The sequence below is a fragment of the Pseudomonas sp. MDV22-iso1 genome, from assembly GCF_058145095.1.
In genome coordinates, this window is the sequence record NZ_JBYVMF010000006.1 from 122893 (window position 1) to 179881 (window position 56989).

General features: G+C 59.5%; 52 protein-coding genes (2 of these 52 running past the window's edge). 29 read left to right on the forward strand and 23 right to left on the reverse strand.

All coding sequences use genetic code 11. From position 1 onward, the window contains the following. The 11 genes from AC3ZVB_RS09885 to lpxC all read left to right on the forward strand — a co-directional run. Positions 1-432: the 3' portion of a UDP-N-acetylmuramoyl-tripeptide--D-alanyl-D-alanine ligase gene (locus tag AC3ZVB_RS09885; RefSeq protein WP_162437233.1), read on the forward strand. It extends 936 nt beyond the left edge of the window; only the last 432 of its 1368 coding nucleotides appear in the window; its start codon lies off the left edge, out of view; its stop codon occupies positions 430-432. After that, positions 432-1514, forward strand: a complete 1083-nt coding sequence (gene mraY, locus AC3ZVB_RS09890; protein ID WP_162437234.1) for a phospho-N-acetylmuramoyl-pentapeptide-transferase — start codon at positions 432-434, stop codon at positions 1512-1514. Before AC3ZVB_RS09885 ends, mraY begins: the two co-directional genes overlap by 1 nt. A gap of 5 nt (positions 1515-1519) precedes the next feature. After that, positions 1520-2866: a UDP-N-acetylmuramoyl-L-alanine--D-glutamate ligase gene (murD, locus tag AC3ZVB_RS09895; RefSeq protein ID WP_490146399.1), complete on the forward strand. Its 1347-nt coding sequence runs from the start codon at positions 1520-1522 to the stop codon at positions 2864-2866. Beyond that, the gene (gene ftsW / locus AC3ZVB_RS09900; RefSeq protein WP_490146400.1) at positions 2863-4080 is read left to right on the forward strand and encodes a putative lipid II flippase FtsW; all 1218 of its coding nucleotides are present in this window, start codon (positions 2863-2865) and stop codon (positions 4078-4080) included. Before murD ends, ftsW begins: the two co-directional genes overlap by 4 nt. Continuing rightward, a complete protein-coding gene (murG, locus tag AC3ZVB_RS09905; protein ID WP_162437237.1) occupies positions 4070-5140 on the forward strand; it encodes an undecaprenyldiphospho-muramoylpentapeptide beta-N-acetylglucosaminyltransferase in 1071 nt (356 codons plus the stop codon). Before ftsW ends, murG begins: the two co-directional genes overlap by 11 nt. Continuing rightward, complete coding sequence (gene murC, locus AC3ZVB_RS09910; protein ID WP_490146401.1) at positions 5133-6593, forward strand: UDP-N-acetylmuramate--L-alanine ligase; 1461 nt, start codon at positions 5133-5135, stop codon at positions 6591-6593. Before murG ends, murC begins: the two co-directional genes overlap by 8 nt. Next, complete coding sequence (locus AC3ZVB_RS09915; protein ID WP_490146402.1) at positions 6590-7546, forward strand: D-alanine--D-alanine ligase; 957 nt, start codon at positions 6590-6592, stop codon at positions 7544-7546. Before murC ends, AC3ZVB_RS09915 begins: the two co-directional genes overlap by 4 nt. A 4-nt stretch (positions 7547-7550) precedes the next feature. After that, the gene (locus AC3ZVB_RS09920) at positions 7551-8420 is read left to right on the forward strand and encodes a cell division protein FtsQ/DivIB (RefSeq protein ID WP_162437240.1); all 870 of its coding nucleotides are present in this window, start codon (positions 7551-7553) and stop codon (positions 8418-8420) included. 15 nt (positions 8421-8435) lie between these two features. Next, complete coding sequence (gene ftsA / locus AC3ZVB_RS09925; RefSeq protein ID WP_253431696.1) at positions 8436-9695, forward strand: cell division protein FtsA; 1260 nt, start codon at positions 8436-8438, stop codon at positions 9693-9695. A gap of 78 nt (positions 9696-9773) precedes the next feature. Continuing rightward, positions 9774-10967, forward strand: a complete 1194-nt coding sequence (gene ftsZ / locus AC3ZVB_RS09930) for a cell division protein FtsZ (protein ID WP_162437241.1) — start codon at positions 9774-9776, stop codon at positions 10965-10967. Between the two features lie 112 nt (positions 10968-11079). After that, positions 11080-11991: a UDP-3-O-acyl-N-acetylglucosamine deacetylase gene (gene lpxC / locus AC3ZVB_RS09935; RefSeq protein ID WP_008060300.1), complete on the forward strand. Its 912-nt coding sequence runs from the start codon at positions 11080-11082 to the stop codon at positions 11989-11991. Positions 11992-12169: 178 nt separating this feature from the next. Here the strand turns inward: lpxC and AC3ZVB_RS09940 are convergent, their stop codons facing one another. From AC3ZVB_RS09940 to AC3ZVB_RS09965, 6 genes are all read right to left on the reverse strand, one after another. Then, the gene (locus AC3ZVB_RS09940; RefSeq protein WP_490146403.1) at positions 12170-13672 is read right to left on the reverse strand and encodes a sensor domain-containing diguanylate cyclase; all 1503 of its coding nucleotides are present in this window, start codon (positions 13670-13672) and stop codon (positions 12170-12172) included. Between the two features lie 257 nt (positions 13673-13929). Beyond that, positions 13930-14154: a hypothetical protein gene (locus AC3ZVB_RS09945; RefSeq protein ID WP_162437270.1), complete on the reverse strand. Its 225-nt coding sequence runs from the start codon at positions 14152-14154 to the stop codon at positions 13930-13932. A 303-nt stretch (positions 14155-14457) separates the two neighbouring features. Then, positions 14458-15822, reverse strand: a complete 1365-nt coding sequence (locus AC3ZVB_RS09950) for a heavy metal sensor histidine kinase (RefSeq protein WP_490146404.1) — start codon at positions 15820-15822, stop codon at positions 14458-14460. Continuing rightward, positions 15812-16489: a heavy metal response regulator transcription factor gene (locus AC3ZVB_RS09955; RefSeq protein WP_077044915.1), complete on the reverse strand. Its 678-nt coding sequence runs from the start codon at positions 16487-16489 to the stop codon at positions 15812-15814. The genes AC3ZVB_RS09950 and AC3ZVB_RS09955 overlap by 11 nt, the downstream gene beginning before the upstream one ends. Before the next feature lie 9 nt (positions 16490-16498). After that, positions 16499-19624: a multidrug efflux RND transporter permease subunit gene (locus AC3ZVB_RS09960; RefSeq protein ID WP_490146405.1), complete on the reverse strand. Its 3126-nt coding sequence runs from the start codon at positions 19622-19624 to the stop codon at positions 16499-16501. Then, entirely contained in the window at positions 19621-20781 is a 1161-nt protein-coding gene (locus tag AC3ZVB_RS09965) for an efflux RND transporter periplasmic adaptor subunit (protein WP_490146406.1), read from the reverse strand. The genes AC3ZVB_RS09960 and AC3ZVB_RS09965 overlap by 4 nt, the downstream gene beginning before the upstream one ends. A gap of 259 nt (positions 20782-21040) precedes the next feature. Here AC3ZVB_RS09965 and AC3ZVB_RS09970 point away from each other — a divergent pair, with 259 nt between their 5' ends. Together AC3ZVB_RS09970 and AC3ZVB_RS09975 are read left to right on the forward strand one after the other, a co-directional pair. Further along, the gene (locus tag AC3ZVB_RS09970) at positions 21041-21367 is read left to right on the forward strand and encodes a type 1 fimbrial protein (protein ID WP_490146407.1); all 327 of its coding nucleotides are present in this window, start codon (positions 21041-21043) and stop codon (positions 21365-21367) included. 140 nt (positions 21368-21507) lie between these two features. Continuing rightward, positions 21508-21765, forward strand: coding sequence for a hypothetical protein (locus AC3ZVB_RS09975; protein ID WP_162437246.1), 258 nt, complete (start codon positions 21508-21510; stop codon positions 21763-21765). A 153-nt stretch (positions 21766-21918) separates the two neighbouring features. Here AC3ZVB_RS09975 and AC3ZVB_RS09980 read toward each other — a convergent pair whose 3' ends face one another. From AC3ZVB_RS09980 to norR, 5 genes are all read right to left on the reverse strand, one after another. Next, the gene (locus AC3ZVB_RS09980) at positions 21919-22668 is read right to left on the reverse strand and encodes a YkgJ family cysteine cluster protein (protein ID WP_162437247.1); all 750 of its coding nucleotides are present in this window, start codon (positions 22666-22668) and stop codon (positions 21919-21921) included. Between the two features lie 145 nt (positions 22669-22813). Next, positions 22814-23140: a hypothetical protein gene (locus AC3ZVB_RS09985; RefSeq protein ID WP_490146408.1), complete on the reverse strand. Its 327-nt coding sequence runs from the start codon at positions 23138-23140 to the stop codon at positions 22814-22816. Positions 23141-23197: 57 nt separating this feature from the next. Further along, on the reverse strand, positions 23198-23656 hold the full coding sequence (locus tag AC3ZVB_RS09990) for a GNAT family N-acetyltransferase (protein ID WP_490146447.1): 459 nt from the start codon (positions 23654-23656) through the stop codon (positions 23198-23200). 27 nt (positions 23657-23683) lie between these two features. Beyond that, a complete protein-coding gene (locus AC3ZVB_RS09995; RefSeq protein WP_162437249.1) occupies positions 23684-24586 on the reverse strand; it encodes a chemotaxis protein CheV in 903 nt (300 codons plus the stop codon). Between the two features lie 285 nt (positions 24587-24871). Next, positions 24872-26422 (reverse strand): nitric oxide reductase transcriptional regulator NorR, encoded by a 1551-nt coding sequence (gene norR, locus AC3ZVB_RS10000; RefSeq protein ID WP_490146409.1) that lies wholly within the window; start codon positions 26420-26422, stop codon positions 24872-24874. A gap of 156 nt (positions 26423-26578) precedes the next feature. Between norR and hmpA the strand changes: the two genes are divergently transcribed. Then, a complete protein-coding gene (hmpA, locus tag AC3ZVB_RS10005) occupies positions 26579-27760 on the forward strand; it encodes an NO-inducible flavohemoprotein (RefSeq protein ID WP_490146410.1) in 1182 nt (393 codons plus the stop codon). 185 nt (positions 27761-27945) lie between these two features. Here hmpA and AC3ZVB_RS10010 read toward each other — a convergent pair whose 3' ends face one another. From AC3ZVB_RS10010 to AC3ZVB_RS10030, 5 genes are all read right to left on the reverse strand, one after another. Further along, positions 27946-28572, reverse strand: coding sequence for a helix-turn-helix transcriptional regulator (locus AC3ZVB_RS10010; RefSeq protein ID WP_162437252.1), 627 nt, complete (start codon positions 28570-28572; stop codon positions 27946-27948). An 89-nt stretch (positions 28573-28661) separates the two neighbouring features. Further along, the gene (locus AC3ZVB_RS10015) at positions 28662-29789 is read right to left on the reverse strand and encodes an NAD(P)/FAD-dependent oxidoreductase (protein ID WP_490146411.1); all 1128 of its coding nucleotides are present in this window, start codon (positions 29787-29789) and stop codon (positions 28662-28664) included. A 152-nt stretch (positions 29790-29941) separates the two neighbouring features. Beyond that, positions 29942-30889, reverse strand: a complete 948-nt coding sequence (locus AC3ZVB_RS10020) for an ornithine cyclodeaminase family protein (RefSeq protein WP_490146412.1) — start codon at positions 30887-30889, stop codon at positions 29942-29944. Between the two features lie 139 nt (positions 30890-31028). Beyond that, positions 31029-32516, reverse strand: coding sequence for an ATP-dependent RNA helicase RhlB (gene rhlB, locus AC3ZVB_RS10025; protein WP_162437255.1), 1488 nt, complete (start codon positions 32514-32516; stop codon positions 31029-31031). A gap of 97 nt (positions 32517-32613) precedes the next feature. After that, on the reverse strand, positions 32614-33270 hold the full coding sequence (locus AC3ZVB_RS10030) for an alpha/beta hydrolase (RefSeq protein ID WP_490146413.1): 657 nt from the start codon (positions 33268-33270) through the stop codon (positions 32614-32616). 470 nt (positions 33271-33740) lie between these two features. On the opposite strand from AC3ZVB_RS10030, the gene AC3ZVB_RS10035 reads away from it, so the two are divergent. The 9 genes from AC3ZVB_RS10035 to AC3ZVB_RS10075 all read left to right on the forward strand — a co-directional run bounded on the left by AC3ZVB_RS10035 (position 33741) and on the right by AC3ZVB_RS10075 (position 42081). Beyond that, complete coding sequence (locus AC3ZVB_RS10035; protein ID WP_162437257.1) at positions 33741-34772, forward strand: amino acid ABC transporter substrate-binding protein; 1032 nt, start codon at positions 33741-33743, stop codon at positions 34770-34772. A gap of 65 nt (positions 34773-34837) precedes the next feature. Further along, positions 34838-36019 carry an amino acid ABC transporter permease gene (locus AC3ZVB_RS10040; protein ID WP_194692688.1) on the forward strand — a complete coding sequence of 394 codons (1182 nt, stop codon included), beginning with the start codon at positions 34838-34840 and terminating at the stop codon, positions 36017-36019. Positions 36020-36029: 10 nt separating this feature from the next. Then, on the forward strand, positions 36030-37127 hold the full coding sequence (locus AC3ZVB_RS10045) for an amino acid ABC transporter permease (RefSeq protein ID WP_162437259.1): 1098 nt from the start codon (positions 36030-36032) through the stop codon (positions 37125-37127). A 10-nt stretch (positions 37128-37137) separates the two neighbouring features. Next, positions 37138-37902 (forward strand): amino acid ABC transporter ATP-binding protein, encoded by a 765-nt coding sequence (locus AC3ZVB_RS10050; protein ID WP_490146414.1) that lies wholly within the window; start codon positions 37138-37140, stop codon positions 37900-37902. Between the two features lie 270 nt (positions 37903-38172). Next, on the forward strand, positions 38173-38832 hold the full coding sequence (locus AC3ZVB_RS10055) for a FadR/GntR family transcriptional regulator (RefSeq protein WP_162437260.1): 660 nt from the start codon (positions 38173-38175) through the stop codon (positions 38830-38832). Then, positions 38822-40132 (forward strand): CynX/NimT family MFS transporter, encoded by a 1311-nt coding sequence (locus tag AC3ZVB_RS10060; RefSeq protein ID WP_490146415.1) that lies wholly within the window; start codon positions 38822-38824, stop codon positions 40130-40132. The genes AC3ZVB_RS10055 and AC3ZVB_RS10060 overlap by 11 nt, the downstream gene beginning before the upstream one ends. Positions 40133-40233: 101 nt before the next feature. Further along, the gene (locus tag AC3ZVB_RS10065; RefSeq protein WP_490146416.1) at positions 40234-40704 is read left to right on the forward strand and encodes a nuclear transport factor 2 family protein; all 471 of its coding nucleotides are present in this window, start codon (positions 40234-40236) and stop codon (positions 40702-40704) included. A 40-nt stretch (positions 40705-40744) separates the two neighbouring features. Then, positions 40745-41056, forward strand: a complete 312-nt coding sequence (locus tag AC3ZVB_RS10070; RefSeq protein ID WP_162437263.1) for a GIY-YIG nuclease family protein — start codon at positions 40745-40747, stop codon at positions 41054-41056. A gap of 89 nt (positions 41057-41145) precedes the next feature. Further along, on the forward strand, positions 41146-42081 hold the full coding sequence (locus AC3ZVB_RS10075) for a glutathione S-transferase family protein (protein ID WP_490146417.1): 936 nt from the start codon (positions 41146-41148) through the stop codon (positions 42079-42081). Between the two features lie 136 nt (positions 42082-42217). Here AC3ZVB_RS10075 and AC3ZVB_RS10080 read toward each other — a convergent pair whose 3' ends face one another. Together AC3ZVB_RS10080 and yejK are read right to left on the reverse strand one after the other, a co-directional pair. Then, positions 42218-42568: a glutaredoxin family protein gene (locus AC3ZVB_RS10080; protein WP_162437265.1), complete on the reverse strand. Its 351-nt coding sequence runs from the start codon at positions 42566-42568 to the stop codon at positions 42218-42220. Next, positions 42568-43572 carry a nucleoid-associated protein YejK gene (gene yejK, locus AC3ZVB_RS10085; protein WP_008147593.1) on the reverse strand — a complete coding sequence of 335 codons (1005 nt, stop codon included), beginning with the start codon at positions 43570-43572 and terminating at the stop codon, positions 42568-42570. The genes AC3ZVB_RS10080 and yejK overlap by 1 nt, the downstream gene beginning before the upstream one ends. A 474-nt stretch (positions 43573-44046) precedes the next feature. On the opposite strand from yejK, the gene AC3ZVB_RS10090 reads away from it, so the two are divergent. Beyond that, positions 44047-44328, forward strand: coding sequence for an HU family DNA-binding protein (locus AC3ZVB_RS10090; RefSeq protein WP_007905514.1), 282 nt, complete (start codon positions 44047-44049; stop codon positions 44326-44328). Between the two features lie 205 nt (positions 44329-44533). On the opposite strand, the gene rlmF is transcribed toward AC3ZVB_RS10090, so the two are convergent. From rlmF to AC3ZVB_RS10115, 5 genes are all read right to left on the reverse strand, one after another. Beyond that, on the reverse strand, positions 44534-45556 hold the full coding sequence (gene rlmF / locus AC3ZVB_RS10095; protein ID WP_194692682.1) for a 23S rRNA (adenine(1618)-N(6))-methyltransferase RlmF: 1023 nt from the start codon (positions 45554-45556) through the stop codon (positions 44534-44536). A 265-nt stretch (positions 45557-45821) separates the two neighbouring features. After that, positions 45822-48668 (reverse strand): valine--tRNA ligase, encoded by a 2847-nt coding sequence (locus AC3ZVB_RS10100; RefSeq protein WP_162437267.1) that lies wholly within the window; start codon positions 48666-48668, stop codon positions 45822-45824. Between the two features lie 128 nt (positions 48669-48796). Next, positions 48797-49171, reverse strand: coding sequence for a DNA polymerase III subunit chi (locus AC3ZVB_RS10105; RefSeq protein WP_194692680.1), 375 nt, complete (start codon positions 49169-49171; stop codon positions 48797-48799). A gap of 8 nt (positions 49172-49179) precedes the next feature. Further along, positions 49180-49608 carry a DNA polymerase III subunit chi gene (locus AC3ZVB_RS10110; protein WP_490146418.1) on the reverse strand — a complete coding sequence of 143 codons (429 nt, stop codon included), beginning with the start codon at positions 49606-49608 and terminating at the stop codon, positions 49180-49182. Positions 49609-49757: 149 nt separating this feature from the next. Then, entirely contained in the window at positions 49758-51248 is a 1491-nt protein-coding gene (locus AC3ZVB_RS10115) for a leucyl aminopeptidase (RefSeq protein WP_194692678.1), read from the reverse strand. A 393-nt stretch (positions 51249-51641) separates the two neighbouring features. Between AC3ZVB_RS10115 and lptF the strand changes: the two genes are divergently transcribed. The 5 genes from lptF to rnc all read left to right on the forward strand — a co-directional run. After that, positions 51642-52760, forward strand: a complete 1119-nt coding sequence (lptF, locus tag AC3ZVB_RS10120; protein ID WP_490146419.1) for an LPS export ABC transporter permease LptF — start codon at positions 51642-51644, stop codon at positions 52758-52760. Next, positions 52753-53814, forward strand: coding sequence for an LPS export ABC transporter permease LptG (gene lptG, locus AC3ZVB_RS10125; RefSeq protein ID WP_194692676.1), 1062 nt, complete (start codon positions 52753-52755; stop codon positions 53812-53814). The genes lptF and lptG overlap by 8 nt, the downstream gene beginning before the upstream one ends. A gap of 171 nt (positions 53815-53985) precedes the next feature. Next, positions 53986-55785 carry a translation elongation factor 4 gene (gene lepA, locus AC3ZVB_RS10130; protein ID WP_162441056.1) on the forward strand — a complete coding sequence of 600 codons (1800 nt, stop codon included), beginning with the start codon at positions 53986-53988 and terminating at the stop codon, positions 55783-55785. Positions 55786-55790: 5 nt separating this feature from the next. Continuing rightward, positions 55791-56645: a signal peptidase I gene (lepB, locus tag AC3ZVB_RS10135; protein ID WP_162441055.1), complete on the forward strand. Its 855-nt coding sequence runs from the start codon at positions 55791-55793 to the stop codon at positions 56643-56645. Between the two features lie 184 nt (positions 56646-56829). After that, on the forward strand, positions 56830-56989 hold the 5' end (the start) of the coding sequence (gene rnc, locus AC3ZVB_RS10140) for a ribonuclease III (RefSeq protein WP_027924885.1). It continues 530 nt past the right edge of the window; the window shows 160 of its 690 coding nt (coding positions 1-160); its start codon is at positions 56830-56832; its stop codon lies beyond the right edge, outside the window.

Below are 56989 nucleotides of genomic sequence, written 5' to 3' on the forward strand. Positions count from 1 at the left end.
GTGCAGCCGGTCAAGGGGCGCACCGTTGCGCAACTGGCCAGCAACGGCATGCGCGTCATCGATGACACCTACAATGCGAACCCCACCTCAATGTGCGCCGCCGTTGATATACTCGCCGGCTTTTCCGGCCGCACCGTCCTGGTGCTCGGGGATATCGGCGAGTTGGGCGATTGGGCAGAGCAGGGACACCGCGACGTGGGCGAGTACGCCCGTGGCAAGGTTTCCGCGCTTTACGCCGTCGGACCCATGATGGTTCACGCCGTAAACGCTTTCGGTGAACAGGCTTGTCACTTCGCCACTCAGGCTGAACTGATCAAGGCCCTGGACGCCGAGCAAGACACAAACACCACCATTTTGATCAAGGGCTCGCGTAGCGCTGCGATGGAAAACGTCGTCGCCGCTTTGTGCGGGTCCAGTCTGGAGAAACATTAATGCTGCTGCTGCTAGCGGAGTACATGCAACAGTTCTACAAAGGCTTCGCGGTCTTCCAGTACCTGACCCTGCGCGGGATTCTCGGTGTGCTGACCGCGCTGGTTTTGTCGCTGTGCTATGGCCCGTGGATGATCCGTACTTTGCAGAAGCGTCAGATCGGTCAATCCGTTCGCAACGACGGTCCGCAATCGCATCTGTCCAAATCAGGCACCCCGACCATGGGCGGCGCGCTGATCCTGTCGTCCATCGGCGTCAGCACCTTGCTCTGGGCCGACCTCAGCAACCGCTATGTCTGGACCGTGCTGCTGGTCACCTTGCTGTTTGGTGCGATTGGCTGGGTCGATGACTACCGCAAGGTGATCGAAAAGAATTCACGTGGCCTGCCAAGTCGCTGGAAATACTTCTGGCAATCGGTGTTCGGCCTGGGCGCGGCGATCTTCCTTTATATGACCGCCAGCACTCCTGTGGAAACCACGCTGATCCTGCCAATGCTCAAGGACTACAGCATTCCCCTGGGCGCGGGCTTTATCGTCCTGACCTATTTCGTGATCGTTGGCTCGAGCAACGCGGTCAACCTGACCGATGGCCTCGACGGTCTGGCGATCATGCCGACCGTGATGGTTGGCGGTGGTTTGGGGATCTTCTGCTACCTGTCCGGTAACGTGAAGTTCGCGGAATACCTGCTGATTCCTTACGTTCCGGGCGCGGGTGAGTTGATCGTGTTCTGCGGCGCATTGATCGGTGCGGGTCTCGGGTTTCTCTGGTTCAACACCTACCCGGCGCAAGTCTTCATGGGCGACGTTGGCGCACTGGCGCTGGGCGCGGCCCTGGGCACCATCGCAGTGATTGTCCGTCAGGAAATCGTCCTGTTCATCATGGGCGGCGTGTTCGTGATGGAGACCCTGTCGGTCGTCATTCAGGTTGCCTCTTTCAAGCTGACCGGGCGCCGCGTATTCCGCATGGCACCGATTCACCACCATTTTGAACTCAAGGGCTGGCCCGAGCCACGCGTGATCGTCCGTTTCTGGATCATCACCGTGATTCTGGTACTGGTCGGCCTTGCCACCCTGAAGCTGAGGTAGAACGAGTGTCTCTGATCGCTTCTGACCACTTCCGCATCGTTGTCGGCCTCGGCAAGAGCGGCATGTCCCTGGTTCGCTTCCTGGCGAACCGGGGCACGTCGTTTGCTGTCGCCGACACGCGGGAAAATCCACCGGAACTGGCCACGCTCAAGCGTGACTATCCGCACGTGGAAGTGCGTTGTGGCGAGCTGGACGTCGAATTCCTGTGCCGTGCCGACGAGCTCTACGTGAGCCCCGGCCTGGCGCTGGCGACCCCGGCCCTGCAGGCTGCCGCCGCCCGTGGCGTGAAATTGTCCGGCGACATCGAGCTGTTCGCGCGTCACGCGAAGGCGCCGATCGTTGCCATCAGTGGTTCCAACGCAAAGAGCACCGTCACCACGCTGGTCGGCGAGATGGCGGCTGCGGCCGGTAAGCGTGTTGCTGTTGGCGGTAACCTCGGCACACCAGCGTTGGATTTGCTCAGCGACGACGTCGAGCTGTACGTGATGGAACTGTCGAGCTTCCAGCTTGAGACCACCGATAACCTCGGCGCCGAAGTGGCGACCGTGCTCAACGTCAGTGAAGACCACATGGACCGCTACAGCGGCCTGCCGGCTTATCACCTGGCCAAGCACCGGATTTTCCGGGGTGCCAAACAGTTCGTGGTCAACCGCCAGGATGCCCTGAGCCGCCCACTGATGGGCGAAGGCCAGCCTTGCTGGACCTTCGGTTTGACCAAGCCTGATTTCAAGGCCTTCGGTATCCGCGAAGAAGAAGGCGAGAAGTACCTGGCCTTCGAATTCCAGAACCTGATGCCCGTGCGCGAATTGAAAATTCGTGGCGCCCATAACCAGTCCAACGCCCTCGCGGCCTTGGCGCTGGGTCATGCGGTCGGCCTGCCTTTCGACGCCATGCTCGCGAGCCTGCGCACCTTCGCTGGCCTTGAGCACCGCTGCCAGTGGGTTCGCGACTTGAATGGCGTGAGCTACTACAACGATTCCAAAGCCACCAACGTCGGGGCCGCGTTGGCCGCCATCGAAGGGCTGGGCGCGGACATCGACGGCAAACTCGTGTTGATCGCCGGTGGCGACGGCAAGGGTGCCGACTTCAAGGACCTGCGTGACCCGGTGGCAGTCAACTGCCGCGCCGTGGTGTTGATGGGCCGCGACTCCGACCTGATCGCCCAGGCCGTCGGCGATGCCGTGCCATTGATTCGCGTCAGCTCGCTGAACGAAGCGGTGGAGCAATGCCGCGCCATCGCCGAGCCAGGTGATGCGGTGCTGCTGTCGCCCGCCTGCGCCAGTTTCGACATGTTCAAGAACTACGAAGAGCGCGGAACGTTGTTCGCCCGCGCCGTGGAGGACTTGGCATGAGTCTGAAAAATATCATCAAGCCTTACCCGTCGCCGATCATCACCGGGCGCGGTATCGACCTGGATTTTCCGATGCTCGCCGGTTGCCTGGCATTGCTCGGCCTGGGTCTGGTCATGATTGCATCGGCGTCCACCGAAGTGGCGGCGGTGCAGTCCGGCAGCGCGCTGTATTACATGATTCGCCACCTTATTTACGTGGTGTTGGGCCTGGGTGCCTGCATCGTCACCATGATGATCCCGATCGCTACCTGGCAGCGCCTGGGCTGGCTGATGCTGATTGGTGCGTTCGGCTTGTTGGTGATGGTGATCATCCCGGGCATCGGCCGTGAAGTGAACGGTTCGATGCGCTGGATCGGGTTCAGCTTCTTCAACGTCCAGCCTTCCGAGATCGCCAAGGTGTTCGTGGTGATCTACCTCGCCGGTTACCTGGTGCGTCGCCAGAAAGAAGTGCGTGAAAGCTGGATGGGCTTCTTCAAGCCGTTCATCGTGCTGCTGCCAATGGCCGGTCTGCTCCTGATGGAGCCGGACTTCGGGGCCACCGTCGTGATGATGGGCGCTGCCGCAGCGATGCTGTTTCTCGGCGGGGTCGGGTTGTTCCGGTTCTCCCTGATGGTGGTTCTCGCCGTTGCGGCGGTGGTGTTGCTGATTCAGGTTCAGCCCTATCGCATGGCGCGTCTGACCAACTTCGCGGATCCATGGGCTGACCAGTTCGGTGCGGGTTATCAGCTGTCCCAGGCATTGATCGCTTTCGGTCGTGGCGAGTGGTTGGGTGTCGGCCTGGGCAATAGCGTGCAGAAGCAGTTTTACCTGCCGGAAGCCCACACCGACTTCGTGTTCTCTGTTTTGGCAGAAGAGCTGGGCGCCGTGGGTTCCTTGTTCACTGTTGCGCTGTTCACCTTCGTCTGTATTCGTGGCATGTACATCGGCTACTGGGCCGAGAAAGCCAAGCAATTCTTCGCGGCTTACATCGCCTATGGCTTGTCGTTCCTGTGGATTGGTCAGTTCCTGATCAATATCGGGGTGAACGTCGGTCTGTTGCCAACCAAAGGCCTGACACTGCCGTTCCTCAGCTATGGCGGTAGTTCGTTGGTGATTTGCTGTGCCTGTCTTGGCTTGTTGCTGCGTATCGAGTGGGAGAGTCGAACCCACCTGGGCAGCGAAGAGATGGAGTTCCAGGAAAGTGACTTCGCCGAGGAGCCGACCCATGGGCGCTAACGTGCTGATCATGGCAGGCGGCACCGGCGGCCACGTGTTCCCGGCACTGGCGTGTGCGCGCGAATTCCAGGCCCGCGGTTATACCGTGCATTGGCTCGGTACTCCGCGCGGCATTGAAAACGAGCTCGTGCCGTTGGCCGGTATCGAGCTGCACCGGATCAATGCCAGCGGACTGCGGGGCAAGGGCAAATTGTCCCTGCTCAAGGCACCGTTCATGTTGCTTAAATCGGTGTGGCAGGCGCGGGCGATCATTCGTCAGCTGCAGCCCGTCTGCGTTGTTGGCTTTGGTGGCTATGTGACCGGCCCGGGTGGCGTTGCCGCCAAACTGGCTGGCGTTCCGGTGATCGTTCACGAACAGAACGCCGTGGCCGGTACCGCCAATCGGTTGCTGGTGCCGTTGGCCGCCCGAGTCTGTGAAGCATTCCCCGACACCTTTACCCTGTCGGACAGCCGCCGCACCACCGGTAACCCGGTGCGTACCGAGCTGTTCCTCGAAACACCGCGGCAGGCCCTGGCCGGTCGCAAGGCGCGTTTGCTGATCCTGGGTGGAAGCCTGGGCGCAGAACCGTTGAACAAATTGTTGCCTGAAGCCCTGTCGCAAGTTGCCGCTGACCTGCGTCCGGAAGTGTTTCATCAGGCTGGTAAAAACCACGATGAAGTGACTGCAGAGCGCTATCGCGCGGCTGGCGTCGAGGCGCAAGTGCAGCCTTTCATCAAAGACATGGCCCAAGCCTATGGCTGGGCCGACCTGGTGGTGTGCCGCGCAGGCGCGCTGACCATCAGTGAACTGGCCGCCGCCGGTCTGCCCTCGATGCTGGTGCCTCTGCCCCACGCAATCGACGATCACCAGACCCGCAACGCCGACTATTTGGCCCGTGAAGGCGCTGCCTTCCTGATGCCACAAAGAACGACCGGCGCAGCGGATCTTGCCGCGCGCCTGACAGAGGTCCTGATGCAACCACAACGACTCACCGACATGGCTCTTGCCGCACGCCGACTGGCCAAACCCGACGCTACCCGTAACGTTGTCGATACCTGCCTGGAGGTGGCCCATGGTTGAGAATCAGAAAGCCATGCCTCAACCGGAAATGCGCCGTATCCGTCGTATCCACTTCGTCGGTATCGGCGGCGTGGGCATGTGCGGTATCGCTGAAGTGTTGTTGAACCTGGGCTACGAAGTGTCCGGTTCCGACCTGAAAGCCTCGCCGGTCACCGAACGTCTCGAATCCTTCGGTGCGCACATCTATATCGGCCACCGTGCCGAGAATGCGGCGACTGCCGATGTACTGGTCACCTCGAGTGCCGTGAACACCTCCAACCCGGAAGTCGCCACCGCGCTGGAACGTCGTATTCCCGTGGTACCGCGCGCCGAAATGCTGGCGGAGCTGATGCGCTATCGCCACGGCATTGCCGTCGCCGGTACCCATGGTAAAACCACGACCACCAGCCTGATCGCTTCGGTGTTCGCAGCCGGCGGCCTGGACCCGACATTCGTGATCGGTGGCCGACTGAATGCAGCGGGCACCAATGCACAGCTTGGCACCAGCCATTACCTGATCGCCGAAGCCGACGAAAGCGACGCCAGTTTCCTGCACTTGCAGCCGCTGGTTGCCGTGGTCACCAACATCGACGCCGATCACATGGCGACCTACGACGGTGACTTCAACAAACTGAAGAAAACCTTCGTCGAGTTTCTCCACAACCTGCCGTTCTACGGTCTGGCGGTGGTGTGCCTGGACGATCCGGTGGTGCGTGAAATCCTGCCTCTGGTCAAGCGTCCGACCGTGACCTATGGCTTCGGCGACGATTGCGACGTGCGCGCGATCAACGTGCGTCAGCAGGGCATGCAAACCTTCTTCACCGTACTGCGCCCGGATCGTGATCCGCTGGACGTTTCGGTGAACATGCCGGGCAACCATAACGTATTGAACTCACTGGCGACCATCTGCATCGCCACTGACGAGGGTGTCAGCGATGAAGCCATCGTCCAGGGCCTGTCCGGGTTCCAGGGCGTTGGCCGTCGCTTCCAGGTCTACGGCGAACTGCCGGTCGAAGGCGGCAACGTGATGCTGGTCGATGACTACGGTCACCACCCGACCGAAGTCGCCGCGGTGATCAAGGCCGTGCGCGGTGGATGGCCGGAGCGCCGTCTGGTGATGGTCTACCAGCCGCACCGCTACAGCCGCACCCGCGACCTGTACGACGATTTCGTCAATGTACTGGCCGATGCCAACGTCCTGCTGCTGATGGAAGTCTACCCGGCCGGTGAAGAACCGATCCCGGGCGCAGACAGCCGCAAGTTGTGCAACAGCATCCGTCAACGTGGCCAGCTCGACCCGATCTACATCGAGCGTGGCGTTGATCTAGCGCCAGTGGTCAAGCCGCTGCTGCGTGCCGGCGACATCCTGCTGTGCCAGGGCGCCGGTGATATCGGTGGTCTCGCACCGAAACTGTTGAAGAGTCCGTTGTTCGCTGGTGCCGTTGCCGCACCGACCGTGGGGAAGTTGAAATGACCGCTGCATACGCCAACCTCGTCTCCACTGTCGCGCCGAAAGACTTCGGCCGCGTTGCCGTGCTTTTTGGCGGCAAGAGTGCCGAGCGTGAGGTCTCCTTGAAGTCGGGCAATGCGGTTCTCGAAGCGCTGCAAAGCGCGGGTGTGGACGCGTTCGGTCTCGACGTAGGCGATGATCTGTTGCAGCGTCTGCTGAACGAAAAAATCGATCGCGCCTTCATCATCCTTCACGGTCGTGGCGGTGAAGACGGCAGCATGCAGGGCCTGCTGGAATGCCTGGGTATTCCCTATACCGGCAGCGGCATCCTTGCGTCGGCGCTGGCCATGGACAAGCTGCGGACCAAACAGGTCTGGCACAGTCTGGGTATTCCTACGCCGCGTCATGCGGTACTGGGTTGCGAGGCCGATTGTATTTCTGCAGCGACGGAACTGGGCTTCCCTTTGATCGTCAAACCGGCCCATGAAGGTTCAAGTATCGGCATGGCCAAAGTGACTTCCGCGTCTGAGTTGATCGACGCCTGGAAAGCGGCCAGTACCTACGATTCGCAAGTGTTGGTCGAGCAATGGATTCAAGGTCCGGAGTTCACCATCGCCACCCTGCGTGACCAGGTGTTACCTGCGATTGCCCTGGGCACGACGCACAGTTTCTACGACTACGACGCCAAGTACGTAGCTTGCGATACGCAGTACCGGATTCCGTGCGGTCTCGACGTCGACAAGGAAAAAGAATTGATGGACCTCACGGCGAAAGCCTGTGAGGCGCTGGGTATCGCCGGTTGGGGCAGGGCAGACGTGATGCAGGACGCCGACGGGCAGTTCTGGTTCCTGGAAGTCAACACCGCTCCCGGTATGACCGATCACAGCCTGGTGCCGATGGCGGCCCGTGCTGCCGGTCTGGATTTCCAGCAGTTGGTTCTGGCCATTCTGGCCGCAAGCATTGAGCCGCGAGGGTAAGACCATGCAAGGCGCACAGCTTAGACATCAGCCTCCCGCACCGCCCGGCCGCAAGCCGGTGCCGCGGGGTGCCAGCCGAATGGTGGCTAAAGAGCCGATGTCTGCGCGCCTGCCGAAAGCCAACTTTGGCTTTCTCAAAGCGTTGTTCTGGCCGGTGCTGCTGGTCGCGCTGGGCTTTGGTACCTACGAAGGCGCACAGCGGTTGCTGCCGTACGCGGATCGACCGATCACCAAGATCGCCGTACAGGGCGACTTGAGTTACATCAGCCAGCAAGCGGTGCAGCAACGGATCGCCCCTTACGTGGCGGCGAGTTTCTTCACCATTGACCTGGCCAGCATGCGGACCGAGCTGGAACAGATGCCATGGATTGCCCACGCCGAAGTGCGCAGGGTGTGGCCGGACCAGGTCGTGATCCGCCTGGAAGAACAACTGCCGGTGGCGCGTTGGGGCGATGAGTCGCTGTTGAACAACCAGGGGCAGGCGTTTACCCCGCGTGAGCTGGCCAATTACGAACATTTGCCACAGCTGTTCGGCCCACAACGGGCGCAACAGCAAGTGATGCAGCAATACCAGGTACTGAGCCAGATGCTCCGGCCTTTGGGCTTCTCGATTGCACGCCTGGAGTTGCGTGACCGGGGCAGCTGGTTCCTGACCACTGGCGCCGGCAGCGCGGGCCCGGGAATCGAACTGTTGCTCGGACGCGGCAACCTGCTGGAAAAGATGCGCCGCTTCATTGCCATCTATGACAAGACGCTTAAAGAACAGATTACGAACATTGCGCGCATCGATCTGCGCTACGCCAACGGCCTCGCTGTTGGCTGGCGGGAACCTGTAGCGCCCACGGCAGCCCAACCCGCTGTCGCGAAGAATTAAGAAGAGGCAGGACCCATGGCAAACGTGCAAAGCGGGAAAATGATCGTCGGTCTCGATATCGGCACCTCCAAAGTGGTGGCGCTGGTCGGCGAGGTCTCGGACGACGGCACGCTGGAAATCGTCGGGATCGGTACCCACCCTTCCCGTGGCCTGAAAAAAGGCGTGGTGGTGAACATCGAGTCCACCGTGCAATCGATCCAGCGCGCAATCGAAGAAGCGCAGCTGATGGCCGGTTGCCGAATTCACTCGGCGTTCGTCGGTGTTGCAGGCAATCACATCCGCAGCCTGAACTCCCACGGCATCGTTGCGATCCGCGATCGCGAAGTCAGCTCCGCCGACCTTGAACGCGTCCTCGACGCCGCCCAGGCCGTAGCGATCCCGGCCGACCAGCGCGTACTGCATACCCTGCCGCAGGATTACGTGATCGATAACCAGGAAGGCGTACGTGAGCCACTGGGCATGTCCGGTGTACGTCTGGAAGCCAAGGTCCACGTTGTGACCTGCGCGGTCAACGCTGCACAGAACATTGAAAAATGCGTGCGTCGTTGCGGTCTGGAAATCGACGACATCATTCTCGAGCAACTGGCTTCCGCGTATTCGGTACTGACCGATGACGAGAAAGAGCTGGGCGTTTGCCTGGTGGACATCGGTGGCGGCACCACCGACATCGCGATCTTCACCGAAGGCGCGATCCGTCACACGGCGGTCATCCCGATTGCAGGCGACCAGGTCACCAACGACATCGCCATGGCGTTGCGTACCCCGACCCAGTACGCCGAAGAAATCAAGATTCGCTATGCCTGCGCCCTGGCCAAACTGGCCGGTGCCGGTGAAACCATCAAGGTGCCAAGCGTTGGCGACCGTCCACCGCGCGAACTGTCCCGTCAGGCCCTGGCCGAAGTGGTCGAGCCGCGTTACGACGAGCTGTTCACGTTGATCCAGGCCGAGCTGCGTCGCAGTGGCTACGAAGACCTGATTCCGGCCGGCATCGTGCTGACCGGTGGTACGTCGAAAATGGAAGGCGCGGTCGAACTGGCCGAAGAAATTTTCCACATGCCGGTACGCCTGGGCGTGCCCCATGGTGTGAAGGGCCTCGATGACGTGGTCCGCAACCCGATTTACTCCACAGGCGTCGGCCTGTTGATGTACGGCCTGCAAAAGCAGTCCGACGGGATTTCGTTCTCGGGCATCAGCAGCCGCGACAGTTACAGCAATGAAGAGCCGAAACCCGCTTTGATCGATCGCATCAAGAGCTGGGTACAAGGCAACTTCTAAGCAACAGTTTCAAGCGACATGCAGCACGGCAACAAAAGCAGTAGGCGAAAAAACTAGAGAATGTAAAGGAGAGGGAAAATGTTCGAACTCGTAGACAACATCCCCGCAAGCCCGGTCATCAAAGTTATCGGTGTTGGCGGAGGCGGCGGCAACGCTGTCAACCACATGGTCAAGAGCAACATTGAAGGCGTTGAATTCATCTGCGCCAACACTGATGCCCAGGCGCTGAAAAGCATCGGCGCGCGGACCATCCTGCAACTGGGTACTGGCGTGACCAAAGGTCTCGGCGCTGGTGCCAACCCTGAAGTAGGTCGTCAGGCCGCTCTCGAAGACCGTGAGCGCATTGCCGAAGTCCTGCAGGGCACCAATATGGTGTTCATCACCACTGGCATGGGCGGTGGTACCGGTACCGGTGCTGCGCCGATCATTGCTGAAGTGGCCAAGGAAATGGGCATTCTCACCGTTGCGGTAGTGACGCGTCCGTTCCCGTTCGAAGGCCGCAAGCGTATGCAGATCGCTGACGAAGGTATCCGTCTGCTGTCTGAAAGCGTCGACTCGTTGATCACTATTCCCAACGAGAAGCTGCTGACCATCCTCGGTAAGGACGCCAGCCTGCTGTCGGCTTTCGCCAAGGCAGACGATGTACTGGCCGGTGCCGTTCGCGGTATCTCCGACATCATCAAGCGTCCGGGCATGATCAACGTCGACTTTGCCGACGTACGTACCGTGATGAGCGAAATGGGCATGGCAATGATGGGCACTGGCTGCGCCAGCGGTCCGAACCGTGCACGCGAGGCCACCGAAGCGGCCATTCGCAACCCGCTGCTGGAAGACGTGAACCTGCAAGGCGCACGTGGCATCCTGGTGAACATCACCGCCGGTCCTGACCTGTCCCTGGGTGAGTACTCCGACGTGGGTAGCATCATCGAAGCCTTCGCTTCCGAACACGCGATGGTCAAGGTCGGTACCGTTATCGATCCGGACATGCGTGACGAGCTGCACGTGACCGTGGTTGCCACTGGTCTGGGCGCTAAAATCGAGAAACCTGTAAAGATTATCGACAATACCGTTCACACCTCCATGGCTTCCCAGCCACAACAACAGGCGCCCGCTCGTCAGGACGCACCTGCTGTGAACTACCGTGATCTGGACCGTCCGACCGTTATGCGCAACCAGGCTCAGGCCGGTGCAGCGACTGCCGCGAAGATGAATCCGCAAGATGACCTGGACTACCTGGACATCCCGGCTTTCCTGCGTCGTCAGGCCGATTGATGGAATGTATCAGGGCTATGAAGGTGATTGGTGTTCAGCAAAGGTCTGGTCTGCTATTATCGCCAGCCTTTGTTGATACCAGTTCGCAATTTGCGCTGAAGCGGCCCAAGCCATGATTAAACAACGCACACTGAAAAATATTATCCGTGCCACAGGTGTAGGCCTGCACTCCGGGGAGAAGGTATACCTGACCCTCAAGCCCGCGCCTATCGACACCGGCATTGTGTTTTGTCGTGCTGACCTCGATCCTGTGGTGCAGATACCTGCTCGCGCAGAAAATGTTGGCGAAACCACTATGTCGACCACACTGGTTAACGGTGACGTCAAAGTGGACACGGTGGAGCACTTGCTCTCGGCCATGGCTGGCCTGGGCATCGATAACGCCTACGTCGAGCTCTCCGCGTCCGAAGTACCAATCATGGATGGTAGCGCTGGACCCTTCGTATTTCTGATTCAGTCGGCTGGCCTGGAAGAACAGGACGCTGCCAAGAAGTTCATCCGGATCCTGCGGGAAGTGACAGTGGAAGACGGCGACAAGCGCGCCACTTTCGTCCCTTTCGAAGGTTTCAAAGTGAGCTTCGAGATCGATTTTGATCACCCGGTTTTCCGTGACCGCACACAAAGTGCAAGCGTGGATTTTTCCAGCACTTCGTTCGTAAAAGAAGTCAGCCGCGCCCGTACCTTTGGTTTCATGAGTGACATCGAGTACCTGCGCAAGCACAACCTCGCACTCGGCGGCAGCGTTGAAAACGCTATTGTGGTCGACGCGGATGGTGTACTGAACGAAGACGGCCTTCGCTATGAAGACGAATTCGTGAAGCACAAGATCCTCGATGCTATTGGTGATCTCTACCTGCTGGGCAATAGCCTGATTGGTGAGTTCAAGGGCTTCAAGTCCGGACATGCATTGAACAACCAGCTGCTGCGCAAGTTGATTGAGCAGACAGATGCTTGGGAAGTCGTGACTTTCGAAGACGCCAGCACAGCACCGATCTCTTACATGCGTCCAGTTGCGGCCGTGTAAGTAAAAACCTCTCTAGTTTTTAAAGGCTGCCTTCGGGTGGCCTTTTTTTATGTCCGCGCAAAAGTGAAGCGGTGCTTGTAGCGGCCTCATCGCGGGCAAGCCCGGCTCCCACAGGCAACGCATGACCTTGTGGGTGCCGGGCTTGCCCGCGATGAGGCCCTTTGTCACACCAAGGATTTCACAGCGCAGCCACCACCCGATTACGCCCTCGCTCCTTCGCCTGATACAACGCCTTGTCTGCCGCAAACAGCAATTGCTCCAGCGTGGCGTCGGTCTTGGTGGTCCAGGTACTGATACCAATACTGACCGTCATCGGCGAGTCATCGCCTTCCACCCGTGGCAATTGTTCCACCGCCGAACGGATCTGTTCGGCAATCTTCTGCGCGCCCGCGCTGTCGGTTTCCGCCAGGATCACGGAAAACTCTTCGCCGCCATAGCGGGCCACCAGATCTGCAGGACGTCGCACATTGGCTGAAATCACCTTGGCTATCGTTCGCAATGCCTCGTCGCCACGCTGATGGCCGTGTCGATCGTTGAAAGCCTTGAAATGGTCGGCATCGATCATCAGCACCGACAATGGCAGGCCGGATCGCTGGGCGCGGAACCATTCATGCCGCAGGGTCAGGTCCAGAATCCTGCGATTGGCAACACCGGTCAGCGCGTCGGTGGCGGCCAACAGGGACAATTCCTGCTCGGCGTTGTGGCGCAGACGCAGCTCCCGGCACAGCAACCAGCTCAGCCATAGCAGGCCGATACACAGCACGCCTGCGGCGCCGCTGATCACCATCGCCGTTCGTCTCCACGCCCCAAACACGTCGGTACCGGAAAGGGCGACGATCACCGTCAGCGGCAGATTACCCACCCTGGAAAAAGTGTACAGCCGCTGCTGCCCGTCAATGCTCGACACGCTGTTGAAGCTGCCACTGCCCTCGCGCAGGATGCGCATGATGTTAGGGCGATTGGCGAAACTCTTACCGATCGAATCGTGTTCCAGGTACGGCTTCTGAGCCAGCAGGATGCCTTCGTCGTTGATGATGTTCAGCGTGCTGTCGTTGCCGATGTTCAGGGTGTTGAACAGTTGGTCGAAGTAGGTCAGACGCATCGACGCCACGGCAACACCCAGGAGTTCACCGGTTGGGGAGGCTATCCGGCGGCTGAGGCTGATCCGCCATTCATTGCTGTCTTCGCAGTCGCAGCGAGGCTTGAAAGGGCGGCTGATGAACATGCCGGTGTCGCGGCTGGAAACATGTGCCTGGAAATAATCACGGTCCGCGAAGTTGCCAGGCTTTGGCTCGATCAGGGAAGAGTCAGCCAGTACCTCGCCATGCTTGTCCAGCAGCAAAATGTCACCTTTGAAACGCGCCGTGGTGGAACGGTCGAACAGGACCAGATGGCGAATTTGTGCAGACACCTGTTTCAAATCGTCCCGTTGCGCTGCCGCAATCAGGCCTTGCAGGGACAGGTCATAGAGTTCCACGGTGCGCAACACGTCGGCATCGATGAGTTGAGCGATGGTGGTCGCGCTGCGGGTCGCGGCTTCTTGGGCGCTGGCGTGTTCGCGAATCAGCAGGAAGGTGACGATGCTGATGATCGCGATGACGGTCAGGGAGCTGCCGAGGATCACCATGATTTCAGGTCGACGGTTCTTGCCTGAAACCTGCGGCAGGCGGCTCGTGATCATGGGAATGATGTCCGCATATACGTCCAGAACAAAAAAACCGGCACTCGTGCCGGTCCCTGATTGATTGAAGCTTAGAAGACATTAGCGGGGTAGTCGACGATCACCCTGAAGCGTTGACGCGTCTACTCAGGCACAGCGAGCCAGGGAAGTCTAAATTCGCGACGAAAAAAAGCCGCTGATAGCAGCGGCTTGAAGACAACTTTTCAAAGGGAAGAGCCGATGAAAAGTGTCGAGGGAAACAGAGCGGATTCGGTTGATCAGCTGTCTTTCTCAATCGTTTGGCGGGACTGAGCATTCGACGCTTGTGGGGTTTGCGCGGCATCTTGCGCTTTGGCCGTCATTTCGCTTTGGTACGCTTCGAACGCGGCGGCACGCTCGTTGTTGTGCGCAACGAAGGCCTGGGACTCTTCGGCAAAGGCGAGCGGGGAAAGGAACAATGAGGACAAAACGAAAGCGCTGGCAATACCCATGGTGTTGGACATCTTTAAAACCTTCTTGCTTGGCAAGTGCTGTTTGGTGGCGCAACGATAAGGGGGAATGGAGGGGGGAAAAAGAACGGATTCATGAAAGGACTGTTGCGCTTAAAGCAATAGTTGAAGAGCGGCGCCTTACCTGTAATTGGATGGACTCGCCCAAGCCGGTGGTGAGGGGATTTATCCCCGTTCGGCTGCGCAGCAGTCGTAAAGTTTTTGGGGCCGCTGCGACGTTTCGCCAAATCCCCTCACCACACCGCAGCCGGACGCAGGCTTCGCCAGCTGCTACAGGGGGGCTGCGTGGGACTTGGTTTAGACAGGCAGGTGAATCCCGAAGGTGTTCACGCCCTGATCACTGCGCACGAACACATCCCCACCATGCATCAGTGCAATCGCCTTGACGATCGCCAACCCCAACCCATGGTTGTTTCCGCTGTTGCTACGCGAGGCGTCGACCCGATAGAACCGTTCGAACAACCGCGACAGGTGCTCGCTGGCAATCGGCGATCCCGGATTGGCGACGCCGATACTCACCTGATGCGCCTCGACCTCGATCCTTACCTGAATCACCTGTCCAGGCTCAGTGTGCTGCACCGCGTTGCTCAGCAGATTGATCAGCGCCCGACGCAAATGAGCGATCTCGATCCGCACTTGCGCATCGCCACTGACCTGTACCCGAACCTGTGCATCTTCAAGGATGAAATCCAGATATTCCAACGTAGTCGCCACTTCATCCGCCAGGGAGGTTGACGTCAGTTTGGTGGCCTTGCTGCCCTGATCGGCACTGGCCAGGAACAGCATGTCGTTGATGATCGAGCGCAGTCGCTCGAGCTCTTCAAGGTTCGATTGCAGTACCTCGAAGTAATGCTCCGCCGACCGGCCGCGAGTCAGTGCCACCTGGGTCTGGCCAATCAGGTTGGTCAGTGGTGAGCGCAGTTCATGCGCCACGTCGGCGTTGAAGGATTCAAGGCGCGAGTAAGCCTGTTCGACCCGCTCCAGCGTGGAGTTGAAAGAGTTGACGAATTGATTGAGCTCCGGCGGCAGTGGCGATAACTGCAGGCGCCCGGACAACAAGGGCGGCGCCAACCGTTGCGCTTCCTGAGACAGCTTGATCAGTGGCTTGAGGCCGATCCGCGCCACCCAGTAGCCCAGTGCCGAGGCCAGCAGCACACCAATGATCGCCAGGCTGATCAACGCGATCAGCAGGTGATGTTGCGTCTGGAAAAACGTCTCGGTGTCGATGCCGATCATGAAACGCAGCGGCGGTCGCTGGTCCTTGGCCGGGAACTGACTGACCAGCACTTTCAGGGGGTAGGGCTGTTCGGGTAATTTCAAGTCGCGCATGCCCAGCGGACCTTCGGCGAACGCGCGAATCTGCGGTGTCAGGTTGCCGTATTCGTAGTGGGGGTCGCCGCTGGTAATCCAGAAGCTGATGCGTTTGTCTTCTTCGCCAAGCAGCTTGAGCTTGTTATTGATCTTCACCCAATGCTCGGGCGTGCCGTAACGGCCGACGGTGGATTCGAGCACGCTGTAGCGCGCGTCCAGTTCCGCTTCCGGCAGCAGGCCCAAGCCCTTGTCGACTTGTTGATACAGCGCCCAGCCGATCAACAGGAACACCAACAGCGCCACCAGCGTGAACATTCCGCTCAAACGCAAGGCAATCGAATTACTGGACACCACGGCTCTCCAGCACATAGCCCATGCCACGAATCGTGTGCAGGAGTTTCTCGTCGAATGGCCCGTCGAGCTTGGCGCGCAGGCGCTTGATCGCCACTTCGACAACGTTCGCATCGCTGTCGAAATTGATGTCCCAGACCATCTCCGCAATGGCGGTTTTCGAGAGGATTTCACCTTGGCGGCGGGCCAGCACGCTGAGCAGCGAGAATTCTTTGGCCGTCAGGTCCAGGCGGGTGCCGGCGCGGGTGGCCTTGCGGCTGATCAAATCGATCCACAGGTCGGCGATGCTCACCTGCACCGGTTCATGGCCGCCGCTGCGCCGGGTCAGGGCCTGCAACCGCGCGACCAGTTCCAGGAAGGAAAACGGTTTGCCGAGGTAATCGTCGGCACCGTCGCGCAGCCCTTTGATGCGGTCTTCGACACGCTCGCGGGCGGTGAGCATGATCACCGGTGTTTGCTTGCGCGCACGCAAGGCACGCAGTACGCCGAAGCCATCGAGGCCCGGGAGCATGACGTCGAGGACGATCACCGCGTAGTCGCTTTCCAGCGCCATGTGCAGACCCTCGACACCATCGCGCGCGAGATCCACGGTGTAACCCTGTTCCGTCAGGCCACGGTGCAGATAATCCGCGGTTTTTTCTTCGTCTTCGATAATCAGAACGCGCATGACCCCGCCTCAGTCTGTGTTCGCCAGCCCCGGCATCGCTGCGGGTGCTGGTATGGGTGCTGGAGTGGGTGAGCCCCGGTGGAAAACCCGCTCAAGCCACAAGTATATGACCGGAGTGGTGAACAGCGTCAGCGCCTGGCTCACCAGCAAGCCACCGACCACCGCGATACCCAATGGCTGGCGCAGCTCGGCGCCGGTGCCGTAGCCAAGCATCAGCGGCAAGGCGCCAAGCAGGGCGGCCAGCGTGGTCATGATGATCGGCCGGAATCGGGTGATACAGGCCTCATAAATCGCTTCTTCCGGCGGCAAGCCCCGATTGCGTTGTGCGTCGAGGGCGAAGTCGATCATCAGGATGCCATTCTTCTTCACGATCCCGATCAGCAGCACCAGGCCGATCAGCGCCATGATCGAAAAGTCCTGGCCGCAAATCCACAGCATGATGACCGCTCCGAGCCCCGCAGAAGGCAGCGTCGAAATGATGGTCAACGGATGGACGAAGCTCTCGTACAGCACGCCGAGAATGATGTAGACCGCCAACAGGGCCGCAAGAATCAGCCATGGCTGGCTGGCCAGCGAACTCTGGAACGCCTGGGCCGCGCCCTGGAAGTTACCGCTCATGGCCGCCGGCATGCCGATTTCCGCCTTGGCCTGGTTGAGCATGATCACCGCATCGCCCAGCGCGACGCCAGGCGCCAGGTTGAACGACAGGTTGGCAGCGGGAAACATGCCGTCATGGGCGATGGACAGCGGGCCGACCGTTGGCGCATCGAATTTGGCCAGGGCCGACAGCGGCACCATTTCACCGCTCAACGGCGAGCGCAGGTAGAAGTAGTTGAGGCTTTCAGCTTTGCCGCGTTGCTGGGTGTCCAGCTCCAGGATCACGTTGTACTGGTTGATCTGGGTCTGGAATTCATTGATCTGCCGTTGCCCAAAAGCGTCGTACAACGCTTCGTCTACATCGCTGGCGGTCAGCCCGAAACGCGCAGCGGCGCTGCGGTCGATATTGATGTGCGTAATGCTGCCGCCCAGTTGCAGGTCATTGGAAATGTCGCGGAATGCCGGGTTGCTGCGCAGTTTTTCCGTCAGGCGCTGGGTCCAGGTGCTGAGGGTCGCGCCATCGTTGCTCTTGAGTACGTACTGGTACTGCGCGCGACTCGGGCCCGAGCTGAGGTTGATGTCCTGCCCGGCGCGCAGGTAAAGCACGATGCCCGGGACTTTCATCAGTTGCGGGCGAATCCGGTCGATGAACTGACTGGCCGAGACATCGCGGTCACCACGCTTTTTGAGGGAGATCCAGAATCGGCCATTGGCGATGGTCTGGTTGCTGCCGGAGACGCCCACCGAATGGGAAAACGCCTGAACGGCAGGATCGGAGGCGACGATTTCGGCCATCGCCAGGTGTTTTTTCACCATGTCGCCGTAGGAAATATCGGCGGCGGCTTCGGTGGTGCCGAGGACAAAACCGGTGTCCTGCACCGGGAAGAAGCCCTTGGGAATGAAGATGTAGCCTGCCACTGCCAAGCCCAGTGACAGGGCAAATACACCGATCATCAATTTCTGATGGGCCAGGGCGCGGCGCAGCAGTTTTTCGTAGCCGGCCAGCAAACGTTCGCCGAACGTCGGTTTGCTGTGGGCGTGATGCACAGGCGCACGCATGAACAGTGCAGCCAGCGTCGGTGCCAGCGTCAGCGAAACCACCACCGAAATCATGATGGTCGACGTTGCCGTCAGCGCAAACTCCTTGAACAACCGCCCGACCACGCCGCCCATGAACAGCAGCGGGATGAACGCTGCCACCAGCGAGAAACTGATGGACACCACGGTGAAGCCGATCTCGCCGGCGCCCTTGATCGCCGCCTCGCGCATGCCGTCGCCGGCCTCCAGATGGCGGTGAATGTTCTCCACCACCACGATCGCGTCGTCCACCACAAACCCCACGGCCACCACGATCGCCACCAGCGTCAGGTTGTTCAGGCTGAACCCCATGATGTACATCAGGGCGAAACTGGCGATCAGCGATACCCCCAGCACCGCCGACACGATCAACGTTGCTGACCATTGGCGCAGAAACAACGCCATGACCGCCACCACCAACAGGACGGCGATCAGTAGCGTGATTTCCACTTCATGCAGGGAGGCGCGAATGGTCTGTGTGCGGTCGACCAGCACCTTGACCTGGACCGAGGCCGGCAACATGGCTTCCAGCGCCGGCAGGGCCGCCTGAATGCGGTCCACGGTCTCGACGATGTTGGCCCCCGGTTGACGGGAGATCACCAGGTTGACCCCCGGCTGATCGCCGGCCCAGGCCTGAACGTAGGCATCTTCCGAACCGTTGACCACTTTGGCCACGTCCTTGAGGTGAACCGGCGCACCGTCCTTGTAGGAAACGATGAGCTGGCTGTATTCCTCGGGGTGGAACAACTGGTCATTGGTGGACAGCGTCGAGATGCTCGACTCTCCGTACAACGCACCTTTGGCCAGGTTCAGGCTGGTCTGCTGGATCGCCACGCGAATGTCCGCCAGCGTCAGGCCGATGGCCGCGAGTTTATCGGCCGAAGCCTGCACGCGAATCGCGGGACGTTGCTGACCGGTAATGTTGATTTGGCCTACGCCGTCGATCTGACTGATCTGACGGGCGAGCAGGGTTTCCACCAGGTCGCTGAGTTCGGTGCCGGGCATCTGCGTCGAATTGACGCTCAGGATCAGCACCGGGCTGTCGGCCGGGTTGACCTTCCTCCAGGTCGGCAACGTCGGCATGTCTTTAGGCAGTTTGCCGGCGGCGGTGTTGATCGCGGCCTGAACTTCCTGCGCGGCAGTGTCGATGCTTTTGTCGAGGGTGAATTGCAGGGTCAGGTTGGTCGAGCCCAAGGCGCTGCTCGAGGTCATCTGGGTCACGCCGGGGATGGCGCTGAATTGCACTTCAAGTGGGGTGGCCACCGATGAAGCCATGGTTTCCGGACTGGCGCCGGGTAACTGCGCGGCCACCTGAATTGTCGGGAACTCGGCTTCCGGCAGCGGAGCGATCGGCAAGCGCGGAAAGGCGATAACGCCGAGCAATACCAGGGCGAAGGTCAGCAGGATCGTCGCCACCGGATGATCAATGCACCAGGCGGAAACCGAGCCATGACCCTTCATGGCTTAGGCTCCGATTGAACCACCTGCGGTGGCTCGGTCAGCACCTGAACCGTCGAGCCTGGCTTGAGCCGAGACTGACCATCACTGACCAACACATCGCCCGGGTTCACGCCTTTGATGATGTCCTGGCCGCTGCCTTGATAGACCATCTGTACCGGGACGGTTTCGACCTTGTCGCCTTTGACCCGGTAAACGAAATGCTGATCGAGCCCGCGTTGTACGACGGTAGGCGGGACCACCAGCGCATCTTTATCCAGCGCTGTCTGGATTTTTACCGTCACCAACAGACCGGGCCACAGCTTCTGTCCGGCATTGTTGAATTCCGCCTTGGCGCGGATGGTCCCGGTGTTGGCGTTGATCTGGTTGTCGATGAGGGTCAGATGGCCTTCGCCCAGTAGGTTGTCGGTCTCACCGTCGGTGTCGGCGCCGATGTAGGCCTTGACCTGAGCATGCTCCGGGTCGTTGATCAGGCCTTGCAGGGTCGGCAGCATTTGCTGCGGTAGCGAGAACTCCACCGCGATCGGATCGATCTGGGTCACCGTAAACAACCCTTGGGTATCCGTCATGCGCAGGAAGTTACCTTCGTCCACGGTACGAATACCGACGCGACCTGTCACCGGGGAGCGAATCTGGGTGTAGGAAAGTTGCACCTGTGCCGCGTCGATCGATGCCTGATTACCCTGTGCCGTGGCCTTGAGCTGGTTCACCAATGCTTGTTGCTGATCGTAGGTCTGCTTGGAAACGCCATCATCGATGCTCAACAGTTTGTAGCGCTTGAGGTTTACCAGGGCCACCTGCAGCTGCGCCTGACTCTCGCCCAGTTGTGCCCGGGCCTGATCGAGGTTGGCGCGAATCGTGCGGTCATCGATGGTGGCCAGCAGGTCGCCGGCCTTGACCAACTGACCTTCCTTGACCAGCAATTTGGTGAGGACGCCGTCGATCTGCGGGCGCACGACAACGCTATGCAGCGACAGGACCGAACCAATACCGGTGACATAGCGAGGGACGTCTTTTTCGGCGACGTTGACCACCCGCACGGGGATTGCCGTGGGTGCCGCGAGTTTTGCCGTGGCCGGTTTTGTCACGTACCAGACGCCCAGCGCTAACAGCGCGATCAGAAGGGTGGCGAGCAGGACGGGTTTTTTCTGAATTCGCATGCGAGTCGGGCGCCGGGCAGATGAGACGGAAGGACGGTCAGGTTTATACCTTCCTTATAGCCCTGTTACGCCGTCAGGAAAGTGACTGCTAACTGACGGCGCTGTCAGTTTCGTGCGCGCCTGCGTGAAATATCCGCGTACAAGACGCTCCCGTGTGAGGGCGGGGCTGTTAGCGACAGGAACTACGCTGACTAAAGATCTTTCCCTGTGAGCAGATACAAAAGGTGTGACCTCAAAACAATAACGGAGTGGCCTTGAAATGAAGCTGACATTTCTATTTTCGAGTGGGCTGTTATTTATACCGCTAGCGGTGACTGCTGCGCCCAGAAGTGAATCGGGGCAGATCAGTTTTGTCGGTCAGATTGTCGAGGCCGGGTGCGCGGTAGGGCAGGCCGGTGCTGTGCAATTCACCGAGTCCAGACGTCTTCAGGTAACCCCGGGGGTGAGCGTAGAGGTGAACACCTACCGAAATGCTTGTGCTCGCGGCTCGATGCCTCTTACGGCGACGTTCGAGCGCTTGAGTTCAGACGGGATCGGCGTGGTGACAACGTCTGAAAAGGGCATCGTCACCATCACCTACCTGTAGGAAGCAGCGGGCAGGGTCGAGGGGCAATTCTTTCACGGCCGACCGAAGGTGCGCGTGCGTGTGTCGGCCGTGCAGGTATACTGCCGCCTTTCGCGGCTCGCTGACCGGGCCCGACTCTATTGCATCACCCCGGAGCTTTCATGACTTCCCCGACACAACCGCCGGTTGCCGCCGCTTTGAGCGACGACCAGGCAGACCTGCCAGACAGCGTCGACTCCAGCGCAGACAGCGAAACCAAAGCCGCCATTCCGGCGTTCAAGTTCCCGTTCAAACCGGGTGACCTGGCAGCGGCCAAGAGCGCCAGCCAGCCGTGGTACAAGAACGGCGCTAAGAACGGCCACACCAAGACGCCAGGTGCCGCGCCTCCGGGTACTCGTCGTTCGATGGGCAAGCGTTAGGTTTCAGATCTTTGGTATCCGCTGTACCGCTATCGTCGGAACGCCGCCCGGAGCAAGCTTTGCTCCCACATTTAAACCGCGCCAGGCGCGGTTCGGTGTAGGAGTGAGCCTGCTCGCGATGAGGCCACCTCAGGCACAGCACTTCTGGCTGAATCAAGCCGCCCGCAACGAGATGAACGCATAGTTCGGCGTCATCTCGCGTGCCACTTCCGCCCCCGCCGCCAGCACCTGCCCGGCGACGTCTTCACCTGACAGATGAAACTGCCACTCACTGCCCCATTCCGGTAGCGTTTGCCCGATCACCTCATCGAGGGTCGTGGCAAACGCCGTCATGTCCGGCAGATAGGCAGTGAATCCGTCACCTTTGAGCGCGGTGGTGCGAATCCCCAGCAACGCGCAAATCGCATCCTTGGTTTGAATCTCGTCACGATCCGCCTGACGGGAACGATGGATCAACCCTGCCAGTTCCTGATCCACCAATTCACCCCCCACAATCAGATCCGGTCCTTTTTCCCACGACTCCGGCGGACATTCCTTCACCGCGGTGTTCAGGGGGATGTGCGGATTGATTTCCATCGGGTAGATGCGGCACACCAAGGGGCGACGTTCATAGATGCGACAAAGGTTGTCTTCGTCAAGATTCCGGCAGCGACCGGCGTTGTACGCAGCAAAGGTGATGGCGACGTACGCGTCGGACTCGCCGCTGCGAACCACCGCCGAACGGCGTTCGGCGTGTTCGCGTTGCTGCAGGGGCAGCCCGAGGCCATTGCCCAGAAAACCTTCGACCAACACGATCACCTGGCCGCCGTCATTCGCCCACATGCGGGCTTCTTCCAGGGTCAGAGGGACATGGTGGTCGTTGCAGCATTTGCCGCAACCTACGCAGGAAAACGTCGTATTCATTGAGCAGTCAGTCGCATCCGGAAGCAGGAATCGGCGACAGAAAGCCACCGCGAAGACCTGCGTCGAAGCAAGTTATGCGCCACACATCCGTTTGATGGCGAGAACCGGTCAATGCCCGACCTGCAGCATTAACCGATCTGACCGGTCACTGCGCCTTGGTGGTCGGGCGAATCGAATCCCATTCGGTGACGTAGGCGGTTTTGGTTTTCTTGTTGTAGAGGCACAACTCGGTCCCTTGCTGGCCTTTCATGTGTTTTTGCGGGTACTGGCCTTGCAGCAGGAGGGCGGTGTAGTCGACCCGGTCATCGAACTGCGCGGACTTGCCGACGGGTTTGACGTTCTTCAGACCGCTGGCCTTGGTGCAGCTGGCGATCACGGCCTTGTCGTAGGCAGCCCAGGCGTCGGAACTGGAAGCGTTGGCGTGGGTGGCCAGGGCCGTGAGGCAGAGAAGGGACAGAGTGCTGGCTTTCATGGTTCAGGAGTCCTTGGGCTTTTGGTGGCCAGTATGCCTGATGGGGCGATAGCGGTATCAACCCGGAACCAGTTCCCGGCGAACGACACGCATCCCGACACTTTCATACAGATGCTGCGCCCGAACGTTGTCCTCTAGCACCTTCAAATCCACAAACCCTTCGCGCCGCTGTTGAAACACGTTGAACGCCTGCAGCAGTAAAGCACGTCCCAATCCCCGGCCCTGGGCTCGAGGGTGCACCACCAGGTTCTTGATGTAGGCGCTGGTCCAGCACTGGGCCACGCCCACGACGCCTTGAGCATCCAGCGCAATAAAGCACAGGCTCGGATCGTACTCGGGGTCGGTTTCAAAGCGCCGTTGCCAGAGATCCAGCGCCGGTACTCGCCCGCCGCCTTGCTGATAACCCATCTCCATCAGCTGATGAACGGCCTCGGCCAGTTCAGGACGGTAGTGGGTCAACACGATGTCCTGCGGCCAGATGAAGTCAGGCACAGCCTCGGTGAGGTTGCGCCGCATCAAGAAACAGAATTGCTCAGCCAACACTCAATGACCCTGTTCTGCGACAGCCTTGGCCGCTGTGATCAGGCACTTGGTCAGGTCGGGTGAGGAAAACTTCGTCAGCACGGCATTCGCGCCCGCCAGTCGCGCCTTTTCGCTGTTCATCGCGCTGTCCAGCGACGTGTGCAGCAGCACGTAGAGGTGCGAGAAGTCAGGTGTTTCGCGAAGGGTCCGGGTAAAGGCGTAGCCGTCCATCTCGGACATTTCGATGTCGGAGACGATCAGGTTGATCTGCTGATCAGTGCCTTGCAGGTCCAGCAGGCAGTCGATGGCTTCCTTGGCGCTGCGGGCGGTATGGCATTGCAGGCCGAGGTTGCGCAGGGTGTGTACCGATTGTTGCAGCGCTGTCTGGCTGTCATCGACAACCAGAATTCGCGCGGTGCCGAGTATTTCGGCGTCTTCCATGCTGAGTTCGGTCGGGGCTGATTCGATCTGGGCCGGGGCGATGCCGTGGATGACTTTCTCGATATCCAGCACCTGCACCAGCGTACCGTCGACCGACGTGACGCCGGTAATATACGAGCGCAGGCCGCCAGAGCCATAAGGCGGTGGGCGGATGTCAGTGGTCAGGCAGTGGACGATCTTGCTCACCGCCTGGACGTGCAGGCCCTGCTTGGAGCGACTGACGTCAGTGACGATCAGGCAACCACCGTTGGGGTCTTCAAGCGGACGTTCGCCGATGGCCCGACTCAGGTCGATCACCGACAGGGACATACCGCGCAAGGTGGCGATGCCTTTGACGTGTGGATGCGATTCCGGAAGCCTGGTCAGTGGCGGGCAGGGAATGATTTCACTGACTTTCAGCAGGTTGATTGCCATCAGCTTGCCGCTGCGCAAGGTAAACAGCAGAAGCGAAAGTGAGTCTGCGCGGGCTTTGTTGGAAGACATAAAAACCTTCTGTGGAAAAAGGTGGCAGGCGATCGCGGGATCGCCAACAGCTATCGATGCCGGGTTATCGACTCGTAAAGGGCAGGCTTTAGGTCAATTACCCGGTATCACCGACCGACGCGACCTATGTAGCAGCTGGCGAAGCCTGCGTTCGGCTGCGCAGCAGTCGTCTATATAGTCGACCCAGTGACTCAACGGGACCCGATACTCAGGTTTCACGACTGCTTCGCAGCCGAACGCAGGCTTCGCCAGCTGCTACATGAAACGTGGTGAATGGAGGGTGTGTTATTTCATGCCCAATCGCTTGGCCATCCGCCCGAGATTCGCCCGGTCCAAGCCTAGTTCACGCGCTGCGCTTGCCCAGTTGTTGTGGTGGCGCTCAAGGCAGGCGCCGATCAGTTGGCGTTGATACTGCTCGGTGGCTTCGCGCAAATCCCCCGACACCAGCGGCACCGGAGCGGCGGCGGAGGGTTGTGCGGTCACTTCAATGCTGCCGTTGGGCAGGTCCAGGTCCGCCGCACTCAAGCTGAGAATCTTCGGTCGTTCCTTGCAGTTGCCCAGCGCCTTCAAGGCACTGCGGCCAATCAAGTGTTCCAGCTCTCGCACGTTGCCAGGCCAGTCGTACGCCAGCAATGCAGCCTGGGCATCGCTGTTCAGGCGCAGGCTGTTCAAGCCCATGCGCGAGCGGTTCTGTTCGAGGAAGAAGCCGCTGAGCAACAGCACGTCGCGGCCTCGGTCGCGCAGGGCGGGCACCAGCAGCGGGTAGACACTCAGGCGGTGATAGAAATCGGCGCGGTAGCGACCGCTGCGTACCTCTTCCGCCAGGTCACGGTTGGTCGCCGCGATCAGGCGCACGTCCACCTGATGCTCCTTGTCCGACCCCAGGCGCTGCAGTTGGCCACTCTGCAGAACACGCAGCAGCTTTGCCTGCACCGTCAGGGACAACTCGCCGACTTCATCCAGAAACAGTGTGCCGCCATTGGCCAGTTCGAACTTACCGCGTCGATCATTCATCGCACCGGTGAACGCACCTCGGACATGGCCGAACAGTTCGCTTTCCACCAAGGTGTCCGGCAGTGCGGCGCAACTGAGGCTGATGATCGGTTTATCGGCGCGGGCAGACGCGGCGTGGATGGCTTGGGCGACCAGTTCCTTGCCCACCCCGGTTTCCCCGGTGATCAACACGGTCAGGTCGCTGCCGCCCACCAGGTTGATTTCTTCGACCAGGCGCTTGTGGGTCTTGCTCTGGCCGATCATTTCGCGGTTTTGCTGCCCGCTCGCCTGGCGATAAACCTCGGCGCGCTGATGCTCGTCTTCGACACGATTGGCCAGGCGCTCGATGCGTTCGGCAGCGTTGACCGTGGCGGCGGCGAGGCTGGCGAAGGCTTGCAGGGCGTCCAGTTCGATCGGTTCAAAGCGTTCCGGATCAAGGGCGTCAAGGGTCAGCAAGCCCCACGGGCGCTCGTCGATGAACAGGGGGCAGCCCATGCAATCGTGGACTTCAAGATGCTCATCCAGGCCCGCGACCAGACCGTCGTACGGATCGGGCAGTTCGCTATCGGCGGCGAACCGGGTCGGTCCGGGGCTGCTGAGCAGCGCCGCGAAACGTGGATGCTCACTCACCTTGAAACGTCGACCGAGGGTGTCGGTACTCAACCCGTCGACTGCCAGTGGCACCAGCCATTCGCCATCAAGGCGCAACAGCGCTGCTGCATCACAGGGCAGCAGGGCGCGCATGGCTTCGAGCAAGCGCCGATAGCGCTCACCTTCCGGAAGTTCGCGGGACAGGTCAGCGACGAGTGGAAGCAATGTCGTCAGCAGGGATTTTGCAGTCATAGTGACTCCGTGTAGTCGGTATGACTATATAGAAGCAAGTGTCTAAATGACTATAACTGTTTTAACATGTTGATTTATAACGATAATTAAACTGGCACGAATACTGATAAGCATAGGGTAATCAGTTGGTAATCCACGTCGCTCAGGAGTCACCCTATGCTTAGCGTTCAAGACCGCGCAATCGTCAAATCCACCGTGCCATTGTTGGAAAGCGGCGGCGAAGCGTTGATCACTCACTTCTACCGCATGATGCTCTCCGAATACCCTGAAGTGCGCCCGCTGTTCAACCAGGCCCACCAGGCCAGCGGTGATCAACCCCGCGCCCTGGCGAACGGTGTGTTGATGTACGCGCGGCACATCGATCAGCTTGACCAGTTGGGCGACCTGGTGGCCAAGATCATCAACAAGCACGTGGCCCTGCAGATCCTTCCGGAACACTACCCGATTGTGGGCACCTGCCTGCTGCGTGCGATTTCCGAAGTGCTTGGCGACGAGATTGCGACCCCCGAAGTGATGAGCGCCTGGGGTGCGGCTTATGGGCAATTGGCCGACATTCTGATCGGTGCCGAGACCGCTATCTACGACCAAAAGGAGCACGCAACCGGTGGCTGGCGCGGCGCGCGGGAATTCATCGTGGCGAGCAAAGTGGAAGAGAGCGCGGAGATCATTTCGTTCTACTTCGAGCCGGCTGACAAGGGCCCGATTCTGGCGGCAGAACCCGGCCAGTACATCGGCATGAAGCTGGTCCTCGACGGTGAAGAGATCCGTCGTAACTATTCACTGTCGGCGTTGGCCAACAATGGTCAGTACCGCATCAGCGTCAAGCGCGAACAGGGTGGTCGCGCTTCCAATCATTTACACGATCAGCTGCATGTCGGCGCAAAGATCCAGCTGTTCCCGCCATCGGGTGAATTCACGCTGAGCGCCAGCGACAAGCCGCTGGTGCTGATCAGTGGCGGCGTCGGCATCACTCCCACACTGGCGATGCTCGAAGCGGCGTTGGCGACCGAACGGCCGGTGCATTTCATCCACTGCGCGCGCAACGGTAGCGTCCACGCGTTTCGTGACTGGATCGACGGGCTGGCTGAACGTCATCCGCAGCTGCAGCGCTTCTACTGCTATGACGAAGATGATGGTGTGAGCCCGGCGGCGCACCGCGTCGGGTTGTTAAGTCAGGAGCAGTTGGGCGAATGGTTGCCGCAGGAGCGCGACGCGGACGCCTATTTCCTGGGGCCTAAAGGCTTCATGGCAGCGATCAAGCGCCACCTCAAAGCCTTGGGCGTACCCGAGAAGCAAAGCCGCTACGAGTTCTTCGGCCCGGCTTCGGCGCTGGAGTAACCTCCGCCCTCGCCAGTCCAGACGCAACACCCCTTGTAGCCGCTGGCGAAGCCTGCGTTCGAGGACGCAGTCCTCGCCAGTCCGGTCGCTGCGATGCAACAGGTCGATCACGGTTATCTTGCAGGCGAGGACTTCGTCCTCGAACGCAGGCTTCGCCAGCTGCTACACGGATCGCGGTGCAGCTTTTAGCCTTTGAGTTCCTTCAAATGCTTGTACACCGTTGCCCGGCCCATGTTCAGGACGTTGGCGACGTAGTTGGAGGCGCTTTTGCCCTTGAAGGCGCCTTCGGCGTGCAGCGCCAGCACCAGTTCGCGTTTATGGTCCCGGGTCAGCATGCTCAGGCTCAGCTGACGCTCGCGCAGCCAGGCATGCAGGAAGGTGTTGATCCGCTCCTGCCAGTCATCGCGAAACAGTGAATCCGGTTGTGGAATCAACTTGCTCGGCGACAGAAACAAATCCAGTGCCGCCTTGGCATTCTCGAACAAAGAAATATTCAGATTGATGCACAGCACCGCCAGCGGTTGGCCCTCGCTGTCACGCAAAACACTGCTCAGGCTGCGAATTTTCTGACCGTCCCAGTTGAGCTTTTCGTACGGCCCGATGTTTCGCTCGCTGATGTCTTCGCTGAGCATGTCTTCCAGGGATGAGTCATCACCGATTTCCCGCTTCGACAGGTTGTTGGCGATGTAGTCGACCTTTTGCGTGCGCAGATCGTGCAGCACCACCTCGGCGTGGGGAAAGAACAGGGTGGCGATTGCATCGCTGATGGCTCGGTAGTTGTCCAGGGCCGGGTCTTTTTCGGGTGCGTTCATCAAGTAGAGCTCCAGGCCACGTCAGCGCCCGTCAAAAGGGGCGCCGGGAGTTTGCCGCAAACAGTCTGAAACGTCACTTCAGTGCCGCATCAACCGAGGCGTGCCGGGGAAAGCATCTCGGCGTTCAAGCCAAAACGCGTGAGGGATGCGGGCAGCGCTTCACCGCGCACCAAAGCGGCGCTGGCCTGGCCCATGGCGGGCGATGTCTGGATGCCGTAACCGCCTTGTGCAGCCACCCAGAACAGGCCTGGGACCAGGGGATCGAAGCCCGACAATAAATCACCGTCGCTGACAAAACTGCGCAAACCGGCCCAGGTGCGGGTCGGGCGGCGGATGGTCAGGGTGGTCGCTTCTTCGATCTGGTAGATGCCCATGGCGATGTCCAGTTCTTCGGGCTGCACGTCGTGGGGGTCCACAGGATCGGCGTTCGCCGGAGAGCCAAGGAACATACCGGCGTCGGGTTTCATGTAGAAGGATTCGTCTAGGCTGACCAGCATGGGCCAATGATGGATATCCACACCTTCAGGGCCGGCGAAAATAAAGGCCGCGCGGCGCTTCGGTTGCAGTCCCAGCGTTCTGGCGCCAGCGAGCTCACCGATCCTGTCGGCCCAGGCGCCGGCGGCGTTGATGATGATCGGGGCGCTGAAGGTTTGATTGCGGGTTTGCACCTGCCATACACCGTCGGCATCGCGGGTCAGGCTCAGGACTTCGGTATCGGTATGGACTTCGCCTTTATTGCGACGGATACCGCGCAGATACCCCTGATGCAGGGCATCGGTATCGATGTCGCTGGCGGTAGGGTCATAAATGGCCCCATGGACTTTTTCCCGACGCAGGATCGGCAGGCGCACGCAGGCCTCTTCTGCACTGAGCAGCTGCATTTGCGGCACCGTCGCTTTCGCGCTCAGGTACTGGTTTTGCAGCTCGGCAGGGTCACCGGTGAAGTCCACGGTCATCTCGCCGCGCGGCGTCAGCAGCGGGTGTTCACAGAAACCGGCGGGCGGCGCGTCGAAGAAATCGCGACTGGCCTGGGTCAGCGCCCGCACCTGGGGCGTGCCGTAAGCGGCGGTGTACAGCGCGGCGGAACGTCCGGTCGAGTGATAGGCCGGATGGGATTCGCGTTCGAGCACGATGACCCGGGCATGCTGCGACAGCCAGAAACCGGTGGAAGCGCCGGCAATCCCGCCGCCGATGATGATGAAGTCTGCCTGGCTCATGAACGTCTCCTGATGGGCACCGAAGTTGTTTAGATCCTTTTGTAGGAGCTGACGAGTGAAACGAGGCTGCGATCTTTTGACTTTGCTTTCAAAAGGCAAGATCAAAAGATCGCAGCCTCGTTTCACTCGTCAGCTCCTACAGGATTAGTGTCTTAAGGGAGTAGGTGGTAGATGGCATTGGCCAGTGCAATGTCTTCCAGTCCCAGGCCGATCGAGCGGAAAAACACGTGACGGTCGTAGTCCGGGCGCTGCACTTTTTCGCTGAGCAGATCGGGCAGGTCGCCCACGATGCTGTTGCTGTCCCAACCATGTTGCTCACCGGCGATCAGCATTTCACCGGCCGAGCCAGGGGTGCTCAGACGATAGTCACAGAACACCTGCATGTCATTGAGGCTTTGCGGCGGTACTTCGTGGGCACGGGGGGCGTTAGTGCTGATCGATGTGATCAGCGCCGGTTTGCTCAGCGTGGCCGGATCGATCACCGGGCCGGCGGACGAGGTGCAGAGCATGATCACATCGGCGTCGTGGACGGCGGCCTCGCGACTCTCGACAAGGGACAGGCGCGGATCGAGGCTTTTGAGCTGCGCCAATGCCTGTGGATCAAGCGTGCTCAAGCCTGGCGAATAGAGGGTGATGCTCTGCCAATCGCGCAGTCCCTTGACGTAATGCAGGTGCGCCTGGGCCACTTTGCCGCTGCCGATAATCGCCAGGCGTCGCGCGTTCAACGGCGCGAGCGCGTCGATGGCGACGGCGGTGGTCGCGGCGGTGCGCGCTGTCGTCAATTCTCCTGCATCGCACAGCAGCAAGGGCTGGCCAGTCTGCATCGACATCAGCAACGTCCACGCTGTGACCAACGGGCCTTGTTCGCGCACGATATAGGGCGAGGTCTTGACCCCATAGACACCGTCTTCGGCCAGTACACCCAGATAGTTGATGAAGTCGCCCGCCCCTTGAGGGAACTCGACCAGTTGCTGTGCCGGTTGCACGGCCTTTCCAGCAGCCAGGTCGCGAAACAGTTTGCGCAGGATCTGCGGCACATCGACCTGTGCCAGCAGGTCTCGAGCCTGGGGTTGGGTGATCACGATAGGCGAACTGGACATGGTCGGCTCCGGGGGGGCTTAAACTAAACTTATTTGTCCATTATGGACTTTTAGTTGTCTCTAGCAAGCCTCTGATAAATTCCCGGGCGAAAAAAAAGCGCAGTCCGTTTCCGGCTGCGCCTTTTTTACTCGACCCGTGTTACGGGCGCTTGCGCTCAACGGCCCGCAGCAGATGCGTCGGCGGCGTTTCACAGCTGATCTTGCGCCCCAGCAGCGTCTCGATGGACGGTAGCTGGTAGGAGTCGTCTTCACCGGCAAAACTGATGGACACGCCTTCAGCGCCGGCACGACCGGTCCGACCGATACGGTGCACGTAATCGTCCGGGACTTCCGGCAACGTGAAGTTGATCACGTGGCTGATGCCGTCGATGTGGATGCCACGGCCGGCAACGTCGGTGGCGACCAGCACGCGGATCTTGCCTTCGCGGAAACCTTCCAGGGTCTTGATGCGCTTGTGCTGCGGCACATCGCCGGACAACTGCGCAGCGTTGACGCCGTCACGTACCAGGCGCTCTTCGATGCGCCGAACTTCATCCTTGCGGTTGGCGAAGACCATCACTCGCTCCCAGCCATTGTCGTTGACCAGGTTGTAGAGCAGTTTGTATTTGTCGGCGCCGGCCACTGCATAGATGTGCTGCTCGACGTTTTCGCTGGCCACGTTCTGCGACTCGATCTCGACGATCGACGGCTCGGTGGTCCATTGCTTGGCCAGGTTCATTACGTCTTCGGTGAAGGTCGCGGAGAACAGCAGCGTCTGGCGCTCGTTCTTCGGCGGAGTCTGGCGAATGATCTGACGCACTTGCGGGATGAAACCCATGTCGAGCATCCGGTCGGCTTCGTCCAGCACCATCACTTCGACCATGTCCAGGTGCACGTCGCCGCGCTGGTTGAAGTCGAGCAAGCGACCCGGCGTCGCCACGAGGATGTCGCAGTGACGGGCTTCGAGGTGCTTGAGTTGCTTGTCGAAGTCCATGCCGCCCACAAACGTCATGACGTTGAGACCGGTGTACTTGGTCAGGTCGGCCGCGTCCTTGGCGATCTGCACCACCAGTTCCCGGGTCGGTGCAATGATTAGTGCCCGCGGTTCACCCATGTAACGCTCTTTCGGCGGCGGGGTTTGCAGCAGTTGGGTAATGATCGAGATCAGGAACGCGGCGGTTTTGCCGGTGCCGGTCTGGGCACGACCGATGGCGTCTTTGCCCGCGAGCGTAAAGCCCAGCACCTGTGCCTGGATCGGCGTGCAGTACGGGAAGCCCAGGTCCTGGATGGCATGCATCAGTTCAGGGGCGAGTTTGAAATCATGGAAACGGGTTTTGCCTTCCTGGGGTTCGACAACGAAGTCTTCGAGTTTCCAGGGAATGACCGGCGCTTTCGGCTTCGGTTCGCGACGGGGTTTGACAGGTTTCGGCGCTTCGCTGCGCGGCTGTTCAGAGGCAATGGCCTCGACAGGAGGAGTGGCCGGTGTGGTCATCGGCTCGTGTGTCGGTACCGCTGCGGTTGCGGTCCGGCCAGACTGATTACCGTCGGTGCGGTGGCTGGGGTTGTGAGACGGAGCGCTGGAGACTGGCGCGAGCTGCTCAGTCTCGCTTTTACCGAACATTTTCTTGAGTGCTTTGAGCACGGTCATCTCATCAATTGATTAAGGAATGTACGCCGGCCAGTGTAATGCAAGAATCGGGCGCGGCGTAGTGTGATGATTAAAGGTGCTGTTTTTCACAGGGTGTTTAACGCAAACGCTCGGCGATCCAGACACCGATATCGCGAATCTCCTCAGGTAACACTTCGTGACCCATTGGGTATTCCTGCCATGTCACGGTGACACCACGGGTCTTCAAATGCTCGTAGGCGCTGCGACCCATCGAATTTTGCACCACGTCATCGTACTGCCCGTGCAAGGACAACACCGGTGTGCGCTGCTGACTGGCCGAAAGCTCCAGTTCATCACTGAAGGTCGGCGCATAAGTGGAGAGGGCGAGTACGCCACCCAGCGGACCCTGCCATTTCAAAAAGGCGGTGTGTAATACGACAGCGCCACCCTGTGAAAAACCGGCCAGAAAAATCCGCGAGGCGTCTATTCCAACGGCGCGCTGCACTTCGATCAAATTGATTACCCGTTGCGCCGACTCTTCCAGCTGCTCGCGGTTGATCGCGCGCGCCGGGCTCATGGCCAATATGTCGTACCAGCTCGGCATCTCGTAGCCACCATTAATGGTCACGGCGCAGGTCGGTGCCTGAGGCAAAACGAAGCGAGTGGTCATCAGGGTTTCCTGCAGGGCTTCGGCCACCGGCAGGAAGTCGTAGCGGTCGGCGCCCAGGCCGTGCAGCCAGATAACGCAGGCATCTACTGGCTTTACAGGTTCAAGAATCAAGGGCTCGGTCATGGTCGCTCCAAATGTGTGCGTGCGCGCTCATTGAGTGCGAGATCTGAGTGCGCGTCTGGTGGATCAGTTAAGAAGATGTCGCAAGGCTACAAGTTTTGATCTTGACCTGTCGCTGAATCGCTTTCACGAACGGTCTGGTACGGGCTTTGCTATGGAAAAGCGAGTACGAAAAATCCCACGCCTGTCGGTAACACTATCAGGCCATTGTTCCTGGTGGGATAGCAAAAAAAATCCGGTGATGGATGTTCGCCAATGGCCGCTACGGGCTTAGCGAATGTGAAAGGGCTACAGCCCGTTCGGCCGATTGGTGAGAAGTGAGTGATCCATGATGTGGATTTTCTCCTACTAGACTCATAGCTAAGGTCTTACGTCGCTTGACCCTAAAAAAAGCCAACACGGGTCAACAACGCCTCATAAGGGTGCGACTGGACTCACGCTCCGACACAACAAGAGCAAAACTGGAGGTTTGAATGAAGATGTTGAAATCCACCCTGGCTATCGTGACTGCAGCCGCAGTACTCGGTGTCAGCGGGTTCGCTCAGGCGGGTGCAACCCTGGATGGCGTACAGAAGAAAGGTTTCGTACAGTGCGGTGTGAGTGACGGCCTGCCGGGTTTCTCGGTGCCGGACTCCACTGGCAAGATCGTGGGTATCGATGCTGACTACTGCCGTGCTGTAGCGGCTGCCGTCTTCGGCGACGCAACCAAGGTCAAGTTCAGTCAGTTGAACGCCAAGGAGCGCTTCACCGCGCTGCAATCCGGCGAAATTGACATCCTGTCGCGCAACACCACCATGACCAGCTCCCGCGACTCGGGCATGGGCCTGAAATTCCCGGGCTTCATCACTTATTACGACGGCATCGGCTTCCTGGTTAACAACAAACTGGGCGTGAAAAGTGCCAAAGAGCTGGATGGCGCGACCATCTGCATCCAGGCCGGTACCACCACCGAGCTGAACGTTTCCGACTACTTCCGTGGCAACGGTCTGAAATACACCCCGATCACGTTCGACACCTCTGATGAAAGCGCCAAGTCGCTGGAATCGGGTCGTTGCGACGTGCTGACTTCCGACAAGTCCCAACTGTTCGCCCAGCGCAGCAAGCTGGCTGCGCCGAAGGACTACGTGGTTCTGCCGGAAACCATTTCCAAAGAACCTCTGGGTCCGGTCGTGCGTAACGGCGACGACGAGTGGCTGGCCATCGTGCGCTGGGTTGGCTACGCCATGCTCAACGCTGAAGAAGCCGGCATCACGTCGAAGAACGTTGAAGCTGAAGCCAAAGGCACCAAGAACCCGGACGTCGCTCGTCTGCTGGGCACCGACGGTGAATACGGCAAAGACCTGAAAGTGAAGAAAGACTGGGTCGTACAGATCGTCAAGCAAGTCGGTAACTACGGCGAAGTGTTCGAGAAAAACCTCGGCAAAAGCACGCCTCTGGAAATCGACCGCGGCTTGAACGCCCTGTGGAACAACGGCGGCATTCAATACGCACCACCAGTGCGCTGATGGTTCTATCACCCGGTGGGCCAACCACCGGGTGATGTTCTGTTCCATTACATCCGGGGCACTTCATGCAAAATTCAATCGGCGCACCAAAGCAGAGGCTCAGCCTCAGCGATCCCAAAGTGCGTGCGTGGCTGTTTCAGATCATCACCATTGTGGCGGTGGTCTCGATGGGCTGGTATCTGTTCGATAACACCCAGACCAACCTGCAACACCGGGGCATTACCTCCGGCTTCAGCTTTCTGGAGCGCAGTGCCGGTTTCGGCATCGCTCAACACCTGATCGACTACACCGAATCGGACAGCTATGCCCGGGTGTTTGTCATCGGCTTGCTCAACACACTGCTGGTGACATTCATCGGCGTGATCCTGGCGACGATCCTCGGGTTCATCGTCGGCGTGTCACGGCTGTCGAAGAACTGGATCATTGCCAAGCTGGCGACTGTTTATGTGGAAGTCTTCCGCAACATTCCGCCGCTGCTGCAAATCCTGTTCTGGTACTTCGCGGTATTCCTGACCATGCCGGGACCGCGCAACAGCCACAACTTCGGCGATACCTTCTTCGTCAGCAGCCGCGGCCTGAACATGCCGGCCGCACTGGCGGCGGACGGCTTCTGGCCGTTCGTGGTCAGTGTCGTCGTTGCCATCGTCGCCATCGTGCTGATGTGCCGCTGGGCCAACAAGCGCTTTGAGGCCACTGGCGTACCGTTCCACAAGTTCTGGACCGGGCTGGCACTGTTCCTGGTGATCCCTGCGTTGTGCGTCTTGATCTTCGGCGCACCTGTGCACTGGGAAATGCCCAAGCTGCAAGGCTTCAACTTCGTCGGTGGCTGGGTGCTGATCCCGGAATTGCTGGCGCTGACCCTGGCCCTGACCGTTTACACCGCGGCGTTCATCGCCGAGATCGTGCGTTCGGGCATCAAGTCGGTCAGCCATGGCCAGACCGAGGCGGCGCATTCCCTGGGCCTGCGCAACGGTCCGACCCTGCGCAAGGTCATCATCCCGCAAGCCCTGCGCGTGATCATTCCACCGCTGACCAGCCAATACCTGAACCTGGCGAAGAACTCTTCGCTGGCGGCCGGTATCGGTTATCCGGAAATGGTTTCGTTGTTTGCCGGCACGGTGCTGAACCAGACCGGTCAAGCCATCGAGGTGATTGCGATCACCATGAGCGTGTACCTGGCGATCAGTATCAGCATTTCCCTGCTGATGAACTGGTACAACAAGCGCATTGCGCTGATCGAGCGGTAAGGAAAAGCGCATGAGTACTCATACTTTCAAACCTGACATGCCGCCACCGAGCAAAGTCTTCGGGCCGATGGCGTGGATGCGCGCGAACATGTTTTCCAGCTGGCTCAACACCCTGCTGACCCTGTTCGCGTTCTATCTGATCTATCTGGTGGTGCCGCCGATCCTGCAGTGGGCCATCCTGGACGCCAACTGGGTCGGCACGACACGCGCCGACTGCACGAAGGAGGGCGCCTGCTGGGTGTTCATCCAGCAGCGTTTTGGCCAGTTCATGTACGGCTACTACCCGCCGGAACTGCGCTGGCGCGTGGACCTGACCGTGTGGCTGGCGGTCATCGGCGTCGCGCCGTTGTTCATCTCGCGCTTCCCGCGTAAAGCGGTGTACGGGCTGAGCTTCCTGGTGCTCTACCCGATCATTTCCTGGTGCTTGCTGCATGGCGGCGTGTTCGGCCTGCCCCAAGTGGCGACCAGCCAGTGGGGCGGTCTGATGCTGACCCTGGTGATCGCGACGGTGGGTATTGCCGGTGCGTTGCCGCTGGGTATCGTCCTGGCGCTGGGTCGTCGTTCGAACATGCCGGCGATTCGTGTGGTCTGTGTGACCTTCATCGAATTCTGGCGCGGCGTGCCCTTGATCACCGTGCTGTTCATGTCCTCGGTGATGCTGCCGTTGTTCCTGCCCGAAGGCATGAACTTCGACAAACTCCTGCGAGCGCTGATCGGCGTGATCCTGTTCCAGTCGGCCTATGTGGCTGAAGTGGTGCGAGGTGGTCTGCAAGCGATTCCAAAGGGTCAGTACGAAGCGGCTGCGGCGATGGGCCTCGGGTACTGGCGCAGCATGGGCCTGGTGATTCTGCCGCAAGCCCTGAAGATGGTGATCCCAGGCATCGTCAACACCTTCATTGCGCTGTTCAAGGACACGAGCCTGGTGATCATCATCGGCCTGTTCGACTTGCTCAACAGCGTCAAGCAAGCCGCCGCCGACCCGAAATGGTTGGGCATGGCCACTGAAGGCTATGTGTTTGCAGCCCTGGTGTTCTGGATTTTCTGTTTTGGTATGTCGCGCTACTCCATGCATTTGGAACGTAAGCTCGACACTGGCCACAAGCGTTAGGAGTTCTTTTATGAGCGAAGCGATCAAACAGCCTGTGAGCCCTGAAGGCATTATTCAGATGCAGGGCGTGAACAAGTGGTACGGCCAGTTCCACGTGTTGAAAGACATCAACCTCAACGTGAAACAGGGCGAGCGTATCGTCCTGTGCGGCCCGTCGGGTTCCGGCAAGTCCACGACCATTCGTTGCCTCAATCGTCTGGAAGAACACCAGCAAGGCCGCATCGTGGTCGATGGCGTGGAGCTGACCAACGACCTCAAGCAGATCGAAACGGTACGCCGTGAAGTCGGCATGGTGTTCCAGCATTTCAACCTGTTCCCGCACCTGACCATCCTGCAGAACTGCACCCTGGCGCCGATGTGGGTGCGCAAGATGCCCAAGCGCAAGGCCGAGGAAATTGCCATGCATTACCTGGAGCGCGTACGCATTCCGGAGCAGGCGCATAAATTCCCGGGGCAGCTGTCCGGCGGCCAGCAACAGCGTGTGACGATCGCCCGTGCGCTGTGCATGAAGCCGAAAATCATGCTGTTCGACGAACCGACTTCGGCCCTCGACCCCGAGATGGTGAAAGAGGTATTGGACACGATGATCGGCCTCGCCGAAGACGGCATGACCATGCTCTGCGTTACCCACGAAATGGGTTTCGCGCGCACCGTGGCCAACCGCGTGATCTTCATGGACAAGGGTGAAATCGTTGAACAGGCTGCGCCGAATGACTTCTTCGATAATCCGCAGAATGAGCGCACCAAACTGTTCCTGAGCCAGATTCTGCATTGATCTGATTCAAGCACTAAAAATAAACCCGGACGTGTTCCGGGTTTTTTTTGTCTCGGATTTTTCACCGTACTGTTCGCGATCACCTGCCGTACACAATTCCATGTAGGAGCTGCGGCACGCTGCGATCTTTTGATCTTAATGGTCTAGAAGCCAGAATCAAAAGATCGCAGCGTGCCGCAGCTCCTACAAAGGTGTGTTGTTGCCCTTCAGGACAAAGCTGACTACCATGTCAGAAAATTCATCCTATGATTGGATGACAGGGCGAATAACATGTCAGAAATTTCTCCATTGGTTAAACGATCCCTGGTCGATCAGGCCCTGGATCAATTGCGCCTGCGCATCACCCAAGGTGCCTGGACCGTTGGGCAGCGCCTGCCCACCGAGCCGGAGTTATCCGCTGAGCTCGGCATCAGCCGTAATACCGTGCGTGAAGCCATGCGCGTACTGGCGTTTTCCGGGTTGATTGAAATTCGCCAGGGCGATGGCAGTTACCTGCGTGCGGTCGTCGATCCGCTGGACACCGTAAAAGCGTTGTCCCGCTGCTCCCATGAGCAGGCACGTGAGACCCGGCACATTCTCGAGGTCGAGGCCATCGGCCTCGCGGCCCTGCGCCGCACCGACGAAGACCTGGTGGCGTTGCGCGAGGCATTGGGCGTCAGCGGCAGCCATTATCACGGTGATCTCGACAGTTACATCGCGTGCGACCTGGTGTTTCACCGCCGTCTGGTCGACGCCGCGCACAACCCGACACTCAGCGAGCTTTATCGCTACTTCTCCAGCATCGTCGGCGCGCAATTGCGCCAGACGTTAAACATCACCCCACGACGCCAAGAGGTGTTCGATCTTCACATCGAGCTGCTTGATGCCGTCGAGCAACGTGACCCGGAAAGGGCCAAAGCCCTGTCCAGGCAGTTGATCAATGAACCCTGAAACCGAGAAATCCATGTCCAGCAGCAACAGCAGCATGAATGAACCCAAACGCACGGCAGAGCTTGATGAGCTGTTGATTGACGCCGAGGCCGATGACGAAGAAGTGCAGAAAAGCCGACCGATCCTGGGGCGGCCCTGGCTGTTGCTGCTGGGATTGATTCTGGTGGCGCTGAACTTGCGCCCGGCGTTGTCGAGCATGGCGCCGATGCTCAGTGAAGTGTCGAAAAGCCTTGGCTTGAGCGCCGTTCAAGCGGGTTTGCTGACCACCTTGCCAGTGCTTTGCCTCGGCCTGTTTGCGCCATTGGCACCCGTGCTGGCGCGTCGCTTCGGTGCCGAGCGGGTGGTGTTGGGTATTTTGCTGATGCTGGCGGGCGGGATCATCGTGCGCAGTTCGTTCGGTGAGATCGGTTTGTTTGCAGGCAGCGTGATGGCAGGCGCCAGTATTGGCGTGATCGGCGTATTGCTGCCGGGCATCGTCAAGCGCGATTTCCCAAAGCAGGCCGGCACCATGACCGGTGTCTACACCATGGCCCTGTGCCTGGGTGCTGCCATGGCGGCAGGCGCCACCGTGCCGTTGAGCGAACATTTCGACAAGAGCTGGGCACTGGGGCTGGGCTTCTGGGTGGTGCCGGCGTTCGTGGCGGCATTGTTCTGGTTGCCGCAAGTGGGTGGCCAGAAACACGGCGCGCACAACGTGGCGTATCGCGTTCGCGGCTTGTTGCGTGACCCGTTGGCGTGGCAGGTGACCTTGTACATGGGCCTGCAATCGTCCCTGGCGTACATCGTGTTCGGCTGGTTGCCTTCGATTCTGATCGGCCGCGGCCTGACCCCGACCCAGGCGGGTCTGGTGCTGTCGGGTTCGGTGATCGTCCAGTTGGCCAGTTCACTGGCCGCTCCATGGCTGGCCACACGCGGCAAGGACCAGCGACTGGCGATTGTCGTGGTCATGCTGCTGACCCTCAGTGGTTTGTTCGGTTGCCTGTATGCGCCGATCAATGGCCTGTGGGGTTGGGCGATCCTGTTGGGCCTGGGGCAGGGCGGTGCATTCAGCCTGGCGTTGACCCTGATCGTGCTGCGTTCGCGCGATGCGCATGTGGCGGCGAACCTGTCGAGCATGGCCCAGGGCTTCGGTTACACCCTGGCGTCCATGGGTCCGTTCGCGGTCGGTATCGTGCATGACTGGACCGGTGGCTGGAACGCCGTGGGCTGGATCTTTGGTGTGGTTGGCCTCGGCGCGATCATTGCCGGTCTCGGGGCCGGTCGGACGTTGTATGTTCAGGTGGTCAGCGAAAAAGTCTGACGGCCTCGCACTGTCGGTATTCGGCCCACGAATGCCGATGGTCCTGCGCGCAATTGCAGACTATCGTGCAGGCAATCTTTTCTGACGCCCGGAGTCTGCCCATGAGTGATGCCCACGCCCTGTTGATCACCCGGTTCTACCAAGCTTTCCAACGCCTGGATGCCGAGGCCATGGCTGCCTGCTACACCGACGACGTGGTGTTCAGTGATCCGGCCTTTGGCGAACTGCGCGGGCGCGACGCGGGTGACATGTGGCGCATGCTCACAACACGGGCCAAGGATTTCTCATTGACGTTCGATAACGTTCGAGGCGACGAGCGCACGGGCAGCGCTCACTGGGTCGCGACCTACCTGTTCAGCCAGACCGGCAACACCGTGATCAACGACATTCAGGCGCGCTTTGTTTTTCGCGACGGCAAGATCTGCGAGCATCACGACAGCTTCGACTTGTGGACCTGGTCCCGTCAGGCGCTGGGTTTCAAAGGGTTGCTGCTGGGCTGGACGCCGCTGGTGCGCAATGCCGTTCGCGCCCAGGCATTGAAGGGGTTGAAGGCATTCCAGGCCAGTCGCTGATAAGATCGCGGCTTGTTTCCCTTCAAGCCCTGATCGTCACGTGACCACCCTCAGCGAAAGCCCTGTCGACGCCGACACGCCCGTGAGTAAAACCTGGTTCGTCTACCTCGTTCGCGCGGCCAACGGTTCACTCTATTGCGGGATCAGCGATGATCCCGTGCGGCGTTTTGCCAAGCATCAAAGCGGCAAGGGCGCCCGGTTCTTTCTTTCCAGTCCGGCAATGGCGTTGGTTTACACCGAGCGGTGTCGCGACAAGAGCGACGCATTGCGTCAGGAACGACTGATCAAAAAACTCAGGAAAAGCGCCAAGGAATGCCTGGTGGCGAGTGTCGCGCACGCGTCATCAATTTGATTGATCTGTTCTCATCACGGTAGAGGGATACGCGGCTCATTGATTGCGCGCTAAGCTGCGGACTCCTTAACCGAGCGGCGGAGCCGAGCATGTCCGAGTTGATTCTGCATCATTACCCGACTTCCCCTTTCGCCGAGAAAGCCCGCCTGTTGCTGGGCTTCAAGGGCTTGTCCTGGCGTTCGGTGAAGATTTCGCCAGTGATGCCCAAACCGGATCTCACCGCGCTAACCGGTGGCTATCGCAAGACGCCGGTGTTGCAGATCGGTGCAGATATCTATTGCGACACGGCACTGATCGCCCGGCGACTGGAACAGGAAAAAGCCTTGCCGGCGTTTTTCCCCGAAGGTCAGGAAATGGTCACAGCATCGTTCGCGTCCTGGGCGGATTCGGTGGTGTTTCAACACGCGGTCAGTTTGGTGTTTCAGCCGGAATCGATCGCCGTGCGCTTTGGCAGTCTGCCGCCGGAAGCGATCAAGGCGTTCCTCGCCGATCGTGCGGGACTGTTTAGCGGTGGCAGCGCGACGCGTTTGTCCGCCGAGCAAGCACGGCACCAGTGGCCGACGATCATGGCGCGACTGGAGCAACAGCTCGAGCGCGAGCAGGGCGACTTTCTGTTTGGCCAACCGTCGATTGCCGACTTTGCCTTGGCTCATCCCCTGTGGTTTCTCAAAGCCACACCGGTGACTTCACCGTTGGTCGATGCTTATCCGGCGGTCAGTGCATGGTTTGGGCGGGTGATGGGCTTCGGTCATGGCGCGTCGAGCGAGATGACTTCCCAGGAAGCGCTGGAAGTGGCGCGCACTGCCACCCCGGCGGCGTTGCCGGACGATCAGTTCGATGAGCCGAACGGGTTTGAGCCAGGCCAGCAGGTGACCATCGCCGCGACCGATTACGGTGTCGATCCGGTGGCGGGAGAGTTGCTGTTCGCGGGCGCTGAAGAGTTGATTGTGCGCCGTGAAGACGAACGCGGCGGCGTGCTGCATGTGCACTTTCCGCGATTTGGGTTTCGTATCGAGGCCTGCTGATACATACACCTGTGGCGAGGGGATTTATCGGAATGCCGCACCACCCCGTTGGACTGCGGAGCAGTCCCTTTTTTAGGACCGCTTCGCAGTCCAACGGGGATAAATCCCCTCACCACGGGCAATTACCCCGAGCAAATTACTTCAGTGCCGCAAGAATCGCATCCGGGTCATACCCGCGAATCAACGTGCCATTCACATCAATGATCGGAATCCCGCCGCCGCCCAAGGCCTCGTAGTCTTTGCGCGCCACCGCGTCCTTCTCGATATCGAATTCCTTGTACGGAATACCTTTCTGATCGAGAAAACGCCGCGTCAGCTTGCAGTAGCCACACCACTCGGTGGCATAGAGCACGACATTGGCCTTGGCTTGAGTCTGCTCGGACACGACCTGGGAGGGATTGAACACCCGCTCGATCTTGCCCCAGTTCTGATAAACCACGACGACCAGCAAGATCAGCAGGCATTTTTTCAGCACGCCGCCCAGCATCAGTTGCGTCGCTTGAGCTGATCAGTGAGCTGAGTCGGCAAGCCTTTGATGATCAGCGTGCCGGCTTCTTCGTCATATTCGATCTTCGAGCCCAACAGGTGGGCTTCAAAGCTGATCGACAGCCCCTCGGCACGCCCGGTGAAACGGCGGAACTGGTTCAGGGTGCGTTTATCCGCAGGGATTTCCGGCGAGAGGCCGTAGTCCTTGTTGCGGATGTGATCGTAAAACGCTTTAGGGCGTTCTTCGTCGATCAGCTCCGAGAGCTCTTCCAGGCCCATGGGTTCGCCCAATTTGGCCTGGCTGCTGGCGTAATCCACCAAGGTCTTGGTTTTCTCGCGAGCCGACTCTTCCGGCAAGTCTTCGCTTTCAACGAAGTCGCTGAAGGCTTTGAGCAGGGTGCGGGTTTCGCCGGGACCATCAACACCTTCCTGGCAGCCGATGAAGTCGCGGAAATACTCCGAAACCTTTTTCCCGTTCTTGCCTTTGATGAACGAAATGTATTGCTTGGACTGTTTGTTGTTCTGCCATTCCGAGACGTTGATCCGGGCTGCAAGGTGCAGTTGGCCAAGGTCCAGATGCCGGGAGGGCGTGACGTCCAGTTGATCGGTCACTGCGACGCCTTCGCTGTGGTGCAGCAGGGCGATGGCGAGGTAATCGGTCATACCCTGCTGGTAATGCGCGAACAGCACGTGGCCGCCCACAGAGAGGTTCGACTCTTCCATCAACTTTTGCAGGTGTTCGACCGCTACCCGGCTGAAGGCGGTGAAGTCCTTGCCGCCGTCCAGGTATTCCTTCAGCCAGCCGCTGAACGGATGCGCCCCGGACTCGGCGTGGAAGAAACCCCAGGCCTTGCCTTGTTTGGCGTTATAGCTTTCGTTGAGATCGGCCAGCATGTACTCGATGGCGCTCGACTCGGCCAGTTCGGAGTCTCGAGCATGGAGAACTGCAGGGGTGCCGTCGGGTTTTTTGTCGATCAGGTGGACGATGCAATGGCGGATCGGCATGGGCTTCTCGGCTGATTGTAGAGAGGAGGGCGTGCTCCCCGAAAAAGGGCTAAGTGTACCCCAGCGTGTCCCCTGTAGGCGCTGCGGAAGGCTGCGATCTTTTGATCTTGATCTCACAAAAACAAAGTCAAAAGATCGCAGCCTTCGGCAGCTCCTACGGGGGTATAAGGGTAATTTGGGCCTGCCGGATGGCCCTTATGCTGTTTTTTACCGGTTTAGAGCAATAAAGCTGACCAAATGGGTAGCTAGAGGCGGATATTTCCCCGTCTCTGTGCTAGTTTTGCCCCGTCTTGCGCGAAGTCACTGCGTTAAGCGTGCATTCAGCATTTGTCAGGTCGAACCAAACCCTGATTTCGGTATCTATAACCCCGATCCCGTGGTTATTGGCCGAGGGTGCCAGATCCAGAAGATCGGGCTCGATGGCTGACACTGCACTCTGCAATCCATATGAATTTGATAGGGAAGGAACACTACATGGCTCTTACTAAAGACCAACTGATCGCCGACATCGCTGAAGCTATCGACGCGCCAAAAACCACCGCGCGTAACGCTCTGGACCAACTGGGCCAAATCGTTGCCGATCAGCTGGAAAACGGCGGCGAAATCACTCTGCCAGGTATCGGCAAACTGAAAGTGACTGAGCGTCCTGCCCGCACTGGCCGTAACCCTTCGACTGGCGCTGCCATCGAAATCGCGGCCAAGAAAGTTATCAAGCTGGTTGTGGCCAAAGGCCTGACCGACGCTGTTAACAAGTAAGACGTGTAAAAAAAACCGTGCTCCGGAGTGATCCGGGCACGGTTTTTTTGTGTCTGTGATTTGGTGATTGAGCTACAACACCACTAAGTCAATGTAGGAGTGAGCCTGCTCGCGATGGCTGCGTGTCAGTTAACGATGATGTCGACTGATGCAACGCCATCGCGAGCAGGCTCACTCCTACAGTTGATCTGCGGTGGTCAGTTACTCAGCTTTTTTTAACCCAGCGCTGGCGCCAGACTTGTTGTTCGGATTTTGTCTGGAACGTCCAGGCGACAAACCGGCTTTTCTTCTGCCCCTGGGACATTTCCACGACCTGGCTTTCCAGTACGCCGGCCTTTCTCAGGGCTGTCTCGATCGCCGGCAAGTTCGATGCCTTGGAGACCAAGGTGCTGAACCACAGCACTTTGTGTTGGAAATGCGCGCTCTCGGCGATCAGTTGCGTCACAAAACGCGCTTCGCCACCTTCACACCACAGTTCCGCCGACTGACCGCCGAAGTTCAGCACCGGCAGTTTGCGTTTAGGGTCGGCGCGGCCCAGGGCGCGCCATTTACGCTCGCTGCCCTTGGTTGCTTCGTCCATCGACGCGTGGAACGGCGGGTTGCACATGGTCAGGTCAAAGCGTTCGCCCGGTTCCAGCAAGCCCAGCAGAATGTGCTTGGGATTGGACTGCTGGCGCAACTGGATGGCTTTGTTCAGCCCGTTCGATTGCACGATGGCTTTGGCTGCTGCCACGGCTGTCGGGTCGATTTCCGAACCGAGGAAGTGCCAGCGGTAGTCACTGTAGCCGATCAGCGGGTAGACGCAGTTGGCGCCCATGCCGATATCGAGCACCTTGACCGGCGCGCCGCGTGGGATTTCGCCGTCGTTGACGCTGGCCAGCAGGTCCGCCAGGAAGTGCACATAATCGGCACGACCCGGAACAGGAGGGCACAGGTAGTCAGCCGGGATGTCCCAATGGGCAACGCCGTAGAACGACTTGAGTAATGCCCGGTTGAACACGCGCACCGCGTCCGGGCTGGCGAAGTCGATGCTTTCCTTGCCGTACGGGTTGATGATCACGAACTTCGCCAGTTCCGGCGTGGTTTTGATCAGCGCCGGGAAGTCGTAGCGACCCTGATGGCGGTTGCGCGGATGCAGGCTGGCCTTTTCACGAGGCTCCACGGCGTTGGCCGGGGTCGCGGATTCAGGCTTTTTGCGCGCAGGTTTGGGTGTGCGGGGGGCGTTCATGGGCGTTGTCGATTCGGGTATGGCTGAAAGTGGCGGGTATTGTCCCACATCCAGCTGCCTTGAACCCATTATCAGAAGCAACACAGATCCCTGTGGGAGCCGAGCTTGCTCGCGATGGGGCCCGAACATTCGACATTGATGTCGTCAGAGCGTCCGCGATCGCGAGCAAGCTCGGCTCCCACAGGGATTGCGTAGTCAGTTGTAAAGCGTCGGGGACAAAAAAGGGAGGCCGTTGCGGGCCTCCCTTTTTTATTGCGATTTGCCGTTACAGGCTGGCAATCCGCGCATGCTGCTCGGCCAGCTTGCCCAGAGCCTGTTCGGCTTCAGCCAGTTTGGCGCGTTCCTTCTCGATGACTTCGGCCGGGGCCTTGTCGACGAAACCAGCGTTGGACAGCTTGCCGCCCACGCGCTGAACTTCACCCTGCAGACGCAGGATTTCCTTGTCCAGGCGTGCCAGTTCGGCGTCCTTGTCGATCAGACCGGCCATCGGCACCAACACTTCCATCTCGCCTACCAGCGCGGTGGCGGACAGCGGTGCTTCTTCGCCGGCAGCCAGTACGGTGATCGATTCGAGACGAGCCAGCTTTTTCAGCAGGGCTTCGTTCTCGGTAAGACGGCGCTGATCTTCGGCGCTGACGTTTTTCAGGAACAGGTTCAGCGGTTTGCCCGGACCGATGTTCATCTCGGCGCGAATGTTGCGCGTGCCGAGCATCAGCGTCTTCAGCCACTCGATGTCATCTTCGGCGCCCTGATCGATACGCGCTTCATTGGCCACTGGCCAAGGTTGCAGCATGATCGTCTTGCCTTCGATACCGGCCAGCGGTGCGATGCGCTGCCAGATTTCTTCGGTGATGAACGGCATGAACGGATGCGCCAGGCGCAACGCTACTTCCAGCACACGAACCAGTGTGCGGCGGGTGCCGCGCTGACGTTCGACCGGCGCGTTTTCGTCCCATAGCACAGGCTTGGAGAGTTCGAGGTACCAATCGCAATACTGGTTCCAGATGAACTCGTAGAGCGCTTGTGCCGCCAGGTCAAAGCGGAACTGGTCGAGCTGACGCGTTACTTCGGCTTCGGTGCGTTGCAGTTGCGAGATGATCCAGCGATCCGCCAGGGACAGCTCGTAAGCCTCGCCGTTCTGGCCGCAATCTTCGCCCTTGTCCAGCACGTAGCGCGCGGCGTTCCAGATCTTGTTGCAGAAGTTGCGATAGCCCTCGACGCGACCCATGTCGAACTTGATGTCACGACCGGTGGACGCCAGCGAGCAGAACGTGAAGCGCAGGGCATCGGTGCCGTAACTGGCGATGCCGTCGGCGAACTCGTCGCGGGTCTGCTTCTCGATCTTCTTCGCCAGTTTCGGCTGCATCATGCCAGAGGTGCGTTTCTGCACCAGATCTTCCAGCTCGATACCGTCGATGATATCCAGCGGGTCCAGGACGTTACCCTTGGACTTGGACATCTTCTGGCCCTGGCCATCACGCACCAGACCGTGCACATAAACAGTCTTGAACGGGACTTGAGGGGTGCCGTCTTCGTTTTTCACCAAGTGCATGGTGAGCATGATCATCCGGGCAACCCAGAAGAAAATGATGTCGAAACCGGTGACCAGCACGTCGGTGGAGTGGAATTTCTTCAGGAACTCGGTCTGCTCAGGCCAGCCCAGGGTGGAGAAGGTCCACAAGCCGGAGCTGAACCAGGTATCGAGAACGTCGTTGTCCTGCTGCAGCGCAACGTCCGGCCCTAGGTTGTTCTTGGCGCGTACTTCGGCTTCATCGCGGCCCACGTAAACCTTGCCCGACTCGTCGTACCAGGCCGGAATCCGGTGGCCCCACCACAGCTGACGGCTGATGCACCAATCCTGGATGTCGCGCATCCACGAGAAATACATGTTTTCGTACTGTTTAGGCACGAACTGGATACGGCCGTCTTCAACGGCGGCAATCGCCGGTTCGGCCAACGGCTTGGTGGACACGTACCACTGGTCGGTCAGCCACGGCTCGATGATGGTGCCGGAACGGTCGCCTTTCGGCACTTTCAGGGCGTGATCGTCAACGCTGACCAGCAGGCCCGCGGCGTCGAATGCCGCAACAATTTGCTTGCGCGCTTCGAAACGGTCGAGGCCGGCGTATTCGGCCGGGATCTTGCCGTCGATGCTTTCGTTCAGCGTGCCATCGAGGTTGAACACCTGGCAGGCAGGCAGCACGGCCGCGTTCTTGTCGAAGATGTTCAGCAGCGGCAGGTTGTGGCGCTTGCCGACTTCGTAGTCGTTGAAATCGTGAGCCGGGGTGATTTTCACACAGCCGGTGCCGAATTCAGGGTCGCAATAATCGTCGGCGATGATCGGGATACGGCGGCCGACCAGCGGCAACTCGACAAATTTGCCGATCAGGGCTTTGTAGCGTTCGTCGTTCGGGTTTACCGCGACGGCGGAGTCGCCGAGCATGGTTTCCGGGCGAGTGGTCGCGACGATCAGGAAATCGTTGCCTTCAGCGGTTTTTGCGCCATCGGCCAGCGGGTATTTCAGGTTCCACAGGAAGCCTTTCTCGTCGTGGTTTTCCACTTCGAGGTCGGAAATCGCCGTGTGCAACTTGGTGTCCCAGTTGACCAGGCGCTTGCCGCGATAGATCAGGCCGTCTTCGTGCAGGCGCACGAACGCTTCTTTAACGGCTTCCGAGAGACCGTCGTCCATGGTGAAGCGCTCGCGGCTCCAGTCGACGGACGAACCGAGGCGGCGGATCTGACGGCTGATGTTGCCGCCGGACTGATCCTTCCATTCCCAGATTTTCTCGAGGAATTTCTCACGGCCCAGATCATGACGGCTCTGGCCTTGGGCTTCGAGCTGACGTTCCACCAGCATTTGCGTGGCGATACCGGCGTGGTCGGTGCCCGGCTGCCACAGGGTATTGCGACCCTGCATGCGGCGAAAACGGATCAGGGCGTCCATGATCGCGTTGTTGAAACCGTGACCCATGTGCAGGCTGCCGGTGACGTTCGGCGGCGGGATCATGATGGTGTAGGACTCGCCCGCGCCTTGCGGGGCGAAGTAATTCTCTGACTCCCAGGTGTTGTACCAGGAAGCTTCAATGGCGTGCGGCTGGTAGGTCTTATCCATGCGCGGCGGGACCCTATTGGCATTTATTCAGGAAAAGCCGGCAAGTATAGCGGGGCATGGGGCGCAGGGCGAGCGGGGGCGGACTGTGGCGAGGGGATAAATCCCCTCACCACAGAGGGGATTGAGGGTCATTCGTACTGACTGAGCAACCTTTCCATCCGCGCGGCGAGCCGGCGTTTGATTTCGGTTTCGATATGCGGAGCGAAGTCATCGATCACGTCTTGCATGATCAGCATGGCGGCGGCGCGCAGTTCTCCGTCCAGATGCAGCAAGGCGTCGGGGCCTTTGTCCGCAGCAGGTGCTGCCGGGGCGGGGGAGGGCTCGGCGGCAGGCGGCGCGGTGTCGACGGCCTCGAACAACATCGGAATCTGTTCCTGATCCTCGTCCTCGACCGTGTCGGTCAAAAGCGGTGGTTGCAGGTTGTCATCGCCGAGCAGTTGGCGGATCGACTCGAGGTCGTCCAGCAGATGCGCGGACTGTTGGTGCGTTTTTGGCGTGTCCATCGGAATACTCAGAGTCGCTGTAAACGGTGGTCTTGCAGAGGATAGCCCTGTTCGCGATAGAAGCGGAAACTCTCCCGCGCGGCCTGGCGAATCGTTGGCTCTTCTACCACCACTTCCGCCACACGGGCGAACTGTTTGGCAAAGGCGGGCACTTTCAGGTCAAGGTTGACCAGCAGATCCTGGTGCTGACCGCAGTCGTCACCCAGTCCCAGCACGATCAAACCCGCCGGCTCGTTCTCAGCGGGCCCGTGTGGAACGAAACTTTCGCCCTTGAAGGCCCACAGGCGTGCATCAAGATCGTCGCGTTGGGCGGCATCGCTGCAATGCAGATAGATACGGTGCCCCATGCGCCACGCTTTTTCGGTGAGCTTGCAGGCGAAATCCAGCCGCGCCGAAGGATCGGCGCTGGGCAGGATATAGAAGTCGACTTTGGTCATTGCGGTTCCTGGAATCAACTTCCGCGGAATCTGTAGGAGCGAGCTTGCTCGCGAAGGTCGTCAACGATTGCGCGGGAAACCAGGTTAATCGCGGCGATCTTGAGTTTTTCGCGAGCCAGCTCGCTCCTACAGTAGTCAGTGAGCGATATTTAGGCCTTGGCGCGATCCAGCAGGTATTGGGTCAGCAGTGGAACCGGGCGGCCAGTGGCGCCTTTGTCCTTGCCGCCGCTGGTCCAGGCAGTGCCGGCGATGTCCAGGTGCGCCCAGTTCAGGTTCTTGGTGAAGCGCGACAGGAAGCAGGCGGCAGTGATGGTGCCGGCTTTCGGGCCGCCAATGTTGGCGATGTCGGCGAACGGGCTGTCCAGCTGTTCCTGGTACTCGTCGAACAACGGCAGCTGCCAGGCGCGGTCGTCGGCGGACTGGCCGGCGCTCAACAGTTGGCCGATCAGTTCGTCGTTGTTGCCCAGCAGGCCGGAGGTGTGAGCACCCAGCGCAACGACGCAAGCGCCGGTCAGGGTCGCGATGTCGATCACGGCCTGTGGCTTGAAGCGTTCGGAGTAGGTCAGGGCATCGCACAGCACCAGACGGCCTTCGGCGTCAGTGTTGAGGATTTCCACGGTCTGGCCGCTCATGGTGGTCACGATGTCGCCAGGGCGCGCAGCGTTGCCGCTCGGCATGTTTTCGGCACAGGCGAGGATGCACACCAGGTTGATCGGCAGTTTCAGCTCGAGCACGGCACGCAGGGTACCGAACACGCTGGCAGCGCCGCCCATGTCGTACTTCATTTCGTCCATGCCGGCGCCTGGCTTGAGGCTGATGCCGCCGGTGTCAAACGTGATGCCTTTGCCGACCAGCGCGTAAGGCTTCTCGGATTTCTTGCCACCGTTGTATTGCATGACGATCAGGCGCGGAGGCTGGGCGCTGCCCTGGCCGACGGCGTAGAACGAGCCCATGCCCAGGTCCTTGATCTTCTTCTCATCGAGGACTTCGACTTTCAGGCTTTTGAATTCCTTGCCCAGGTTCTTCGCCTGTTCACCGAGGAACGTCGGGTGGCAGATGTTCGGTGGCAGGTTGCCCAGGTTACGGGTGAACGCCATGCCATTGGCAATCGCGGTCGCGTGGGCCACGGCGCGTTCAACTTCAGCCTGGGCTGCCTTGATGGTCACCAGGGTGACTTTCTTCAGTGCGCGAGGCTCGGCTTTCTGGCTCTTGAACTGATCGAACGTGTACTCGCCGTCCACCAGGGTTTCGGCCAGCAGACGGGTCTTGCCGTAGCTGTCGCGACCTTTGACCACCACTTCGTCCAGCGCAAGCACCGCATCAGTGCCGCCCAGACCTTTCAGGGTGTTGAGGATGCCGGCGATCATTTTACGGAACGGGCGATCGCCCAGCTCTTCGTCCTTGCCCACGCCGACGAGCAATACGCGCTCGGCTTTGAGGTTCGGCAGGCTGTGCAGCAGCAGGCTCTGGCCAACTTTGCCGGCCAGGTCGCCGCGCTTGAGGACAGCGCTGATTGCGCCGCCGCTCAATTCGTCGAGTTGCTTGGCAACGGCGCCAAGTTTGCGGCCTTCGCTGATGGCGACGACCAGAGTGGCGGTCTTCAACGTTTCTGGGTTAACGCTTTTTACAACCAGTTCCATGTCCGGGCCCCTGAATCAATGGTCAACACGCAAGCGTATGAACTTGCTTATAAATAGAAAGACGCAAGACACGACCTGCGACAAAGGCCGCAGTTTGAACCTCGCCTGCTGCGCCTGACAACCCTCGGTCTTACGATTGTGGGGGTACGCCTGCTCGCAAGGAACCCGAGCCCGCCACGGGGTGTCAGACTTCCCGCTGCAGGGAGGCGATGATCCTCGGATCGCCGTCCGGAGCAGGCTTGCTCCTGCGCCCTGCGCGCCAATGCATTGCGCAGTGACAGGCGCGCACAATCACAGGATAATGCGCCATCTTTTCGGCGGCCCTGCCTTGCGGTCCGCCTGATATGTTTGCTTGTTTGGCCGCCTTCGCCTGACAACCCTGGAGTGTCTGGTTTGATTGTCTTTCGTTACCTATCCCGCGAAGTCCTGTTGACCCTGAGTGCCGTTAGCGCCGTGCTGCTGGTCATCATCATGAGCGGACGCTTCATCAAATACCTCGCCCAGGCGGCGGCAGGTCTTCTGGATCCGGGCTCGCTGTTTCTGATCATGGGTTTTCGACTTCCGGGTTTCCTGCAGCTCATCCTGCCCCTCGGGCTGTTTCTGGGCATCCTGCTGGCCTACGGTCGCTTGTACCTCGAAAGCGAAATGACCGTCCTGTCGGCCACCGGCATGAGCCAGCAACGCCTGTTCGCCATGACTCTGTTTCCGGCCACTCTGGTCGCCCTCGTGGTGGCGTGGTTGAGCCTGAGCCTGGCGCCACAAGGGGCCAATCAATTTCAGTTGCTGTTGAACAAGCAGGACGCCCTGACCGAGTTCGATACGCTGGAGCCCGGACGCTTCCAGGCGTTGCGTGACGGTACGCGGGTGACCTATACCGAAACGCTGACGGACGATCGTATCCATTTGGGTGGCGTGTTCATTTCGCAAAAGAACACGTCGTCGGACCAGAAGGATCGTGGTATTTCCGTGCTGGTGGCCGAAAAAGGCCGTCAGGAAATCCGCCCGGACGGCAACCGCTATCTGATTCTCGACAACGGTTACCGCTACGACGGCAGTCCGGGGCAGGCTGATTACCGTGCAATCAAATACGAAGAATATGGTGTTCTGCTGCCCAAGCCGGATGTCAGTGACGAAGTCACCGACCGGGATGCAATGCCTACCAGCAGCCTCTTTGGTAGTGAAGACATCCGTTCGCGCACCGAGCTGCAATGGCGAATCTCGCTGCCATTGCTGGTGTTCATCGTCACGCTGATGGCGGTGCCGCTGTCGCGCGTCAATCCGCGTCAGGGACGTTTCCTCAAACTGCTACCGGCGATTCTTCTCTACATGGCTTACCTGACCATCCTGATTGCCGCCCGTGGCGCGCTGGAAAAAGGCAAGCTTCCGATGGCTTTGGGCCTGTGGCCGGTGCACGGAATCTTCCTGGCAATTGGCCTTGTCCTGCTTTATTGGGAGCCCATGCGCTTGAAACTGGCGAGTCGCCGCAGCGCGCTGGAGGTGGCCCGTGGTTAAGCTGGATCGCTACATCGGTAGCAGCGTGTTCGTGGCCATCCTGGCGGTATTGGGGATTATTCTCGGTCTGGCGACGCTGTTCGCCTTTATCGATGAGATGGGCGACGCCAGCGATACCTATACCTTGCTGGACGTCTTGAGCTACGTCCTGCTGACGGCGCCGCGTCGTCTCTACGACATGTTGCCGATGGCGGCGCTCATCGGGTGCCTGATCGGTCTGGGTAGCCTGGCCAGTAACAGCGAACTCACGATCATGCGCGCAGCCGGCGTTTCCATCGGCCGTATCGTCTGGGCGGTCATGAAGCCGATGCTGGTATTGATGGTCGCTGGTGTGTTGATTGGCGAATACGTGGCGCCCGCCACCGAAAGCGCCGCGCAAGCCAATCGTTCATTGGCACAAGGCAGTGGGGATGCACAAAGCGCCCGGCATGGCTTGTGGCATCGCCAGGGTGACGAGTTCATCCACGTCAACTCGGTACAGCCCAATGGCTTGCTGTATGGCGTAACCCGTTACCACTTCGATAAAGAACGGCACATGCTGTCGGCGAGTTTTTCCAAGCGCGCCGAGTTCGACAAGGATCACTGGCAGCTTAGCGACGTCACCACCACGCTGTTCCATGAGAAAAGCACCGAAGTGGTCACGACACCTGTAGAGCGCTGGGAAATTGCCCTGAGCCCGCAGTTGCTGAGCACTGTGGTCATGGCGCCCGAGTCGCTGTCGATTTCCGGCTTGTGGGGTTACATCCATTACCTGGCTGACCAGGGGCTGAACAACGGCCGGTACTGGCTGGCATTTTGGGTCAAGGTGTTGCAGCCACTGGTCACCGCTGCACTGGTGCTGATGGCGATCTCCTTCATCTTCGGTCCGCTGCGTTCGGTGACCCTCGGCCAGCGTGTGTTTACTGGCGTGCTGGTGGGGTTCACCTTCCGTATCGTCCAGGATCTGCTCGGCCCTTCGAGCCTGGTGTTCGGTTTCTCGCCGCTGTTTGCGGTGCTGGTGCCCGCCAGTGTGTGCGCCCTGGCCGGGGTCTGGCTGTTGCGTCGGGCCGGTTGATTCCGGGTATTTCCCAGCTTCGCCACTCTCAAGAAACGCCCCTGCCGCAAGGTCGGGGCGTTTTTGTATGCGCCGTCTGACCTGCAAACGTGACGCTTGCGCCGTGGATCAGGTACAATTCCCGGCTATTTTTCGGCGGGCTATGCCTGCAGCCTTTTTGAGTGTTGATCCGTGAGTGATTTGAGTCATATCCGCAATTTCTCCATCATCGCCCACATTGACCATGGCAAGTCGACGCTGGCTGATCGATTCATCCAGATGTGCGGCGGCCTTGCCGAGCGCGAAATGGAAGCCCAGGTGCTGGACTCCATGGACCTGGAGCGTGAACGCGGGATCACCATCAAGGCCCATAGCGTCACCCTGTATTACACCGCTCGCGATGGCATCAAGTACCAGCTGAACTTCATTGATACCCCGGGCCACGTTGACTTCACCTATGAAGTCAGCCGGTCGCTGGCGGCCTGTGAAGGTGCGTTGCTGGTAGTCGATGCCGGTCAGGGCGTTGAGGCGCAGTCGGTTGCCAACTGCTACACGGCCATCGAGCAGGGCCTGGAAGTCATGCCGGTCCTGAACAAGATCGACCTGCCACAGGCCGATCCGGACCGCGTCAAAGAAGAAATCGAGAAAATCATCGGCATCGACGCGACGGATGCGGTCGAGTGCAGTGCCAAGACCGGTCTGGGCGTCGATGAAGTACTCGAGCGCCTGGTGCATACCATTCCTGCGCCAACCGGTAACTACGAAGATCCGCTGCAAGCGTTGATCATCGACTCCTGGTTCGACAACTATCTGGGCGTTGTTTCCCTGGTTCGCGTGCGCCATGGCCGCGTGAAGAAGGGCGACAAGATTCTGGTCAAGTCCACCGGCAAGATCCACCTGGTGGACAGCGTCGGTGTCTTCAACCCGAAACACACCGCCACCGTTGACCTGAAGGCCGGCGAAGTGGGCTTCATCATTGCCGGCATCAAGGACATTCACGGTGCACCGGTCGGTGACACCCTGACCTTGAGCTCCACGCCCGACGTCGATGTGCTGCCAGGCTTCAAACGCATTCAGCCGCAGGTCTACGCCGGCCTGTTTCCGGTCAGCTCCGACGATTTCGAAGACTTCCGCGAAGCGCTGCAAAAGCTCACGCTGAACGATTCGTCGCTGCAATACACCCCGGAAAGCTCCGACGCCCTGGGCTTCGGCTTCCGTTGCGGCTTCCTCGGCATGCTGCACATGGAAATCATCCAGGAGCGCCTGGAGCGCGAGTACGACCTGGACCTGATCACCACGGCGCCAACCGTAATTTTCGAGCTGCTGCTGAAAACCGGTGAAACGATTTACGTCGACAACCCGTCGAAGCTTCCAGACCTGTCCTCTATCGAAGACATGCGTGAACCGATCGTGCGGGCCAATATTCTTGTGCCGCAGGAGCACCTGGGCAACGTCATTACCCTGTGTATCGAAAAGCGTGGCGTGCAGCACGACATGCTGTTCCTCGGTACCCAGGTCCAGGTGACCTACGATTTGCCGATGAACGAAGTGGTCCTCGACTTCTTTGACCGTCTCAAGTCGACCAGCCGTGGCTATGCTTCGCTGGATTACCATTTCGATCGTTATCAATCGGCTAATCTGGTGAAGCTGGATGTGCTGATCAACGGTGACAAGGTCGACGCCCTGGCGCTGATCGTGCACAAGGATAACGCGCACTACAAAGGTCGCCAGTTGACCGAGAAGATGAAAGAACTGATTCCGCGTCAGATGTTCGACGTTGCGATCCAGGCCGCCATTGGCGGTCAGATCATTGCGCGTACGTCCGTCAAGGCACTCAGAAAGAACGTATTGGCCAAATGCTACGGCGGCGACGTTAGCCGTAAGCGCAAGCTGTTGGAAAAGCAGAAGGCCGGTAAAAAACGCATGAAGCAAGTCGGTAACGTGGAAATTCCACAAGAAGCCTTCCTTGCAGTGCTCAGGTTGGATAGTTAGGTCCTATGTCACTAAATTTCCCGCTGTTGCTGGTCATCGCCGTGTTCGTCTGCGGCCTGTTGGCGTTGCTCGATCTGGTTATTCTTGCGCCGCGTCGGCGTGCTGCCATTGCTTCCTATCAGGGCAGCGTCAGCCAGCCTGACGGGATGGTGGTCGAGAAACTGAACAAAGAGCCGCTGCTGGTCGAATACGGCAAATCGTTCTTCCCGGTGCTGTTCATCGTGTTGGTGCTGCGTTCGTTCCTGGTGGAACCGTTCCAGATTCCATCAGGCTCGATGAAACCGACCCTGGATGTCGGCGACTTCATTCTGGTGAGCAAGTTTTCCTATGGGATCCGCTTGCCGGTGATCGACAAGAAAATCATCGAAGTCGGTGATCCGCAGCGCGGCGATGTGATGGTCTTTCGCTACCCGAGCGATCCGAACGTCAACTACATCAAGCGTGTAGTGGGCCTGCCGGGTGATCAGATTCGTTACACCGCGGACAAGCGCCTGTTCGTCAACGGCGAGTCAGTCGCCGAGCAGCTGGTGGGCTCCGAACCGGGCACGCTGGGCAGCGCCGAGCTCTACAAGGAAAAACTCGGCATCGCCGAGCACCTGATCCGCAAGGAAATGAGCCGCTACCGCGCAACGCCGGACCGTTCATGGACCGTGCCTGCCGGGCACTACTTCATGATGGGCGACAACCGCGACAATTCGAACGACAGTCGCTACTGGGATGATCCGAACATTCCCAAGGATCTGCTGGGCATGGTTCCCGACAAGAATATCGTCGGCAAGGCCTTCGCTGTCTGGATGAGCTGGCCAGAACCCAAACTCAGTCACCTGCCGAATTTCTCGCGGGTTGGCCTGATCAAGTAATCACACACGGCGCTGTTGAACACAGCGCCGAATGCATTTCTGGAACCGGCACAATCGGCCCCGGACGCATGAAAACAATGATATTCAGGATGTAATTTTTGAACACAGCGTTAATTGTCCCAAGCCCGCGCCGCACCACGGCGATGGCGGTGGAATCCAGCCACGAACTCAGCGTGGGTACACCGTGAGCGTTTCCTTAAGCCGTCTAGAGCGTCAGCTCGGCTACACCTTCAAAGACCAGGAACTGATGGTCCTGGCCCTGACTCACCGCAGCTTTGCCGGGCGTAACAACGAACGCCTGGAGTTCCTCGGTGATGCCATTCTCAACTTCGTCGCTGGCGAAG

What these genes read in the sequence shown, in the direction of transcription:
- mraY (WP_162437234.1), top strand. Translation starts at nt 432, where the DNA reads ATGCTGCTGCTGCTAGCGGAGTACATGCAACAGTTCTACAAAGGCTTC.
- ftsW (WP_490146400.1), top strand. Translation starts at nt 2,863, where the DNA reads ATGAGTCTGAAAAATATCATCAAGCCTTACCCGTCGCCGATCATCACC.
- murG (WP_162437237.1), top strand. Translation starts at nt 4,070, where the DNA reads ATGGGCGCTAACGTGCTGATCATGGCAGGCGGCACCGGCGGCCACGTG.
- murC (WP_490146401.1), top strand. Translation starts at nt 5,133, where the DNA reads ATGGTTGAGAATCAGAAAGCCATGCCTCAACCGGAAATGCGCCGTATC.
- AC3ZVB_RS09915 (WP_490146402.1), top strand. Translation starts at nt 6,590, where the DNA reads ATGACCGCTGCATACGCCAACCTCGTCTCCACTGTCGCGCCGAAAGAC.
- AC3ZVB_RS09920 (WP_162437240.1), top strand. Translation starts at nt 7,551, where the DNA reads ATGCAAGGCGCACAGCTTAGACATCAGCCTCCCGCACCGCCCGGCCGC.
- ftsA (WP_253431696.1), top strand. Translation starts at nt 8,436, where the DNA reads ATGGCAAACGTGCAAAGCGGGAAAATGATCGTCGGTCTCGATATCGGC.
- ftsZ (WP_162437241.1), top strand. Translation starts at nt 9,774, where the DNA reads ATGTTCGAACTCGTAGACAACATCCCCGCAAGCCCGGTCATCAAAGTT.
- lpxC (WP_008060300.1), top strand. Translation starts at nt 11,080, where the DNA reads ATGATTAAACAACGCACACTGAAAAATATTATCCGTGCCACAGGTGTA.
- AC3ZVB_RS09940 (WP_490146403.1), bottom strand. Translation starts at nt 13,672, where the DNA reads ATGATCACGAGCCGCCTGCCGCAGGTTTCAGGCAAGAACCGTCGACCT.
- AC3ZVB_RS09945 (WP_162437270.1), bottom strand. Translation starts at nt 14,154, where the DNA reads ATGTCCAACACCATGGGTATTGCCAGCGCTTTCGTTTTGTCCTCATTG.
- AC3ZVB_RS09955 (WP_077044915.1), bottom strand. Translation starts at nt 16,489, where the DNA reads ATGCGCGTTCTGATTATCGAAGACGAAGAAAAAACCGCGGATTATCTG.
- AC3ZVB_RS09960 (WP_490146405.1), bottom strand. Translation starts at nt 19,624, where the DNA reads ATGAAGGGTCATGGCTCGGTTTCCGCCTGGTGCATTGATCATCCGGTG.
- AC3ZVB_RS09965 (WP_490146406.1), bottom strand. Translation starts at nt 20,781, where the DNA reads ATGCGAATTCAGAAAAAACCCGTCCTGCTCGCCACCCTTCTGATCGCG.
- AC3ZVB_RS09970 (WP_490146407.1), top strand. Translation starts at nt 21,041, where the DNA reads ATGAAGCTGACATTTCTATTTTCGAGTGGGCTGTTATTTATACCGCTA.
- AC3ZVB_RS09975 (WP_162437246.1), top strand. Translation starts at nt 21,508, where the DNA reads ATGACTTCCCCGACACAACCGCCGGTTGCCGCCGCTTTGAGCGACGAC.
- AC3ZVB_RS09980 (WP_162437247.1), bottom strand. Translation starts at nt 22,668, where the DNA reads ATGAATACGACGTTTTCCTGCGTAGGTTGCGGCAAATGCTGCAACGAC.
- AC3ZVB_RS09985 (WP_490146408.1), bottom strand. Translation starts at nt 23,140, where the DNA reads ATGAAAGCCAGCACTCTGTCCCTTCTCTGCCTCACGGCCCTGGCCACC.
- AC3ZVB_RS09990 (WP_490146447.1), bottom strand. Translation starts at nt 23,656, where the DNA reads ATGCGGCGCAACCTCACCGAGGCTGTGCCTGACTTCATCTGGCCGCAG.
- AC3ZVB_RS09995 (WP_162437249.1), bottom strand. Translation starts at nt 24,586, where the DNA reads ATGTCTTCCAACAAAGCCCGCGCAGACTCACTTTCGCTTCTGCTGTTT.
- norR (WP_490146409.1), bottom strand. Translation starts at nt 26,422, where the DNA reads ATGACTGCAAAATCCCTGCTGACGACATTGCTTCCACTCGTCGCTGAC.
- hmpA (WP_490146410.1), top strand. Translation starts at nt 26,579, where the DNA reads ATGCTTAGCGTTCAAGACCGCGCAATCGTCAAATCCACCGTGCCATTG.
- AC3ZVB_RS10010 (WP_162437252.1), bottom strand. Translation starts at nt 28,572, where the DNA reads ATGAACGCACCCGAAAAAGACCCGGCCCTGGACAACTACCGAGCCATC.
- AC3ZVB_RS10015 (WP_490146411.1), bottom strand. Translation starts at nt 29,789, where the DNA reads ATGAGCCAGGCAGACTTCATCATCATCGGCGGCGGGATTGCCGGCGCT.
- AC3ZVB_RS10020 (WP_490146412.1), bottom strand. Translation starts at nt 30,889, where the DNA reads ATGTCCAGTTCGCCTATCGTGATCACCCAACCCCAGGCTCGAGACCTG.
- rhlB (WP_162437255.1), bottom strand. Translation starts at nt 32,516, where the DNA reads ATGACCGTGCTCAAAGCACTCAAGAAAATGTTCGGTAAAAGCGAGACT.
- AC3ZVB_RS10030 (WP_490146413.1), bottom strand. Translation starts at nt 33,270, where the DNA reads ATGACCGAGCCCTTGATTCTTGAACCTGTAAAGCCAGTAGATGCCTGC.
- AC3ZVB_RS10035 (WP_162437257.1), top strand. Translation starts at nt 33,741, where the DNA reads ATGAAGATGTTGAAATCCACCCTGGCTATCGTGACTGCAGCCGCAGTA.
- AC3ZVB_RS10040 (WP_194692688.1), top strand. Translation starts at nt 34,838, where the DNA reads ATGCAAAATTCAATCGGCGCACCAAAGCAGAGGCTCAGCCTCAGCGAT.
- AC3ZVB_RS10045 (WP_162437259.1), top strand. Translation starts at nt 36,030, where the DNA reads ATGAGTACTCATACTTTCAAACCTGACATGCCGCCACCGAGCAAAGTC.
- AC3ZVB_RS10050 (WP_490146414.1), top strand. Translation starts at nt 37,138, where the DNA reads ATGAGCGAAGCGATCAAACAGCCTGTGAGCCCTGAAGGCATTATTCAG.
- AC3ZVB_RS10055 (WP_162437260.1), top strand. Translation starts at nt 38,173, where the DNA reads ATGTCAGAAATTTCTCCATTGGTTAAACGATCCCTGGTCGATCAGGCC.
- AC3ZVB_RS10060 (WP_490146415.1), top strand. Translation starts at nt 38,822, where the DNA reads ATGAACCCTGAAACCGAGAAATCCATGTCCAGCAGCAACAGCAGCATG.
- AC3ZVB_RS10065 (WP_490146416.1), top strand. Translation starts at nt 40,234, where the DNA reads ATGAGTGATGCCCACGCCCTGTTGATCACCCGGTTCTACCAAGCTTTC.
- AC3ZVB_RS10075 (WP_490146417.1), top strand. Translation starts at nt 41,146, where the DNA reads ATGTCCGAGTTGATTCTGCATCATTACCCGACTTCCCCTTTCGCCGAG.
- AC3ZVB_RS10080 (WP_162437265.1), bottom strand. Translation starts at nt 42,568, where the DNA reads ATGCTGGGCGGCGTGCTGAAAAAATGCCTGCTGATCTTGCTGGTCGTC.
- yejK (WP_008147593.1), bottom strand. Translation starts at nt 43,572, where the DNA reads ATGCCGATCCGCCATTGCATCGTCCACCTGATCGACAAAAAACCCGAC.
- AC3ZVB_RS10090 (WP_007905514.1), top strand. Translation starts at nt 44,047, where the DNA reads ATGGCTCTTACTAAAGACCAACTGATCGCCGACATCGCTGAAGCTATC.
- rlmF (WP_194692682.1), bottom strand. Translation starts at nt 45,556, where the DNA reads ATGAACGCCCCCCGCACACCCAAACCTGCGCGCAAAAAGCCTGAATCC.
- AC3ZVB_RS10100 (WP_162437267.1), bottom strand. Translation starts at nt 48,668, where the DNA reads ATGGATAAGACCTACCAGCCGCACGCCATTGAAGCTTCCTGGTACAAC.
- AC3ZVB_RS10105 (WP_194692680.1), bottom strand. Translation starts at nt 49,171, where the DNA reads ATGGACACGCCAAAAACGCACCAACAGTCCGCGCATCTGCTGGACGAC.
- AC3ZVB_RS10110 (WP_490146418.1), bottom strand. Translation starts at nt 49,608, where the DNA reads ATGACCAAAGTCGACTTCTATATCCTGCCCAGCGCCGATCCTTCGGCG.
- AC3ZVB_RS10115 (WP_194692678.1), bottom strand. Translation starts at nt 51,248, where the DNA reads ATGGAACTGGTTGTAAAAAGCGTTAACCCAGAAACGTTGAAGACCGCC.
- lepB (WP_162441055.1), top strand. Translation starts at nt 55,791, where the DNA reads ATGTCACTAAATTTCCCGCTGTTGCTGGTCATCGCCGTGTTCGTCTGC.